General features: G+C 67.8%; 49 protein-coding genes, 2 tRNA genes and 1 pseudogene (1 of these 52 running past the window's edge). 27 read left to right on the top strand and 25 right to left on the bottom strand.

Features of this window, described 5'->3' with window-relative positions; genetic code table 11:
* From FXN61_RS04250 to FXN61_RS04270, 5 genes and pseudogenes are all read left to right on the top strand, one after another.
* Window positions 1–1,908: pseudogene (locus FXN61_RS04250) on the top strand (hypothetical protein); the annotation flags it as partial.
* 369 nt (window positions 1,909–2,277) lie between these two features.
* A complete protein-coding gene (locus FXN61_RS04255; protein WP_167970434.1) occupies window positions 2,278–7,218 on the top strand; it encodes an NAD-glutamate dehydrogenase in 4,941 nt (1,646 codons plus the stop codon).
* A 629-nt stretch (window positions 7,219–7,847) separates the two neighbouring features.
* Entirely contained in the window at window positions 7,848–8,279 is a 432-nt protein-coding gene (locus FXN61_RS04260; protein ID WP_167970436.1) for an acyl-CoA thioesterase, read from the top strand.
* Window positions 8,272–8,898 carry a DUF8010 domain-containing protein gene (locus tag FXN61_RS04265; RefSeq protein WP_167970560.1) on the top strand — a complete coding sequence of 209 codons (627 nt, stop codon included), beginning with the start codon at window positions 8,272–8,274 and terminating at the stop codon, window positions 8,896–8,898. The genes FXN61_RS04260 and FXN61_RS04265 overlap by 8 nt, the downstream gene beginning before the upstream one ends.
* 87 nt (window positions 8,899–8,985) lie before the next feature.
* Window positions 8,986–10,125, top strand: coding sequence for a low temperature requirement protein A (locus tag FXN61_RS04270; protein WP_223165309.1), 1,140 nt, complete (start codon window positions 8,986–8,988; stop codon window positions 10,123–10,125).
* 54 nt (window positions 10,126–10,179) lie between these two features.
* Here FXN61_RS04270 and FXN61_RS04275 read toward each other — a convergent pair whose 3' ends face one another.
* The 4 genes from FXN61_RS04275 to FXN61_RS04290 form a co-directional block, all read right to left on the bottom strand.
* Window positions 10,180–11,772: a glycoside hydrolase family 13 protein gene (locus FXN61_RS04275; RefSeq protein ID WP_167970440.1), complete on the bottom strand. Its 1,593-nt coding sequence runs from the start codon at window positions 11,770–11,772 to the stop codon at window positions 10,180–10,182.
* Between the two features lie 56 nt (window positions 11,773–11,828).
* Window positions 11,829–12,212 carry a globin gene (locus FXN61_RS04280; RefSeq protein WP_167970442.1) on the bottom strand — a complete coding sequence of 128 codons (384 nt, stop codon included), beginning with the start codon at window positions 12,210–12,212 and terminating at the stop codon, window positions 11,829–11,831.
* A gap of 118 nt (window positions 12,213–12,330) precedes the next feature.
* Window positions 12,331–13,158 carry a mechanosensitive ion channel family protein gene (locus tag FXN61_RS04285; protein WP_312877545.1) on the bottom strand — a complete coding sequence of 276 codons (828 nt, stop codon included), beginning with the start codon at window positions 13,156–13,158 and terminating at the stop codon, window positions 12,331–12,333.
* A gap of 95 nt (window positions 13,159–13,253) precedes the next feature.
* Window positions 13,254–15,350, bottom strand: coding sequence for a prolyl oligopeptidase family serine peptidase (locus tag FXN61_RS04290; protein ID WP_167970444.1), 2,097 nt, complete (start codon window positions 15,348–15,350; stop codon window positions 13,254–13,256).
* Between the two features lie 247 nt (window positions 15,351–15,597).
* On the opposite strand from FXN61_RS04290, the gene FXN61_RS04295 reads away from it, so the two are divergent.
* Complete coding sequence (locus tag FXN61_RS04295; RefSeq protein ID WP_112275528.1) at window positions 15,598–16,170, top strand: HNH endonuclease; 573 nt, start codon at window positions 15,598–15,600, stop codon at window positions 16,168–16,170.
* Between the two features lie 23 nt (window positions 16,171–16,193).
* On the opposite strand, the gene FXN61_RS04300 is transcribed toward FXN61_RS04295, so the two are convergent.
* Window positions 16,194–16,748 carry a DUF2345 domain-containing protein gene (locus FXN61_RS04300; RefSeq protein WP_167970446.1) on the bottom strand — a complete coding sequence of 185 codons (555 nt, stop codon included), beginning with the start codon at window positions 16,746–16,748 and terminating at the stop codon, window positions 16,194–16,196.
* 249 nt (window positions 16,749–16,997) lie between these two features.
* Here FXN61_RS04300 and FXN61_RS04305 point away from each other — a divergent pair, with 249 nt between their 5' ends.
* From FXN61_RS04305 to FXN61_RS04315, 3 genes are read left to right on the top strand one after another with little or no spacing between them, the layout of a single operon-like run.
* Window positions 16,998–18,167, top strand: coding sequence for an MFS transporter (locus tag FXN61_RS04305; protein WP_167970448.1), 1,170 nt, complete (start codon window positions 16,998–17,000; stop codon window positions 18,165–18,167).
* Window positions 18,168–18,187: 20 nt separating this feature from the next.
* Window positions 18,188–18,439 carry an aa3-type cytochrome oxidase subunit CtaJ gene (gene ctaJ / locus FXN61_RS04310; protein ID WP_167970450.1) on the top strand — a complete coding sequence of 84 codons (252 nt, stop codon included), beginning with the start codon at window positions 18,188–18,190 and terminating at the stop codon, window positions 18,437–18,439.
* Entirely contained in the window at window positions 18,426–18,905 is a 480-nt protein-coding gene (locus FXN61_RS04315; protein ID WP_167970452.1) for a DUF5130 family protein, read from the top strand. The genes ctaJ and FXN61_RS04315 overlap by 14 nt, the downstream gene beginning before the upstream one ends.
* 43 nt (window positions 18,906–18,948) lie before the next feature.
* Here the strand turns inward: FXN61_RS04315 and FXN61_RS04320 are convergent, their stop codons facing one another.
* The 3 genes from FXN61_RS04320 to pepN form a co-directional block, all read right to left on the bottom strand.
* Window positions 18,949–19,587 (bottom strand): GNAT family N-acetyltransferase, encoded by a 639-nt coding sequence (locus FXN61_RS04320; RefSeq protein ID WP_167970454.1) that lies wholly within the window; start codon window positions 19,585–19,587, stop codon window positions 18,949–18,951.
* Window positions 19,577–21,319 (bottom strand): GNAT family N-acetyltransferase, encoded by a 1,743-nt coding sequence (locus tag FXN61_RS51505; RefSeq protein ID WP_167970456.1) that lies wholly within the window; start codon window positions 21,317–21,319, stop codon window positions 19,577–19,579. The genes FXN61_RS04320 and FXN61_RS51505 overlap by 11 nt, the downstream gene beginning before the upstream one ends.
* Before the next feature lie 72 nt (window positions 21,320–21,391).
* A complete protein-coding gene (gene pepN, locus FXN61_RS04330; protein ID WP_167970458.1) occupies window positions 21,392–23,953 on the bottom strand; it encodes an aminopeptidase N in 2,562 nt (853 codons plus the stop codon).
* A 163-nt stretch (window positions 23,954–24,116) separates the two neighbouring features.
* On the opposite strand from pepN, the gene FXN61_RS04335 reads away from it, so the two are divergent.
* The 5 genes from FXN61_RS04335 (at window position 24,117) to FXN61_RS04355 (ending at window position 29,070) form a co-directional block, all read left to right on the top strand.
* On the top strand, window positions 24,117–24,725 hold the full coding sequence (locus FXN61_RS04335) for a mycothiol-dependent nitroreductase Rv2466c family protein (RefSeq protein ID WP_167970460.1): 609 nt from the start codon (window positions 24,117–24,119) through the stop codon (window positions 24,723–24,725).
* A gap of 36 nt (window positions 24,726–24,761) precedes the next feature.
* Window positions 24,762–25,604: a DNA-3-methyladenine glycosylase family protein gene (locus FXN61_RS04340; RefSeq protein WP_167970462.1), complete on the top strand. Its 843-nt coding sequence runs from the start codon at window positions 24,762–24,764 to the stop codon at window positions 25,602–25,604.
* 71 nt (window positions 25,605–25,675) lie between these two features.
* Entirely contained in the window at window positions 25,676–27,028 is a 1,353-nt protein-coding gene (locus tag FXN61_RS04345; RefSeq protein ID WP_167970464.1) for an aldehyde dehydrogenase family protein, read from the top strand.
* Between the two features lie 41 nt (window positions 27,029–27,069).
* On the top strand, window positions 27,070–28,284 hold the full coding sequence (locus FXN61_RS04350) for a GNAT family N-acetyltransferase (protein ID WP_167970466.1): 1,215 nt from the start codon (window positions 27,070–27,072) through the stop codon (window positions 28,282–28,284).
* Between the two features lie 57 nt (window positions 28,285–28,341).
* Window positions 28,342–29,070: a hypothetical protein gene (locus tag FXN61_RS04355; RefSeq protein WP_167970468.1), complete on the top strand. Its 729-nt coding sequence runs from the start codon at window positions 28,342–28,344 to the stop codon at window positions 29,068–29,070.
* Window positions 29,071–29,133: 63 nt separating this feature from the next.
* Here FXN61_RS04355 and FXN61_RS04360 read toward each other — a convergent pair whose 3' ends face one another.
* Together FXN61_RS04360 and FXN61_RS04365 are read right to left on the bottom strand one after the other, a co-directional pair.
* Complete coding sequence (locus FXN61_RS04360; protein ID WP_167970470.1) at window positions 29,134–29,934, bottom strand: Fpg/Nei family DNA glycosylase; 801 nt, start codon at window positions 29,932–29,934, stop codon at window positions 29,134–29,136.
* Window positions 29,935–29,944: 10 nt separating this feature from the next.
* The gene (locus FXN61_RS04365) at window positions 29,945–30,412 is read right to left on the bottom strand and encodes a ribose-5-phosphate isomerase (protein ID WP_167970472.1); all 468 of its coding nucleotides are present in this window, start codon (window positions 30,410–30,412) and stop codon (window positions 29,945–29,947) included.
* 27 nt (window positions 30,413–30,439) lie between these two features.
* Here FXN61_RS04365 and FXN61_RS04370 point away from each other — a divergent pair, with 27 nt between their 5' ends.
* Window positions 30,440–31,120 (top strand): 2-phosphosulfolactate phosphatase, encoded by a 681-nt coding sequence (locus FXN61_RS04370; protein WP_188134661.1) that lies wholly within the window; start codon window positions 30,440–30,442, stop codon window positions 31,118–31,120.
* Window positions 31,117–31,740 carry an MBL fold metallo-hydrolase gene (locus FXN61_RS04375; protein ID WP_167970476.1) on the top strand — a complete coding sequence of 208 codons (624 nt, stop codon included), beginning with the start codon at window positions 31,117–31,119 and terminating at the stop codon, window positions 31,738–31,740. The genes FXN61_RS04370 and FXN61_RS04375 overlap by 4 nt, the downstream gene beginning before the upstream one ends.
* Here FXN61_RS04375 and FXN61_RS04380 read toward each other — a convergent pair.
* The 3 genes from FXN61_RS04380 to FXN61_RS04390 all read right to left on the bottom strand — a co-directional run bounded on the left by FXN61_RS04380 (window position 31,721) and on the right by FXN61_RS04390 (window position 32,894).
* Complete coding sequence (locus FXN61_RS04380) at window positions 31,721–32,056, bottom strand: histidine triad nucleotide-binding protein (RefSeq protein ID WP_167970478.1); 336 nt, start codon at window positions 32,054–32,056, stop codon at window positions 31,721–31,723. The two genes, FXN61_RS04375 and FXN61_RS04380, sit on opposite strands and share 20 nt — an antisense overlap.
* A 186-nt stretch (window positions 32,057–32,242) precedes the next feature.
* The gene (locus FXN61_RS04385; protein ID WP_167970480.1) at window positions 32,243–32,578 is read right to left on the bottom strand and encodes a VOC family protein; all 336 of its coding nucleotides are present in this window, start codon (window positions 32,576–32,578) and stop codon (window positions 32,243–32,245) included.
* A complete protein-coding gene (locus FXN61_RS04390) occupies window positions 32,568–32,894 on the bottom strand; it encodes a winged helix-turn-helix transcriptional regulator (RefSeq protein ID WP_312877543.1) in 327 nt (108 codons plus the stop codon). The genes FXN61_RS04385 and FXN61_RS04390 overlap by 11 nt, the downstream gene beginning before the upstream one ends.
* Window positions 32,895–32,951: 57 nt before the next feature.
* On the opposite strand from FXN61_RS04390, the gene FXN61_RS04395 reads away from it, so the two are divergent.
* Window positions 32,952–33,506 (top strand): NAD(P)-dependent oxidoreductase, encoded by a 555-nt coding sequence (locus tag FXN61_RS04395; RefSeq protein WP_167970484.1) that lies wholly within the window; start codon window positions 32,952–32,954, stop codon window positions 33,504–33,506.
* A gap of 370 nt (window positions 33,507–33,876) precedes the next feature.
* Here the strand turns inward: FXN61_RS04395 and FXN61_RS04400 are convergent.
* Window positions 33,877–33,947: transfer RNA gene (locus tag FXN61_RS04400), tRNA-Gly, on the bottom strand.
* Between the two features lie 62 nt (window positions 33,948–34,009).
* Between FXN61_RS04400 and FXN61_RS04405 the strand changes: the two genes are divergently transcribed.
* Window positions 34,010–34,083 (top strand) — tRNA-Pro (locus FXN61_RS04405).
* Window positions 34,084–34,133: 50 nt separating this feature from the next.
* Here the strand turns inward: FXN61_RS04405 and FXN61_RS04410 are convergent.
* On the bottom strand, window positions 34,134–34,895 hold the full coding sequence (locus FXN61_RS04410) for an alpha/beta hydrolase family protein (protein WP_167970486.1): 762 nt from the start codon (window positions 34,893–34,895) through the stop codon (window positions 34,134–34,136).
* Between FXN61_RS04410 and FXN61_RS04415 the strand changes: the two genes are divergently transcribed.
* Window positions 34,894–36,669, top strand: a complete 1,776-nt coding sequence (locus FXN61_RS04415; protein WP_167970488.1) for a hypothetical protein — start codon at window positions 34,894–34,896, stop codon at window positions 36,667–36,669. The two genes, FXN61_RS04410 and FXN61_RS04415, sit on opposite strands and share 2 nt — an antisense overlap.
* On the opposite strand, the gene FXN61_RS04420 is transcribed toward FXN61_RS04415, so the two are convergent.
* Window positions 36,666–37,634 carry an ABC transporter substrate-binding protein gene (locus tag FXN61_RS04420; RefSeq protein ID WP_223165310.1) on the bottom strand — a complete coding sequence of 323 codons (969 nt, stop codon included), beginning with the start codon at window positions 37,632–37,634 and terminating at the stop codon, window positions 36,666–36,668. The genes FXN61_RS04415 and FXN61_RS04420 overlap by 4 nt on opposite strands.
* Window positions 37,635–37,853: 219 nt before the next feature.
* Here FXN61_RS04420 and FXN61_RS04425 point away from each other — a divergent pair, with 219 nt between their 5' ends.
* Genes FXN61_RS04425 through FXN61_RS04435 form a run of 3 tightly spaced genes read left to right on the top strand, consistent with a single transcriptional unit; the run spans window position 37,854 to window position 41,781 of the window.
* Complete coding sequence (locus tag FXN61_RS04425) at window positions 37,854–38,867, top strand: quaternary amine ABC transporter ATP-binding protein (RefSeq protein ID WP_223165311.1); 1,014 nt, start codon at window positions 37,854–37,856, stop codon at window positions 38,865–38,867.
* A gap of 59 nt (window positions 38,868–38,926) precedes the next feature.
* On the top strand, window positions 38,927–40,807 hold the full coding sequence (locus FXN61_RS04430) for an ABC transporter permease subunit (protein WP_223165312.1): 1,881 nt from the start codon (window positions 38,927–38,929) through the stop codon (window positions 40,805–40,807).
* A gap of 11 nt (window positions 40,808–40,818) precedes the next feature.
* Window positions 40,819–41,781: an ABC transporter substrate-binding protein gene (locus FXN61_RS04435; protein ID WP_167970494.1), complete on the top strand. Its 963-nt coding sequence runs from the start codon at window positions 40,819–40,821 to the stop codon at window positions 41,779–41,781.
* Here the strand turns inward: FXN61_RS04435 and FXN61_RS04440 are convergent, their stop codons facing one another.
* From FXN61_RS04440 to FXN61_RS04470, 7 genes are all read right to left on the bottom strand, one after another.
* On the bottom strand, window positions 41,782–42,021 hold the full coding sequence (locus tag FXN61_RS04440; protein WP_167970496.1) for a hypothetical protein: 240 nt from the start codon (window positions 42,019–42,021) through the stop codon (window positions 41,782–41,784).
* Between the two features lie 230 nt (window positions 42,022–42,251).
* Entirely contained in the window at window positions 42,252–43,151 is a 900-nt protein-coding gene (locus FXN61_RS04445) for a glycoside hydrolase family 18 protein (RefSeq protein ID WP_167970498.1), read from the bottom strand.
* A gap of 3 nt (window positions 43,152–43,154) precedes the next feature.
* Window positions 43,155–46,064 (bottom strand): alpha-mannosidase, encoded by a 2,910-nt coding sequence (locus tag FXN61_RS04450; RefSeq protein ID WP_167970500.1) that lies wholly within the window; start codon window positions 46,062–46,064, stop codon window positions 43,155–43,157.
* A 4-nt stretch (window positions 46,065–46,068) separates the two neighbouring features.
* On the bottom strand, window positions 46,069–47,199 hold the full coding sequence (locus FXN61_RS04455; RefSeq protein WP_167970502.1) for a glycoside hydrolase 5 family protein: 1,131 nt from the start codon (window positions 47,197–47,199) through the stop codon (window positions 46,069–46,071).
* A 22-nt stretch (window positions 47,200–47,221) separates the two neighbouring features.
* Complete coding sequence (locus FXN61_RS04460) at window positions 47,222–48,028, bottom strand: carbohydrate ABC transporter permease (RefSeq protein WP_167970504.1); 807 nt, start codon at window positions 48,026–48,028, stop codon at window positions 47,222–47,224.
* The gene (locus FXN61_RS04465) at window positions 48,025–48,894 is read right to left on the bottom strand and encodes a carbohydrate ABC transporter permease (RefSeq protein WP_167970506.1); all 870 of its coding nucleotides are present in this window, start codon (window positions 48,892–48,894) and stop codon (window positions 48,025–48,027) included. The genes FXN61_RS04460 and FXN61_RS04465 overlap by 4 nt, the downstream gene beginning before the upstream one ends.
* A 4-nt stretch (window positions 48,895–48,898) precedes the next feature.
* Entirely contained in the window at window positions 48,899–50,152 is a 1,254-nt protein-coding gene (locus FXN61_RS04470) for an ABC transporter substrate-binding protein (RefSeq protein ID WP_188134662.1), read from the bottom strand.
* A 99-nt stretch (window positions 50,153–50,251) separates the two neighbouring features.
* Here FXN61_RS04470 and FXN61_RS04475 point away from each other — a divergent pair, with 99 nt between their 5' ends.
* Window positions 50,252–51,241, top strand: coding sequence for a LacI family DNA-binding transcriptional regulator (locus tag FXN61_RS04475; RefSeq protein ID WP_167970509.1), 990 nt, complete (start codon window positions 50,252–50,254; stop codon window positions 51,239–51,241).
* A 357-nt stretch (window positions 51,242–51,598) separates the two neighbouring features.
* Here FXN61_RS04475 and FXN61_RS04480 read toward each other — a convergent pair whose 3' ends face one another.
* Entirely contained in the window at window positions 51,599–52,498 is a 900-nt protein-coding gene (locus FXN61_RS04480; protein ID WP_167970511.1) for a LysR family transcriptional regulator, read from the bottom strand.
* Between the two features lie 292 nt (window positions 52,499–52,790).
* A complete protein-coding gene (locus FXN61_RS04485) occupies window positions 52,791–53,513 on the bottom strand; it encodes a hypothetical protein (RefSeq protein WP_167970513.1) in 723 nt (240 codons plus the stop codon).
* A 229-nt stretch (window positions 53,514–53,742) separates the two neighbouring features.
* Between FXN61_RS04485 and tig the strand changes: the two genes are divergently transcribed.
* The 4 genes from tig to clpX form a co-directional block, all read left to right on the top strand.
* Entirely contained in the window at window positions 53,743–55,089 is a 1,347-nt protein-coding gene (gene tig, locus FXN61_RS04490; RefSeq protein WP_167970515.1) for a trigger factor, read from the top strand.
* A gap of 145 nt (window positions 55,090–55,234) precedes the next feature.
* Entirely contained in the window at window positions 55,235–55,822 is a 588-nt protein-coding gene (locus FXN61_RS04495) for an ATP-dependent Clp protease proteolytic subunit (RefSeq protein WP_086661640.1), read from the top strand.
* Between the two features lie 35 nt (window positions 55,823–55,857).
* Complete coding sequence (locus FXN61_RS04500) at window positions 55,858–56,472, top strand: ATP-dependent Clp protease proteolytic subunit (protein WP_188134676.1); 615 nt, start codon at window positions 55,858–55,860, stop codon at window positions 56,470–56,472.
* Between the two features lie 242 nt (window positions 56,473–56,714).
* A protein-coding gene (clpX, locus tag FXN61_RS04505) for an ATP-dependent Clp protease ATP-binding subunit ClpX (RefSeq protein ID WP_093605708.1) crosses the window boundary here: on the top strand, window positions 56,715–57,671 show its 5' portion. It continues 324 nt past the right edge of the window; only the first 957 of its 1,281 coding nucleotides appear in the window; it begins with the start codon at window positions 56,715–56,717; the stop codon falls past the right edge of the window.

A 57,671-nucleotide genomic window follows, 5' to 3' on the forward strand; every position in this document is an offset into this window, starting at 1 on the left:
CCCCCGTCCCGCCTGCGCCAGGACGACCCCGGCGCGGAACCGCAGTCGTCGCAGAACTTCTTCGCCGCCCGCACGGCTGCGGACAGCACAGGCGCGGATTCCCAGGCATCGCAAGACTTCTCCGCCGGCGCCCACTCCGACCATCCTGACCGCCTCGCCGACCCCGCGTCCCCGGACATGGCCGACCGCCCGACCCGCACGGGCCTGTCCGCGGCGTTCAACCGCCCACCGGCGGCCCCGGACTTCGGCCCCCACGTGGACGACCCGGCCCCGTCCTACCCGCTCTACACCCCGGCATCGGGCTTCCCTGCCACGCCTGCCGACCCGGACGAGCGCAAGCTCCCCGACCTGGACTTCAGCTCGCTCGACTTCAGCACCCCCAAGTCACAGGAGCAGCCCGCCGCCTCCGTCCCCTCCCCGGAGCCGGCGGAACACCCGGAGACACAACCGGATCCGGACCACAAGCCGCTGCCGCCCATCCCGGACCCGGTCCCGTCGGTGCCGATTCCGGACGAGATCCCGCAGTCCCCGGAACCGGACCTGCTGTCGAGCACCTTCCTGAGCTCCGCGGACGTGGAGGACGACGCCTCGGACGTCCCCACGGTCCCGGTCCGCGTGTCCCGCGCCCCGGACCAGCCGGCCTCCACCGACGTGCCACCGACGCAGGCCGACCACACCGCCCAGCCGACCTTCGGCACCCAGACCAGCTTCGGCACGCAGACCAGCTTCGGTACGCAGCCGAGCTTCGGGACTCAGAGCTTCGGCACGCAGTCCGGGTTCGGGACCCAATCCGGTTTCGGAACCCAGTCAGGCTTCGGCGCCCAACCTGGTTTCGGGGCGCAGCCCGGCTACGGTGCCCAACCCGACCCCGCCACGCCGGCTGAGCCGGATGCCCAGTCCGAGCCGGCCGCGCAGTACGACTTCTTCGCGGCGCAACCCGAGTCTCCGGCCCGACCGGACTCAGCCGAGTCCGCTCGGACCGAACTCGACCACGCCACCGACAGCGAGATGGCGGCGTCAGGTCTCACCACGCCGACCGTCAGCGAACCGGTGGGCGACGCGACCCCCGCCGAGTCCAATGACGAGTCCGGCACGCGAGCAAGCCGTCCGAGCAGCCGCCGCAAGCCGAGCGACCTGAGCCTCGCCGACCTGCTCGCCGAAGCTCTCGTCGCCTACGAGACAGGCCGCCGCTCCGATGAGGAGCAGCTCGACTCCGCGGACATGACCGCCCCGGACTGGTCGGCGGTCGAACCCGGGCCTTCCCCGGAAGCCTCCGTTCCGGAGCCATCCGACGCGGCGGAGCAGTCCTACCTGCCGGAACGATCCGCCGAGGTTGAGCAGCCGTCCAGCGCGGATTCCCTCTTCCGTCCGGGGGAGTCGTTCGGCTCGCATCAGGCCTCAGCGGAGTCGGCCGGCTCGGACTCGGACTTTCGCCCTGGCCAGTCGTTCGGCTCGCCTGAGCTGGGCGCGGACACCACGTCCGGTTCGGACTCCTATTTCGGTTCTGGTCCGTCGTTCGGCGGGCAAGAGGATTCGGCTGCGGAGGCGCGGCCCGGTTCGGACTTCCTCTTCGGCGCTGGTCAGTCCTTCGGTGCACAGCAGGAATCGTCCGCGGAAGCTCGGACCAGTTCGGACCCCGTCTTCAGGCCCGGCGAGCCCTTCAGCTCACCGGAGTCAGGCGAAGCCCGGCCCAGCTCGGAGTCCTACTTCCTCCCCGAGCAGCCCTTCACCCCTCAGTCGTACTCCCCGGACCCGGCTCGACCCACCCAGGAGCCGGCCCAGCCGTCGGAGTCCGAGAAAACCGGCCCGATCGTCCCCGTGGGCGCCGCGCCGGACAGCGAGACCACCGGCCCCATCCGCCCCGTCCCGCCAGCCGGTCCCGCCGGGTGGACGTTGCCGGGGACGTGACAGTGGCCAGCTCCACACTTCGGAGCGCCCGCGAGGAAGAGATCTCCTCAACAGCGAGATGACCACCCGAAGGTGTGCGGTGGGTTATTTACACGGTTCGGCGGTGAGCACGACGCCGCCGGGCCATGATCGTTGTGTGTGCCACGGATCGACCGGATGCCGGGGCCGGCTCGCTCGTCGGAGCCGGCCGGTGTGCTGTCGCGTCCACGATGCGGAATGCGTTGCCGCCACTGATGATGTGACTCGATTCAGCCCTCGATTCAGTGGTCCGTCAGTGCCCCTCCCGTTGCCGGTGACGGCCCACACCCCATCTAGGGTGGGGTCGGACCCGGCACACAGAGGTGCCGGATAGCGTGGAGTCGCCTGAAGATGACCTCGACTGGAGCCCCGACCCGAACCGACGATGCCTCCGCGGTGAGTACCGCGGACGGCGAAAGTCGAACGGCCAGTCCTGAGCAGGTCCGTGACGAGCTGATCGAACGGGCCGCCGCCAATGCCCCCGAACTCGCTGATCTGATCCGCCTTTTCTACCGGCACGTGCCCGCTGAGGAAGTCAACGACGACGACCCGGTGGACCTCGTCGGAGCGGTGCGGTCGAACTACCAGCTCGCTGAGAGCCGCGTCCCCGGACGCGCCGCGGTGCGCATTCTGAACCCGACACGCGCGACCGACGGGTGGCAGTGTCCTGTCACCGTGGTCCAGGTTGTGACGGACGACATGCCGTACCTCGTGGACTCGGTCGCGTCCGAGCTCACGCGCGGCGGTGTGCAGGTGCAGCGCGTTGTGCACCCGATCGTCGTGGTGCGCCGTGATCCGGTCACCGGTGAGCGCATCGAGGTGCTGCCGACCGCGGATCCGGCCGACCCGCCCGCGGACGCGCTGGCCGAGTCGTGGATGAACATCGAGGTCGACCTCATCACCGACGCCGATCGGGCCCGCGAGCTCGAGAACAGGCTGCTGACGGTGCTGACCGACGTCCGCGAGGTCGTCGAGGACACCGACCGCATGGTCACCACGGCGTTGCAGCTGGCCGACGAGCTGGAGAAGGACTCGTCCGAGGACACCACGGACGGCGCGAAGCTGCTCAAGTGGCTTGCGGACGGGCACTTCACGTTCATGGGCTACCGGCAGTACGAGCTGGTACAGGAGGACGGTGAACCCGCGCTGCGGGCCGTGCTCGCGAGTGGTCTCGGCGTGCTGCGGCAGGACAGCCTCGCGGCGCGCAGCCTGACCGCGGGCCCGGACAACGGCGCGCAGGCGCTCAGCCCCGAACTGCTGGTGCTGACCCAGGCGAGTGCGCAGAGCAGTGTGCACCGCAGCGTCTACCCGTACTACGTGGGCGTGAAGACGTTCGACGGCGAGGGCAACGTCTCCGGTGAGCACCGGTTCCTCGGCGTCTTCAGCACCACGGCGCTGCACGAGGACGTGCTCGACATCCCCGTGATCGAGCGCCGGGTGCGCGACGTGATCCACCGCGCCGGCTTCCCGCTGCAGTCGTACTCGGGCCAGCGGATGCTCGAGGTGATCCAGAACTACCCGCGCACCGAGCTGTTCTCGGTCGACGCCGACACGCTCTACCAGACGACGACGGGCGTCATCGCGCTCGCGGAGCGGCGGCGGCTGCGGCTGTTCCTGCGGCGCGACCCGTACGGCCGCTTCTTCTCGTGCCTGGTCTACCTGCCGCGCGACCGCTACACGACGACGAGCCGCCTCGCGATGCAGGAGGTGCTGCTCGCCGAGCTCGGCGGCCTGAACCTCGAGTACAGCGCGCGCATCGGCGAGTCCGCTCTGGCGCGCGTGCACTTCATGGTGCACACGGACCCGGCCCGCACGATCGAGCCGGACACCATGGCGATCCAGCACAAGCTCGCCGAGGCCGTGCGCAGCTGGGACGACCGCATGGTCGAGGCCGTCGTCGGTGACGACGGCGTCGGCGCCGAGTCGGCCACCGAGCAGGGCCAGCGGTTCGCCGCGGTGTTCCCGGAGGCCTACAAGGAGGACTTCCCTGCGAGCACGGGCCTCGAGGACTACCGGCGCATCGAGGCGCTCGCCGAGGGCGACCTCGACATGGTGTTCTACGTGCCGGACGACGCCGAGCCGGGGGAGCGGCGCTTCAAGCTGTTCGTGACCGGTGAAGGCATCACGCTGTCCGACGTGCTGCCGATGCTGCAGCGCATGGGCGTGATCGTCGTCGACGAGCGGCCGTACGAGATCGCTCGTGAAGACGGCGTGCAGTGCTGGATCTACGACTTCGGCCTGCGCATCAACGCCGCGGCGCTCGCTCAGCTGTCCGAGGCTGACCTCGAGAACGTGCGCGTGCGGTTCCAGGACGCGTTCGCCGCGGTCTGGCGCGGTGAGGCCGAGGTCGACAGGTTCAACTCGCTGGTGCTGCAGGCCGGGCTCACCTGGCAGCAGGCCGCGATGCTGCGCGCGTACGCGAAGTACCTGCGCCAGGCGGGCACGCCGTACTCGCAGGACTACATCGAGGACGCCGTGCTCGGCCACACGAGCGTGGCGATCGCGCTGGTCGCGTTGTTCGAGGCCAGATTCGACCCGCGGCTCGACGACGCCACACGCGCGGACCGCACCGAGACGATGGTCGTCGAGACCGGCAAGCTGATCGACGACGTCACGAGCCTGGACGCGGACCGCATCCTGCGCAGCCTCCTCACGCTGATCAACGCCACGCTGCGGACGAACTACTTCTTCCGCGACGCGGAGGGCAACGCCCGCCCGTACCTGTCGGTCAAGCTCGACCCGCAGGCGATCCCGGACCTGCCGGCCCCGCGGCCGAAGTTCGAGATCTTCGTGTACTCGCCGCGGATCGAAGGCGTGCACCTGCGGTTCGGCTCGGTGGCGCGTGGTGGTCTGCGCTGGTCCGACCGCCGCGAGGACTTCCGCACGGAGATCCTCGGCCTGGTGAAGGCGCAGGCGGTGAAGAACGCGGTGATCGTGCCGGTCGGCGCGAAGGGCGGCTTCGTCGTCAAGCGCCCGATCCCGGCGACCGGTGACCCCGGCATCGACCGCGAGAACTTCATGTCCGAGGGCATCGCCTGCTACAAGATGTTCATCTCGGGCCTGCTCGACCTCACCGACAACCTGATCAACAACGAGGTCGTGCCCGCGCCGCAGGTCGTGCGCTACGACGGCGACGACACGTACCTGGTCGTGGCCGCGGACAAGGGCACCGCGACGTTCTCCGACATCGCCAACGGCGTGAGCCAGAGCTACGGCTTCTGGCTGGGCGACGCGTTCGCCTCCGGTGGCTCGATCGGCTACGACCACAAGGCCATGGGCATCACGGCCAAGGGCGCGTGGGAGAGCGTGAAGCGCTCGTTCCGCGAGCTCGGCGTGGACACCCAGAGCGAGGAGTTCACCGTCGTCGGCATCGGCGACATGTCCGGTGACGTGTTCGGCAACGGCATGATGCTGTCCGAGCACATCCGGCTCGTGGCCGCGTTCGACCACCGGCACATCTTCATCGACCCGGACCCGGTCGCGGACACGTCGTACGCCGAGCGTGTGCGGCTGTTCACCGTGCCGCGCTCGTCGTGGGACGACTACGACCGCTCGCTGATCAGCGAGGGCGGCGGCATCTTCCCGCTGACGGCGAAGTCGATCCCGGTCTCCGAGCAGGCCCGCGTTGCGCTGGGACTGCCGGAGGGCGTGGTGAAGCTGTCGCCGCCGGAGCTGAAGAAGGCGATCCTGCTCGCGCCGGTCGACCTGCTCTGGAACGGCGGCATCGGCACGTACGTGAAGGCGTCGACCGAGTCGCACGCCGACGTCGGCGACAAGGCCAACGACGCGATCCGCGTCAACGGCGCCGACCTGCGCGTCAAGGTCGTCGGCGAGGGCGGCAACCTGGGCCTGACCCAGCGCGGCCGCATCGAGTTCGCGCGCATCGGTGGCAAGGTCAACACCGACGCGCTCGACAACTCCGCGGGCGTCGACTGCTCCGACCACGAGGTCAACATCAAGATCCTGCTGGACCAGCTGGTCCGGGAGGGATCGCTCGAGCAGCAGCAGCGCAATGACGTCCTCGGCGAGATGACCGACGAGGTCGGCGAGCTCGTGCTGGCGGACAACTACTCGCAGAACAACGTCCTCGGCGTCAGCCGGGCGCACGCGGGCCCGATGCTGTCGGTGCACGCGCGCCTCACGGCCGACCTCGAGCAGCGCGGCGCGCTCAACCGCAAGCTGGAGGCGCTGCCGAGCGTGGCGGAGTTCAAGGCGCTGGAGAAGAACGGCGAAGGCCTCACGTCGCCGGAGCTCTCCACGCTGCTCGCGTTCACCAAGCTCACGCTGAAGGAAGAGCTGCTCGCGAGCGACATCCCGACGATCGACACGTTCAAGAACAAGCTGCCGGACTACTTCCCGAGCCTGCTGCGCGAGCGTTTCGGCGCGGCCATCCCGAACCACCCGCTGGCCAAGCAGATCATCACCACGGTGGTCGTCAACGAGGTGGTCGACGGCGGTGGCGTGTCCTACGCCTTCCGCCTGGCAGAGGAGATGAGCGCGCCGGCGACCGACGCGGTCCGCTCCTACGCCGTGGTCACGGAGGTCTTCGACCTGCCGTCGATCTGGCGCGAGATCCAGGCGCTGGACAACGTGGTGCCGACGGACGTCCAGGACAACATGGTTCTGGAGACCCGCCGTCTCCTGGACCGCGCGTCCCGCTGGCTGCTCTCCAACCGCCCTCAGCCGCTGCCGGTGGGCTCGACGATCAACCGCTTCCGCGGCGTGGTCTCCGAGCTCAGCCCCTTCGCCCTGGACCTGTTGCAGGGCAAGGAGTACAGCGTGGTCGCCGACAAGGCGGACAGGTTCGTCGAACAGGGCGTCCCCGCCGAGCTCGCCCGCAAGGTCGCGGCCCTGCTCTACATGTACGGCCTGCTCGACGTCACCGAGATCGCCGAGCTCGCCGAACGCGAGATCGGCCCGGCCGGTGGAATGGGCCCCGAGCGTTCGCACCGGGAGACGGCCGAGCTGTACTTCGCGCTCTCCGACCACCTCGACATCGACCACATGCTGGACTCGGTGACGAACCTGGAGCGCGGCAACCGCTGGCACGCCCTGGCCCGCCTGGCTCTCCGCGACGACTTCTACTCCTCGCTGCGGGCCATCACCCTCGACGTGCTGAGGGCGAGCGACCTGGGCGACACGGCGAGCGAGAAGATCGCCAAGTGGGAGCAGGCCAACGCTTCCCGCCTTTCTCGCTCGCGCGGTGCGCTGGACGAGATCAACCGGGTCCACCAGCTGGACCTGGCCACCCTGTCCGTCGCCGCACGGCAGGTGCGGAGCATGGTCCGGTAAAGCTCAGCAGTTCGTCGCCGGGGCGCTGTGGACGACTCTCCACCGCGCCCCGGCGCTGTTCCGGGCTGTTTTCGCAGCTCAAGATGGTGTCGCCCGAGTTATCCACAGGTTTTCGGAGGCACAGGGAACCGAAATTGTCTCTCACTCGTTGCGCCAGGAGGAAGCGCGCGGGGGAGCACGTGCGTCGTGTCGGATACAGCGGCGAGCGACCAGGATCGTCGTGTCGAATGCGGTGGTCGTCAGCTGACTCGTCGTCCCTGTACCCGCCAGCACAGCGCGTAGGCCGGGCCCGAGTTGAGTCGGGCAGGTCAGCATGGGGCACCCCCGAGGTACTGTGCCGCACCAGGCCAGCACGGGGCATCTGAGGCACTGTGCCGCACCAGGCCAGGTTGCCAGTCGCCAGGTTGCCAGTCGGATCCCAGAGACAGATCGTCAGGCCGAGCGGGTTCAGGTGAGACGTCGAGACGCTCCCGCCGTCGGCCGGCCACACAACAGGCCACGTGGCTGTGCGGCATCGGCCATGGCGGCGATCAGACCAACAAGACGATCAGACCAACAAGATGATCAGGCCAAACAAGAGGGTTCGGGGTGGGGATGGCTCTACCGCTACGGGTGGGTAGGGTCCCTGTATGGGTGTCTTCGTCACTGGTGTGCGACCGCGGTGGTCGGACATGGATGCGTTCGGCCACGTCAACCACGCGAACACCGTGACGTTGCTGGAAGAGGCCCGGATCGAGCTGCTGTTCACCGAGGCGGCGCGCCACGGGGTCAAAGAGATGGCCGAGGGCATGGTCGTGGCGCGGCTGGTGGTCGACTACGTCGCGCCGATCGTGTTCACCGGCGAGGCCATCGTGGTCGAGATGTCGGTGCGGGAGTTGAAGTCCGCGTCGTTCACGCTCGACTACGTGGTGCGCGGCAGCCGCGAGCTGGACAGCCCTGTGGTCACCAGGGCGGAGACGCTCATGGCGCCCTACAACGTGACGACCGCACGGCCGCGGCGGCTGACCGAGGCCGAGCGTGATTTTCTCGCCGGGTGGCGGGCAGGGGGTAATGGTGCCTGAGCTGGTGTTGGCCGACGCGGCCGAGAGAGACGACCTCGGGGCGTTCGCGGCGCGGGCGGTGCGGCTGGACGGGCAGACCGTGGTGCGGCTGCGCAACCGCAACGAGGAGCTGCTCGACGCGTGGGTCGCCACGCCGTTCGACACGCTCGCCACGCGAACCGTTGCGGGACAGGCGAATCCGGCTGACGTGACGGTGTCCGGTTCCGAGCTGCTGACGGGACTCGCGGTCATGCGCGACGAACGCATCGATCCGGGGCCCGCCAAGGACCTGATGTGGCGCTCGGCCCTGCCGCCCGCTGAGGGCTGGCTCATGGTCGACCGGTTGCCCGTCGAGGTCATTGCGAAGCTCGCGGACGAGGGCGTCGAGGTGGCGCGGGAGAACACCGGGCCGCAAGGGACGCCGCCGGCCTCGTTGCTGGATCAGACGGTACTGACGGTCAGCGGGTCCGGCTTGGACGTGAAGATCCCGCTGCGGTGCCTGTTCGCGTTGTCGGGCATGGGTTTTCTCGGCGACAACGGCGAGGTCCGGGTCACCGCGACCGACTCGTGGCTGCGGATCGACGCCAAGTTCGGCGCCGTGGTCCGCCGGCGGCACTCGATGCTGCCGCTGCTCGTCTGACATCGGCGCTGACCTGGAGTTAGCTTCAGGTTCGCCGTGGGAGAATTCGGGGCGCCGCAAGCGGATGCGCGTGGCACGATGTCGCGCGTGTCCGCCGAAACGCACGAAACGAACGAAGGCCACGAAGCGCACGAGGAGACCGAGTACCGCGTCTCGACGCTGGAGCTCTTCTTCGACCTGGTCTTCGTCTTCACGATCACGCAGCTGACGAGCACGCTGGCCGACGACACGTCACCGCTCGGGTTCGCGCGGGTCGTGATCATGCTGTTCGTGATCCTCTGGATGTACTTCGGGTACGTCTGGCTCACCAACTCCGTCCCGCCGAACACCACTGTGCGGCGGTTGCTGCTCATGGGCGGCATGGGCGGGTTCCTGGTCATCGCGCTGGCGATTCCGAACGCCTTCGGCGCAGCCGGTGCCGCGTTCGGCGTCGGCTACCTGATCGTGAACCTGGTGCACTCCGGCCTGTTCATCTCGGCAGGCGGCCCCGGATCGGCGGCGGCCATGGCACGGCTCGCGCCGTTCAACCTCGGGTCTGCCGGACTGGTGATGGCCGGTGGGTTCCTGCCACCCGCGGCGAGGGCGGCGGCGTGGACCGCCGCGGTGGTGCTCATGATCGTGTCGCCGTACGTGAACCGGCGGCACGGGGAGTTCCGCATCAGGTCGGCGCACTTCGTGGAGCGGCACGGCCTGGTGGTCATCGTCGCGCTCGGAGAGTCGATCATCGCGATCGGCATCGGGGCGGCGGGTCTGCCGCTCAACCTGGAGCTCGTGGTGGCGGCGTTGCTCGGTCTCGCGCTCGTCTACCAGCTCTGGTGGTGCTACTTCGGCCGCGAGCAGGACACGCGCGCCGAGCACAGCCTCGCGAGCATGACGCCATCCGACCGGGCACGGGCGGCGCTGTCGGCGTTCGGGTGGGCGCACGCGCCGATCCTGCTCGGCATCGTCGTCGTGGCGGTCGGAGTGAAGAAGACGATCGGCCACGCCACCGAGCACCTCTACCTCAGCGGCGCGCTGGCACTGGGTGGCGGGGCGGCGATCTTCCTCGTCGGCGAGATCTACTTCCGGTGGCGGCTCAGGATCGGCGCCAACAAGTGGCGGATCATCGCCGCCATCGCCGCTCTCGCGACTGTGCCGATCGGGTTGTGGCTGGCCATCGCCCAGGTCGCGGCACTGGTGCTCGTGTTCGGCGCACTGCTCGCGGTGGAGCAGAAGACGCAGGCGTGACTCTTTCAGAGGCCGCGGGCTTTTCACCCGCGGTCCCCTGTCGAGAACTGTCGGTCAGACGAGCCAGACCGCGGTGTCCGGAGGCAGCTGATCGCCGTCCATCGGGCCGGACGACAGCAGCACCTGGCCGGGAGGCAGCGGCACGGACGCACCGGACGTGTTGAGCGCGCAGATCAGGCCGCCACCCTTGCGGCGGAACGCGAAGCAGCCCGCCGGGGCGCCGTACCACTCCAGCTCCTCGCCGGCGAACCCCGCGTTGGACTTCCTGTGCTCCAGCGCCTCCCGGTACAGGGACAGCATGGAACCGGGGTCCTCCAGCTGGGCTTCCGCCGTGAGGTGGTCCCACTCGTTCGGCTGCGGCAGCCACGTGTTCACCGCGGTGGAGAACCCGAACGGCGGGGTGGTGCCCTCCCACGGGATCGGCACGCGGCAGCCGTCACGGCCGCGCTCGGTGTGGCCGGAGCGCTCCCACGTGGGGTCCTGCAGCGCCCAGTCGGGCAGCTCCACGTTCGGCAGGCCGAGCTCTTCGCCGTTGTAGAGGTAGATCACGCCCGGCAGGGCCAGTTCGACCAACGTCATCGCGCGGGCCCGCTGCTCGCCGAGCGCGCCACCGCCGTAGCGGGTCACGTGGCGCACCACGTCGTGGTTCGAGAGCGTCCACGTCGCCGAGGTCCCGGAGAGCGCGACGGCGCCCAGCGAGTGCTCGATGGCCGTACGCACGGCGTCGGCGTCGAAGCCGGCCTCGACCAGCCGGAAGTTGAAGCCCAGGTGCAGCTCGTCGGGGCGGACGTAGGCGGCGAAGCGCTCGTCGTCCTTCACCCAGATCTCGCCGACGGCCATGGTGCCGGGGTAGCCGTCCATGACCTTGCGGATCATGCGGTGGATCTCGTGCACGCCTTCGTTGTCGAAGCGCGGGTCGTGGGCGTCGTCGGACAGCACGCCGGGAACCTGCGCCCGGATCTCCATGTCCGGCAGGCCCTCCGGCTTGGCCATGCCGTGCGCCACGTCGATGCGGAAGCCGTCGACGCCGCGGTCCAGCCAGAAGCGCAGCGTGTGCTCCAGGTCGGCGCGGACCTCCGGGTGGTCCCAGTTGAGGTCGGGCTGCTCGGGCGCGAACAGGTGCAGGTACCACTGGCCGTCGGGCACGCGGGTCCAGGCGGGTCCGCCGAAGACGGACACCCAGTTGTTCGGCGGCTGCGAGCCGTCGAAGCCGCGGCCCTCGCGGAAGATGTAGCGAGACCGCTCCATGCTGCCGGGCCCGGCCTGCAGCGCCTCCTGGAACCACTCGTGGAGGTCGCTGGTGTGGTTCGGGACCAGGTCGACGGTCACCCGGATGTTGTGCTCGTGCGCGTCCGCCACCAGCCGGTCGAACGCGGCCAGGTCACCGAAGAGCGGGTCCACGTCGCGCGGGTCGGCCACGTCGTAGCCGTGGTCGGCCATCGGCGAGCGGTAGAACGGGGTGAGCCACAGGGCGTCGACACCGAGCAGTTCCAGGTAACCGAGGCGGGACCGGATGCCGTCGAGGTCGCCGACGCCGTCGCCGTTGGAATCGGCGAAGGAGCGCACGTAGACCTGGTAGAAGACGGCGTCACGCCACCAGACGGACTCTTCGGCGATCTCGGTGGTGAGGTCGGAGGATCGTCGCACGGGGGGTCATCCTGCCATTCGTCTCGCTGCGAAAGGACCCGATCGGTGATGGGCGATCAAGACCAGCTGTTCATCAGGCTGTTCGCGGCCATCTCGAGGTAGTCCCAGAGCTGCTTGCGGTGGGCCTCGTCCAGGCCTGCCTCGTCGACGGCGATCCGCATGCAGCGCAGCCACGCGTCCCGTTCGATCGGTCCGATCTTGAACGGTACGTGACGCATCCGCAGCCTCGGGTGGCCGCGGTTGTCCGAGTACGTGTGCGGGCCGCCCCAGTACTGCATGAGGAACAGCCGCAGCCGCTCCTCCGCAGGTCCGAGGTCCTCGTCCGGGTACAGGGGGAGGAGGACCTCGTCAGCCTTCACCTCTTTGTAGAAGCGCGCGACGATGCGGTGAAACGTCTCCTCGCCACCGACCTGTTCGAAGAAGCTCACGGGGTTGCCCACACAACCATCCTGACTCACGCGAGCCGCGGCGCGCAGGCCGCCCCGGCTATTGGCTCCGCCACAGGGGCGTGAACTGGCAGGACGCCGGTTGATCGCCGTCTCGAATGGGTGTTCTAACTCACTTGGCCGTGAAGCCCGCTTCTTCGAGCGCCGGCATCAGCTGCGCGCGCAGGTTGCGCTGGACCGCCCACTGGCGTCCTGGACGCGTCTTCACGGTGACACGCAGGGTGATGTTCTCCGGCGTGAACTTCTCCACGCCGAGCACCTCGGGCTTGGCCGTGATGTCCGTCTTCAACGGCTCGGTGTCGGCCACTTCGGCGACTCGGCGCTCCAGCACCTTGGTGGCCTCGGCGAGGTTCGCGCCGTAGCTCAGCGGCAGGTCGACGACGGCGACCGCGAAGCCCTGCGACGAGTTGCCGACGCGCAGGATCTCGCCGTTGCGGACGTACCAGACCGTGCCGCCGGTGTCACGGATCGTGGTGGTGCGCAACGCCACCGCCTCGACGGTGCCGGTCGCCGGGCCGAGGTCCACGACGTCGCCGACGCCGTACTGGTCCTCGAGCAGCATGAACATGCCGGCCAGGAAGTCCTTCACCAGGTTCTGGGCGCCGAAACCGATCGCGACGCCCAGGATGCCGGCCGAGGTCAGGATCGGCGTGATGTTGATGTTCACCACGAGCAGGATCTCCAGGAACGCGATTCCGAAGATCAGGATCGTGACGATGGACTTCAGCACCGAGCCGATGGTCTTCGCCCGCTGCTCGCGGCGTTCGGAGATCAGGTTCCCGAGCGCCTGCGGAGCGCGTTCTCTCAACGGCTTGAGCAGACCCGGCTTCTTGCCCTCCTTGCCGGGCGTCGTGATCCGGTCGATGACCTTGCGCAGCATGGCCCTGATCACGAAGGCGGCGATCAGGATCAGGACGATCTTGATCGCGCCCGCGAGGATCGTGGGACCGTACTTCTCGAAGAACTCGACCGCCTGCGCGGTCTTGTTCGCGGCGTCATCCACTGGACTCGTCGCCAACACGTGTTCGTGCCCTCCTACAACTCCATGCCGGTGGCATTGGCCAGGAACGTCAGTTGGTCCACGGCGAGAGCGACCGTCCGGCTGACCGACCTGCCTGCGTGACCGACCTCGGTCTCGCGGCGGATCAGCACCGGGTGCTTGGCCGGATCACTTGTCGAAGCGTGCTGCAAGGCCGCGCACATCTTCCTGGCGTGGTTGGGGTCCACACGAGAATCCGACTCGAACACCGTGAACAGGACCGAAGGGTACTCAACATCGGCTTCGACGCGGTGGTACGGAGAGTAGGACAACAGCCAATCCAACTCCTCGGGAACCGAAGCGCTGCCGTATTCGTCGGCCCACAACCGTCCGAGCAGGAACTTCTCGTAGCGCACCATGTCGAGCAGTGGCGCTGAGCACACCACGGCCGCGTAGAGCTCGGGACGCTGGGTGAGAGCGGCGCCGACGAGCAGGCCGCCGTTGGAGCCGCCCATGATCGAGAGCTGCTGCGGCGTGGTCCACCCGTCGCGCACCAGGCGTTCCGCGGCGGAGTGGAAGTCGTCGAACACGTTCTGCTTGTTGGCGCGCATGCCGGCGACGTGCCAGTCCTCGCCTTCCTCATCGCCACCGCGCAACGACACGTGCACCCACACGCCGCCCGCTTCCACCCACGCCAGGGTGGTCGCGCTGTAGCCGGGGCCGCGGCCGATCGCGAAGCCGCCGTAGCCGGTGAGCAGCGTGGGACGGGGCAGGTCGGGCTTCTGCTCGCCGCTCACCACGAACATCCGCACGGTCGTGCCGTCCTTGGACGTGTACGCGATCTGCTGCGTCGTCACGGTCGGCAGCGCGACGCGACCGGGCGCCGCCTCGTGCAGCACGGTCTCGCCGGTGGAGGTCGAGAAGCGGAACACCGACTGCGGCGTCACGAAGTCCGTCCATCCGAACCACAACGTGTCCTGGTCGTGGTCGGTGTGAGCGTCCACGACGGACATGCCGTGCAGCGAACCGGTGCCGGGCAGCGGGATCTCCTGCTTGTACGCGCCGGTGGCGGCGTCGTGCAGGTGCAGTTCGGACACCGCGTGCCGGGTGCGCAGCACGACGAGATCGCCGTTGAGCCACCGCACGCCGTCGAGCACCGAGTCCGGTTCCTCGCTGATGAGCTCGGTCCACTCGGCGGGGTTCGCGGGATCGGCGACGCAGAGGCGCTGCCGGGGCGCGTCCAGCGTGGTGTGCAGGTAGAGCCTGCCGTCACGCGCGACGAACGCCGAGCACTGCACGCCGGCCTCGGACAGGATCACGGGCTTGAGCGCCCCGTTGCCGTGCAGGTCCGCGATCCACACGGAGTCGTGCTTCATCGTGCTGGGCGCACCGCTCACGATCAGCCAGCGACCGTCGTGCGAGAGGTTGAGCGAGTAGTAGAAGGTGTGCTCCAGGCCGTCGCCGTGCACGTTGACGTCCGTGTCCGGGTCGGTGCCGACGCGGTGACGCCACACGCGGCGGTGGAACAGCTTCTCGTCCTCGGGCAGCAGCGCCGGGTCGAGCTGGCGCACGTAGAAGAACTCCTCGCCTCCGGCCAGCCAGCCGATGGCGGAGTAGCGGCACCTGTCGATCGGGCCCTCGATGAGCTCGCCCGACTCGACGTCGATGACGTGCAGCAGTGAGTGCTCGTTGCCGCCGACGGACACCTGGTACGCCAGGCGCGTGCCTTCGAGGCTGGGGGACCAGCCGTCCAGAGTGGTCCGGCCGGACGGGTCGAGCACGCTGACGTCGAGCAGCACACGTTCGGTGCCGTCGAGCTCGCGCACCATGACGACGGGGTGGTCCTGCTCGGGACCGCGGCGGGTGAAGAACGCCCTGCCCGCGCGCCAGGTCGGCGTGGACACCGAACCCGTGCGCATCAGCTCCTTCAGCCGCTCGCCCAGGCGTGCGCGGCCCGGCATCGCGTCCAACCAGGAACGTGCGAGCACGTCCTGGGCCTGCGACCACTCCTCGGTGCGAGGGTCCGCCGTGTCCTCGAGCCAGCGGTACGGATCGGCGACGTCACGGCCGTGAATCCGCTCGGCGAGGTTTAGCCGCTCAGCGATCGGGTAAGAGATCGTCGCTGGCAGTGGTGTGGAAGGAGCCTGAGTCACCTTGTCAAGCGTAGCGGGCGATGAAAACCATCTCCGATAGGGAGCTGGTTAACCCCGGGTTCGATCACACATCCATGACGCGTCACTTATCACACGTGATTTTTTGCTGGTATGTGTGGTCTCCTATGGCTGAACCGGTGGAGGTGGTCGCGTGCCAGACCGACAACCGACCCCTATCGGCGCCTCGCCACCAGGCGAGACGACGCCGACGGTCCCCCCATGCCGAAAACAGGCCGAGTTGCGGGCAGTGCCCGATGGGGATCGAGATGGGGGAGGTTCCGGTCCGACGCCGGCGGTTTTCCCCTGGGGAAGACGCAAGGTCCTGCTGCTGAACGCCACGTTCGAGCCGCTCACGGCGTTGTCACTGCGCCGGGCGGTTGTCCTGGTGGTGTGCGGGAAAGCCGAAGTCGTGCACGGAGACGCTTCGGGGCTTGTTCTGCACTCGTCGAAGTCCGAGGTGCTCGTGCCGTCCGTGATCCGGCTGAGCACCTACGTTCGCGTGCCTTATCGAGGTCGTGTGCCGATGACCCGTGCCGGGCTCATGCACCGCGACCGTTATCGCTGCGCCTACTGCGGCGGGCGGGCCGAGACGATCGACCACGTCGTGCCGCGCTCGCGTGGCGGACCTCACACCTGGACCAACTGCGTCGCCTGCTGCGCGAAGTGCAACCACCGCAAGGCGGACAAACTGCTGTCCGAACTGGGCTGGCGGCTGCGCGTCGTTCCCGCGGCGCCACGTGGCCCTCACTGGCGGCTGCTCGCCGGGGTGGCCGAGGCTGATCCGCAGTGGTTGCCGTACCTGGGTGAACCCGCGGCCTGATCGGCCGGCGTCGAGCTGGTGGGTCAGGCCGCGAGGCTGAAGTCGTCCTGGCGGGCCGTGATGCGCACGGAGTCGTCGTGCGCGGTGATCCGGACCGAGTCGTCCATCGTGATGCGCACGGAGTCTTCACGCGCGGTGATGTGGACGCTGTCCTGCTGAGCCGTGATGCGCACCGAGTCGTCGAGCGCGGTGATGCGCACCGAGTCGTCCATGGTGATCCGGACAGAGTCGTCGTGCGCCGTGATGCGCACGGAGTCGTCCATCGTGATCCGGACGGAGTCCTCACGCGCCGTGATCCTCACCGAATCCTGCTGAGCGGTGATCCGGACCGAGTCGTCGAGCGCGGTGATGCGGACCGAGTCGGAGGCCGTGATCCTGACCGAATCGCTCGCAGTGATGCGCACGGAGTCCGTCATCGTGATGCGCACCGAGTCAGCGGCCGTGATGCGCACCGAATCGGCCGCCGTGATCCGAACGGAGTCGCTCGCCGTGATCCGGACGGAGTCACTTGCCGTAATACGCACTGAATCGTCCTTGTAGCTCGGAAGAGTGAAGGTCACGGCCTGGGGGCGGGTCATCGTGAACATTTTGTGTCCTCCAGGACTCTCGGGGCGGGTGCGCAAGACCCGTATAGGTGAAAAGCTAAGAGGTGGGTGTTCCGGGAACAAGACCCCAAACCGGCACCCGTTCGCATCCGACCGGGTGAGGCCTGACCGGGTGTAACCGCTGCGCCGCACGAGAGCACTCATTGCCTCTACTGGCCGGTATGGACACGCTCTGTAGCGTTCAAACTGATGGAACGTGACGTGCGTCATACCCCTCAAGGCGTGCGCGGACGTGGTTTCCGAGCGCTCACCGCCGCCTGGGCGGTGTCGCTCGTCGGGGACGGCGTACGCATTGTCGCGCTGCCCTTGTTCACCGCCGCGAGCACCCGTAGTCCGCTCGCCGTTTCCGCGGTGGCAGTCGCTGTCACTCTGCCCTGGTTGCTCGTCGCGCTGCCCGCGGGTGCGCTCGTGGACCGCTGGCGGCCAAGAACCGTTGTCGTGGTGGCACATTGGCTGCGCGCGGGGGTGACCGGACTGCTCGCGCTGGCAGTCCACACCGGACACGCGACGGTCGTCGTTTTGTGTGCCACAGCTTTCGTGCTGACCTCCGCGGAGACGTTCGCGGACTCGTCGTCGCAGGTGTTGCTGGTCGAGCTGGCGGGCGTGGCCGAGCTGGAGGCGGCGAACAGCAGGTTCGTCACGGTCGAGACGGTCGGCATGGACCTGGCCGGTCCCCTGGCCGCCGCGGTGCTGTTCTGGTGGGAGCCGGCCGCCTGTTTCGCGCTCGACGCGGTCTCGTTCGTCGTCGCCGCGCTGCTCGTGTCACGCGTGCCGGATGTCGCGCCCGAGCGCGGGCGTGGTGATCTTCGCTGGCAGCTCGTGGAGGGCGCGCGGTACCTCGTGCGGACCCCTGGCCTGCGGTCACTGGTAGTTGTCGTTGCAATCACAGCCGTCTGTGCGGCCGCGATCAACGCCATGCTGGCGCTCTACTCCATCCAGGTGCTCGGCCTCGCCGAACCGGTGGTTCCCGGCCTTGTCATGTGCATGGCGGCCGGTGCTCTGCTAGGTGCCTGGCTGTCCCCTCGGCTCGCGTCCCGGTGGGGCGCCGGCCGGGCCATGGTCGGGTTCCTGGCGTTGCTCGGCGCGGCGTTCGCGTTGTTCGGTCTCGCGCCCTGGCTGGTGGTGGCGGTGTTCGCGTGCCTGCTGTTCGGCGTGGCGTCCGCGGGCTGGAACGTGTTGTCCGCGACCCGCCGCCAACGGCTCACACCCGGACCGATGATGGGCCGCGTGACGAGCGCTTATCGGGTTCTCGCATGGGGCCTCTCGCCGCTGGGCGCCGGCCTCGCGGGACCGCTCGCCTCGGTGACGTCACTGGGGACGGTCTACGTCGTGGCGGGCTCGATCGTGGGATTGACCTCGATCTTGCTGGCCCGGCCGCTCGTGCGCGGCTGAGTTCGGCTACCGTACCCGCCGTGACCATCGTGGAGACCGTTCTCGTCTTCGCGCTGATCCCGCTGGCGATCTACGGCGTGATCACGCTGCTGACGGTGAGGCCAAAGGCCACCCGGATTCCCCGGTACAGGCCCGGCCAGGAGTGGGGCTACGCCCCGGTGTGGTGGAGCGCGAACCCTGCCGGGTTGAGCGCGCACCACCACGGCGCCGCCGAGCCCGCTGCCCAGGACTCGGGCTCGACCGCCAAGGGAGGTGCCCGTGGCAACTGGTAAGGCGATCGAGGCCGTCGACCCGTCGACGCTGCCGGTCGGCGCTGTCGTGACGAACAGCGGCCGCGTGTCCGCCGCGAAGATGTACGAGCCGCACGCGCCGGAACTGCCGTTCACGCCCGCCCAGCTCGCGCAGCTGGACGAGGCGCTGACGCTGTCCAGCCGCACCACCGGCCTCGACTTCAGCGTGTACCTGGGAGAGCTCGGCTCGTCCCCGCGTGAGCGCGCGGAGGAGCTGCACGGCTCCACCGAGCGCCCGTCGCACCACGTCCTGGTGGCCGTGTCGCCGGGCGAGCGCGTCGTCGAGATCGTGACGGGCGAGGAGTCCCACCGCCGTCTCGCCGACCGCGGCGCCAAGCTCGCGGTGATGAGCATGGTGGCGTCCTTCAAGGAGGGCGACCTCGCGGGCGGCCTGCTGTCGGGCCTGCGGATGCTGACCGACCAGGCTGGCGACGCACCGCGTTCCTGATTTCGCTCTGTGAACGCCCCCGGTGTCGTGCCGGGGGCGTTTTCTACGCGCTGACGTCGTTGCGCGCCACCACGAGGTCGGAGATCTTCTCCCACCCCAGCCTGCGGTAGAGGTGCAGGCCTTCGGTCGAGGAGAACAGCAACCCGGTCAACGCCGCGTCCTTCACCGCTTCCCGTGCCAGCGTGCCCATCACGACGCTGCCGAGCCCACGGCGCCGATGTGCGTCCGAGGTCTCGATGCGGTGCGCGACAGCGTCTTCGCCGACGACAGCCATCAGCCCGCTCGCCGCCTGTTCGCCGTCCGGCGTCAGCACCCGCACCTGGATGACCGGACTCCTGGTCACCTCGACCGCATAACCCGCGGGTGAATCGAACAGCGGGTGGTCGGCGAGCGAGCGCCGCATGAAGGTCTCGTCCGGACGGGCCACGATCATCCCGGCCGCTTCGATCTCCGCGAACACCTTCTGCGGCGCGTCCGTCGCCACGCTGAGCCAGTTCGGTTCCGCGGTGGTGGCGACGAGCTTGGCGACCTCGGTGACGTCGTCTTCGTCGGTGATGATCCACTCGTACTGTCGGCGGGAGCGGTTCACGTGGACGACCAGGTGTCCGTCGCGCCGCTCGGAGGTGAGTCCGTCGGCCGCGATCCAGCCGCGGTGCCAGCGCTCCACCAGATCACTGATCATGATTCCCCTCGGTGTTGGACGCGATCACGACGTCGGAAACCGTTTCCCAGCCGAGTTTCCGGTACAGGGGCAGGCCGTCCTCGGTCGCGAACAGCAGCCCCGTGGTGGCACCGGCGGCGATCGCCTCGCGGACCAACGCGCCCATCACCACACTGCCGAGGCCGCGCCGCCTGTGTTCCGGCGTGGTCTTGATGCGGTGCGGCGCAGCGTCTTCATCGACCACCGCGATCAGGCCGCTCGCCACCGCCGAGCCGTTCCACGTGACCTCGACCGAGATCACGTCTCCGCGCTTCACCGTCACCTCGTAGCCGTCGGGTGCGGGCGGCGCCGGATGGCCGGCGAGGTCGCGGCGCAGGAACGTCTCGGGCGGCCGGATCCACAGCCCCTCGTGCATGATCGCTCGCGTTACCGCTTCCGGGGAGTTGGTCGGCGTGGTCAACCATTCCGGGTCCGGCGACAGGGCCATCTCCGCGGCCGCCCAACGGACCTCGGCCGAGGTGTCGGTCACGATCCGTTCGTAGCGCCATCCTGGCCGGTTCACGTCCACGATCCAGGTGTGCCGTTCCCTGGCCTCGTGCACGGTGAGGCCGGCGGCCTTGGCCCAGGTCCTGCACCATCGCTCGGTCAGCTTTCTGAGCGCGGCGAGGCCGTCCGCAGCCACCAAACCGTCCAAAGTGGAGTCGAGCTCGACGGTCGCACCGAAGGCGCGCAACTTTTCCAGCACACGGGTGAAGTAGTCGCGATCAGCGTCATGGGCGACGTGCGCGTCGTGCCACACAAGCGTGAATTCGGTGAAGTCCAGACAGTCGGCGATCTCATCGATGTTCCGCCCGAAGTACCCGCCAGGACCGGCCATCGCCTCACCGAGCGCGAGGTGCAGACCCTCGCGGTCGGTCGCGAACCTGCCGTCGAGGTGGTGGACACCGGTCTGGTCCGCGGCGGGCCGCTGGTTGCCGTGGGTGAGGTCGAGCCAGGCGCGGCGCCCGGCGGAGTCGAACGGCGCCCACAGGTTCTTCTTCTCCGGGACGCCGTCGCGCCAGAGCTCCCACACCGGGCGGCTCGCCGGCCCAGGCCGTTCCCTGTAGTAGCCCGGCGACCACGTCACGGACGACTGGTCGAGCACGACGTCGAGCAGATCGTTGCCGAGCACCGAAGGCCGGATGTCCGTGACCACGAACTTGATCATCGCGAACGACATCGGTCTGCCGTCGTGGTCGAGCGCGCGGATGCCGCCCCAGTCGTTGACGGCCACCAGGTCGCGGATGCGGTCCGGCCGGTCGCAGCCGATCAGCGTGACGGCGGGCCATCGGTAGCGGGGCTCGTCCTCCGGCAGGCCGTCCACCGTCCGGCACGTGCCGGCGAAACGTTCGCCCTCGAAGAGCCGGTACTGCGCGGGTCGCGCCTTCTTCCGCGGCCTTGCCGGACGATCGTCGCGCAGACACACCGCCGCGCTGAGCACCACATCACCGTCAGGCAGTGTGGCGTGCACGACCGGGTCGACCAGATCCCACCAGTCCATCGAGTCGTCGTGGTAGCGCAACGCCACCGCCAGGTCTCCCACCGGCGCCTCGAGCGGGGAGCCGCGCAGCACCAGCGTGCGCCGTTCGGGCAGCAGCACGTCGGCGCACCAGCCGTCGACGTCGACCGCCCTCGCCAGCACCTCGCCCGCCACGGTGTTGACGAACTCGTCCTCGACCGCCTCGACGAGCTCGTAGCGGAACGGAAAGTTCACTGCACCCCCATGAGACGGGAAGGCCCCGTGCCGCCATCAAAGCGTCACGGGGCCTTCACCGCACAGCGATTTTCAGGAGCGGTCGAACTCCTGCGCGGCCAGTGCACGCACGATGCCGGCGCGGCCCTCGGACACCAGGCGGCGCAGGGCCGGCGGGTGGTCCCCCGCGAGCCACGCGTCAGCTGCCTCCACAGTGGACCGAGCGATCGACCACGCAGGGAACATGCCGACCACCATGGACTGTGCGCGCTCGGAGGTGCGGCGGTCCCACACGCCCTTCACGTCGGCGAAGTAGCGCTCGACGTACGGCGCGAGCAGCTCCTTCTGGCCGGGGTGCGAGATGCCCGCGATGATCGCCTCGCTGACCGCGTTCGGCAGGTCGTCGTCGTTCACCGCGCGGTCCCATGCCTCGTCCTTGGCCGCGATGGTCGGGCGCAGGGCACGGGTCTGCTGGGCGCGGCGATGGCCGGTGGAGGTCGGGTCGCGCTCCTCCTCGGCGTTGATCTCCGGCAGGTCCGCCTTGCCGTGCGCGACAAGGGCTTGCAGCAGACGCCAGCGCAGGTCGGTGTCCACGTCCAGGCCGGGAAGGACGGCGGAACCGTCGTACCAGCCGCGCAGAACGTCCAAAGTGGACTCGTCGAGCACCGACGAGGACAGCGCGTTCACGAACGCCAGCTGGTGATCCGATCCCGGCTCGGCGGCCTGAGCCAGTTCCAGGGTCGTGGCCACGAAACGCCGCCATCCCTCGCCACGCCACGAGTCGTCCGCGTAGGACGACAGCGAGGTCTGGGCCTGCAGCAGAAGCCGTTGCACGACACCGACCTCGGACTCGGCGTGCAGACCGCCGAGCACCAGGTTCACGAAGTCGCGGGCCTTCAGCTCGGCCTCGCGGGTCATCTCCCACGCGGCCGACCAGCACAGCGTGCGCGGCAGCGGCTCCGCGATGTCGGAGATGTGGTCGATCAGCCCGGCCAGCGAGTCCGGGTCGAGGCGCATCGTGCAGTACGTGAGGTCGTCGTCGTTGACCAGCACGATCTTGCCGCGGTGCACGCCGACCAGTTCGGGGACCTCGGTGCGGTCGCCCGTCACGTCGAGCTCGTGGCGGTGCGTGCGAACCAGCTTGCCGTTCTCGTCCGCGTCGTACACGCCGATCGCGATGCGGTGCGTGCGCAGTTCGCCTGCACCGGGACGCGCGCCGCCCTGCAGCACCGCGAACTCGGTGAAGCGGCCCTGCGCGTCAACGGTGAACTTGGGGCGCAACAGGTTCAGGCCGGTCGTCTCCAGCCACTGCGCGCTCCACCACGACAGGTCGCGTCCGGAAGCCTCCTCCAGCGCGCCCAGCAGGTCGGCCAGCGTCGCGTTGCCCCAGGCGTGCTTGCCGAAGTAGACCCGCAGGCCCGCAAGGAAGTTCTCCAGCCCGACGTACGCGACGAGCTGCTTGAGCACCGAAGCGCCCTTGGCGTAGGTGATGCCGTCGAAGTTGACCTCGACCGCCTGCACGTCGGAGATGTCCGCGGCGACCGGGTGCGTCGAGGGCAGCTGGTCTTGCCGGTACGCCCACGACTTCTCGATCTTCGCGAACGTCGTCCACGCCTGGCGGTACTCGGTGGCCTCGGCCTGCGCCAGCACGGAAGCCCACGTGGCGAACGACTCGTTCAGCCACAGGTCGTCCCACCAGCGCATGGTCACGAGGTCGCCGAACCACATGTGCGCCATCTCGTGCAGCACGGTCTCCGCGCGCCGCTCGTAGAGGTAGCGGGTGACCCGGCTGCGGAAGACGTAGTCCTCCAGGAACGTGACGCAGCCCGCGTTCTCCATCGCGCCCGCGTTGAACTCCGGCACGAAGCACTGGTCGTACTTGCCGAACGGGTACTGCACCCCGAACGCCTTGTGGAAGAACCCGAAGCCCTGCTTGGTCTCGGTGAACAGCCGCTCGTGGTCCATGTGAGGAGCGAGCGAGGCACGGCAGTAGATGCCGAGCGGGATGCGGAAGTCGCCGTCCACGAACTCGTCACGCCATTCCGCGTACGGCCCGGCGACCAGCGCCACGATGTAGGTCGACATCGGCTTGGTGGTGGCGAACGTGTGCACGTCCGAACCGCCCTCGCCGTCCTCGGTGGCGATGATCTCGCCGTTCGAGATGACCTTCCAGTCGTGCGGTGCCGTCACCTTCATCGAGTAGACCGACTTGAGGTCGGGCTGGTCGAAGCACGCGAACATGCGCTTGGCGTCCGCGGTTTCGAACTGCGAGTACAGGTACACACCGCCGTCGACCGGGTCGACGAACCTGTGCAGGCCCTCACCGGTGTTCATGTACCGGCAGTCGGCCTCGATGGTGAGCTCGTTGGTATCCGCGAGGTCCGGCAGCTTGACGCCGTCCTCCTCGCGGTACTCGGAGACGTCGAGCTCGCTGCCGTTCAGCACAGCGCGGTGCACGGTCGCCGCCACGATGTCGATCCACGAGGAAGCACCCGGAGTCCGGCTGCGGAACACCACGGTGGTGGTGGAGCGGAACGTGTCCGAACCCGGCTTTCCGCCGCCGTCGGTCAGATCCAGCTCGATCCGGTAGGACTCCACTTCCAGCAGCTCAGCACGTTCCTGAGCCTGGTCGCGGGTGAGGTTGGGCGCGGCCACTGTTCACCTCGTCTGCCGCGCGTGTGGTTACGCGCTGACGTCGTCGGGAATGGTTATGACTCCCGCATCCAATCACGGAACCGGCGTACGGGAAGAGATGACAGGGTGATCTCGTTGGGCTGATGGGGCGATAACGCCACCTACCGTCACTAAAGGGGCACGCATGGCCGACAAGGCGAAGGTCGACTTCTACTTCGACCCTCTTTGTCCGTTCGCCTGGATCACCTCCCGGTGGATCCTCGAAGTGGAGAAGGTCCGCGACATCGACCTCAGCTTCCACGTGATGAGTCTCTCCGTGCTCAACGAAGGACGCGATCTGCCCGAGCAGTACAAGGAGCTCATGACCAAGGGCTGGGGTCCGGTTCGCGTCGCCATCGCCGCCGAGCAGAAGTTCGGCAACGAGGTGCTGCCGCGGCTGTACGCCGCGATGGGCACGCGCATCCACAACGAGGGCAACCAGGACTTCGACGAGATCATCAAGCTGGCTCTCGCGGACGCGGAACTGCCGGCGGAACTCGCTGAGGCCGCCACCTCGACCGAGTTCGACGAAGAGCTGAGGGCCAGCCACCACCGCGGCATGGACCCTGTCGGCATGGACGTCGGCACGCCGACGATCCACATCGACGGTGTCGCGTTCTTCGGCCCGGTGCTCACGAAGATCCCGCGGGGCGAGGAGGCGGGCCAGATCTTCGACGGTGCCCGGCTGCTCGCCGGCTACCCGCACTTCTTCGAGCTCAAGCGCACGAGGTCGGGCGAGCTGGACTTCAGCTGAGTTTTTTGTCGGTGGTGCTCGCTAACGTGCTTTGACATGGCACACCACCGCGTCGAAGTCGCAGTTCAGGGGCCCTGGTCGCTCGCGACCAGCCGCGCCTTCTGGGAGGGCTTCACGCCGTCCGCGTTGCCTCAGCGCGAGGGCGAGGCGCTGCGGTCGACGTTCCTGGTCGAGAGTGAGTGGCGCCGTGCTTCGGTCTCCGTGACCCAGCGCGGCGCCACAGCTGTGCTGGAGCTCGCGGGCGACGGTGACCTCGACCTGGCGGCGGCCCAGGTGTGCAGGTTCCTGTCGCTGGACGTCGACGGGCGCGCGTGGCCCGAGGTCGGCTCGCGGGATCCGGTGATCGCTGCGGCCCAGTCGGAACTACCCGGTTTGCGGCCGTGCGGGTTCTACTCGCCGTACGAGGCGGCGGCGTGGTCGGTGCTGTCGCAGCGGGTTCGCGTGTCGCAGGCGGCCAAGCTGAAGGCCAGGCTCGCCGTTGACGGCGTGTTCCCGGCGCCTGCCGTCTTGCGGTCGCTGGACCTGGATCTGCCCGGTCGCAAGGCCGAGTACTTGCGCGCAGTGGCTGAGGCGGCGTTGGACGGGCTGCTGGACGCGGTCACGTTGCGTTCGATGAAACCTGCTGCAGCTGTGCTCGCCGTGCAGCGGGTGAAGGGTCTGGGTCCGTTCGCGGCCGAGCTGGTCGTCTTGCGCGGAGCGAACGCGCCGGACGCCGTGCCGCACAACGAGTCCCGGCTCACCGACGAGGTGAGCGAGCGGTACGGCAGGCCGTTGGCCGAGGTGTCCGAGGCGTGGCGGCCGTATCGGACGTGGGCGTCGGTGCACCTGCGAGTGCTGCGTGAGCGGCGGCTGGGAGGTGCGATGGCAGCTTCGGGGTGACCACCGCGAGGCGATGTGACAGGCTGGACCGTTGTCAGCGCATTGGTGTCACATCCGTCTGGAGGGCTCTCGTGATCGAGGTCGTCAACCCCGCCACCGAGGAAGTCATCGGCACGCTCGCCGAAGGCACACCGGCCGACGTCGACACGGCCGTGGCCGCCGCGGTGGCCGCGTTCCCGGCGTGGTCGCAGACCTCGGTGGAGGAGCGGGCGAAAGCCGTTCGGGCGATCATCGACGGACTCAAGGAACGTGGCGGCGAGCTCGCGGCGACCATGACCCGTGAGATGGGCACGCCCCTCACGTTCAGCCAGAAGGTGCAGGTAGCGAACCCGATCGCCATCGCGGAGGGTGTCGCGGACGTGCTGGAGCGCGGCTACTTCGAGCCCGAGGAGATCGGCAACTCGCTGATCTTCCGCGAGCCGATCGGGGTCGTCGCCGCCATCACGCCGTGGAACTTCCCGCTGCAGCAGATGGTCGCGAAGGTCGTGCCGGCGCTCGCCGCGGGCAACACCGTTGTCCTCAAGCCGAGCGAGCTCGCGCCGGGTACCGCCGGCCTGCTCGCCGAGATCATCACGGCCGCCGTGCCGGAGGGTGTCTTCCGGCTGGTGCACGGCACCGGGCCGGTCGTCGGCGAGGCGCTGGCCGCGCATCCGGACGTGGACATGGTGTCGTTCACCGGTTCCACGAAGGCCGGGCGCCGGGTGTCTGCGGTGGCGTCCGAGACGGTCAAGCGGGTCGCGCTGGAGCTGGGCGGCAAGTCGGCGTGCATCGTGCTCGACGATGCCGACTTCGGCCGGGCGGTGAAGATCGCGGTCGCCAACTCGTTCATGAACAACGGCCAGGCGTGCAGCGCGTGGACGCGTCTGCTGGTGCCCGCCGACCGTCACGACGAGGCCGTCGAACTGGCGGCTGCCGCTGCCCGGAAGTACACCTCGGCCGACCCGAGCGACCCGTCCACGCGCATCGGCCCTGCCGTGTCCAAGGCGCAACGCGACCGCGTGGTCGGCTACATCCGCAAGGGTGTCGAGGAGGGCGCTCAGCTGGCCGCCGGTGGGCCGGACGCGCCGTTGCCGCAGGGCTTCTACGTCACGCCGACGGTGTTCGGCGGGGTGACGCCGGAGATGACGATCGCGCAGGAGGAGATCTTCGGGCCGGTCCTGTCGGTCATGCCGTACGCGGACGAGGACGACGCGGTGCGGATCGCGAACTCCACCATCTACGGCCTGGCGGGCGGTGTGTTCTCCGCCGACACCGACAGGGCGATGCGGGTGGCCAAGCGCCTGCGCACCGGTCAGGTCGACATCAACGGCGCCGCGTTCAACACGAGCGCGCCTTTCGGTGGCTACCGCCAGTCGGGCAACGGTCGTGAGTTCGGCAGGTTCGGCCTGGACGAGTTCTGCGAGATCAAGTCGGTCCAGCGGTAATTGAGCTGCGGGAGTGGCCATGGCGGCGTATCACTGCCGCTATGGCTGACTCGACGCTGAGCATCAGGACCATCGACGAATCCGACATCCCCGAGTTCCAGCGGGTGATGGCGTGGGCGTTCCTCAACGACCCCCGAGGCGTGGACAGCAAGTGGCTCAAGGTCCTCGAGCACGACCGGGCGCACGCGGTTCTCGACGGCGACGAGATCATCGGTACCGCCGGGATCCTCAGCCGCGAGATCACCGTTCCTGGTGGCCTGCAGGCGCCGGCCGGCGCGGTGACGGTCGTGACGGTCAAGCCGGGCCATCGGCGGCGGGGTGTCGCGTCGTTGCTCATGAGGACGCAGCTGCACGGCATGCACGAGTCGGGTGAGCCGATCGCGATCCTCTGGGCGTCGGAGGGCTCGATCTACCGCCGGTTCGGTTACGGCGAGCTGGCCACCAGCATCAACCGGATGACGATGCCGACGCGGATGCCGTTCCACGCCGGCGTCTCGGTGAGCGACACCCGGATCCGGCAGGTGACTCGCGAAGAAGCGATGCCGTTCATGCGAGAGGTGCACGACAGGGTGCGCCGCACGCGGGTCGGCTGGCTGAGCAGGGTCGATGCGACGTGGGACGTGCAGCTCGCCGACCGCGAGGTCGATCGCGACGGCCTGACCTCCTACCGCTACTGCCTGCACCCCGAGGGGTACGTGGTGTTCCGGGTCAAGGGCGGGCACGGCCCGCGCGGGCCGCAGGACGAGCTGCACGTGCGGGAGCTGGTGTGCGAGACCGAGCAGGCGTACGTGGACCTGTACCGGTTCCTGCTGGACATCGACCTGGCGACGGAGATCTCCTTCTACACCGCCGCCGACGACCCGATCGTGCACCTGGTCGACAACCCGCGGAAGGTGGGGCGCGACCTCGGCGACGCGCTCTGGCTGCGGCTCGTCGACGTCGACCGGGCTTTGCCGCTGCGCCACTATTCGTCCGATGTGGACAGTGTGTTCGACGTCGAGGACTCCTTCTGCCCGTGGAACTCCGGCCGCTGGCGCTTCACCGTGAAGGGCGGCGAGGCGGTCGTGGCGCGCACCGAGGACCCCGCGGACGTGTCGCTCGACGTCGCCGCGCTCGGCAGTGCATTCCTCGGTGGTGTACGGCTTTCCGTGCTCAAGCGGGCACACCGTGTGGTCGAGCACACGCCGGGTCACGTGGACGCGCTGACGATGGCGTTCCTCGGCACGCAGGAGCCGCACTGCCCCGAGGTGTTCTGACGGAACTCAGGGCGGATGTTGCTCGTTGACGGTTTACCTGGTGTGGGAGGTAAAGCCGTGGGCACCATCGTGTGGGTGGTCGTACTGGTACTGGTGATCGCAGGGGTGTTCTACCTGGTCAACCAGAGCAACGCGCGCAAGGCACGTGAGCTCGACGACGCCAAGGCGGAGGCCCGCCGCTGGGTCGAGCGGCTCGGCGGGCAGGTGATGAGCCTCACCGGCAGCAACACCGCGTCCACTCAAGCGATGGCGGACGCGTCCGAGCGCTTCACCGCAGCCGGTTCGCAGATGGAGCAGGCCCGCACGATCCCGCAGGCGCGGCTGGTCACCCAGACCGCGATGGAAGGGCTGCACTACGTGCGCGCGGCGCGTGAGGCGATGGGCATGGACCCCGGACCCGCGCTGCCCGAGATCGCCGGGCAGAAGCAGGCGGGTGCCGTCAGTGAGGACCGTCAGGTCAGCGTCGAGGGCCACCAGTACGCCGCGTCGCCGCACTCCGGTTCCGGCACGCCTTACTACTACCCCGGTGGCATGGTGGCCGGACGTCCGGTGCCGCGTGGCTGGTACTCCGAGCCGTGGTGGAAGCCCGCGCTCGTGGCCGGTGCGTGGGGCGTCGGCACGTTCCTGCTGATGGATGCCATGTTCTCCGGCATGCACGGCGTCGGCGACTACGGCATGGGCGCCGGTGATGCCGGCGGCGACATGGGCGGTGCTTCGGACGTCGCCGACACGGGTGACGCCGGTGGCTTCGACTTCGGCGACATGGGCGGCGGGTTCGACTTCTAGCCGAAAGTGCTCATCAACTGAGCACTTTCTGGCCGGACCCAAAAAGCCACCCCCGGCAAAAATTCAGGGCTGGCAAGCAGGGCACCAGAACAGGTTGCGCGCCGCCAGTTCCGTGGTCATGACCTCGGTGCCGCAGATCAGGCACGGCTCGCCGGCACGGCGGTAGACGTACACCTCACCGCCGTGCCGATCCACGCGTGGAGCCCGGCCCATGGCACGCGGCATGTGCTCCCGGCGGACGGTGTTGATCTGGCCGACCTTCACGCCGTCCTTCATCAGCACGACCAGGTCGTCCCACACCGCGTCCCACAGCTCGCGGCTGACCTTGTTGCCGACCAGCAACGGGTTGACGTTGTGCCGGAACAGCACCTCGGCCCGGTAGACGTTGCCGACGCCCGCGAGGATCTTCTGGTCCATCAGCAGCACGGCGAGCGGCTGCTTCGAACGGATGATCCGCTCGTAGGCACGGTCGGGGTCGGCGTCGCGGCGCAACGGGTCGGGTCCGAGCCGTTCCCGGATCGCCTTGACCTCGTCGGTGTTGAGCACCTCGCACGCCGTGGGGCCGCGCAGGTCCGTCCAGTGCGTCTCTCCGACCATTCGCATCCGGACCTGGCCCACAGGCAGCAGCGCCGGCAGCGGCGACTCGGTGAACGTCCCGTACAGCCCGAGGTGGACGTGCACGACCGCGTCCGGGCCGTAGACGTGGAAGAGGTGCTTTCCGTGCGCCTCGGCGCGGACGAGCTTGCGTCCGTCCACAAGGGACGCCGCGAAGCGTCCCTGCGGACTGGTGACGGACACGGGCTTGCCCGCGTACCTGCGCTGGTGCAGCCGCGCGAGGCGGTGCAGGGTGTGGCCCTCGGGCATCAGCGTGAGCTCAGCCGGCGTGCGCGTCTTCGTAGGCGCTGACCTGGTCGATGCGCCGCTGGTGCCGGGCCTCGCCGGAGAACGGCGTCTCGAGGAACGCCGAGACGATCGCGGTCGCTTCCTCCGCGGTGTGCTGGCGAGCGCCGATGCCGACCAGCAGAGCGTCGTTGTGCTGGCGGGCCAGCTGCGCGGTGTCGACGTTCCACGCCAGTGCGGCGCGTGCACCCTTCACCTTGTTCGCGGCGATCTGCTCGCCGTTGCCGGAGCCGCCGATCACGACGCCGAGGCTGTCCTGGCCGTTGGCACGGTCGTTCACGACTCGCTCAGCGGCGTCGGTGCAGAACGACACGTAGTCGTCCTGAGCGTCGTAGGTGTGGGCACCGACGTCGACGACCTCGTAACCCTGCTCGTCGAGAGCCTTGGACAGGTGGGACTTCAGCTCGAAGCCCGCGTGGTCTGCTGCCAGATAAACGCGCACGTCACGGAGTCTGACACGCTGGTGAGCATGTTTGCTCAGGAGGGGTACCGGCTCCGGCTGGAGTGGGGGCCTGAGGGCGTTGAGGCGCTGCGGGGCTGTGACGTGCTGGTTGTCGTCGACGTGCTGTCGTTCACGACGTCCGTCGACCTGGTGGTCGGCAACGGCGGACAGGTTCGGCCGTCGCGGTGGCAGCCCTCGTCGGGCAAGACGCTGCGACCAGCATCACTCGTCGGGGCGGCCGGGTTGGTCGAGCTGCCGTCGCCGAACGGGTCGAACCTCTGCTCACTGGCGGCGAAGACCGGTGCTCACGTGCTGGCGGCCTGCCTGCGCAACGCCTCGGCGGTGGCCGAGCGGGCGCAGGAGCTGGGGAAGACCATCGGGGTCGTGCCCGGCGGCGAACGGTGGGGGCTCGACATCCTCAAGAGCGGGCCGCGTGAGTTCGGGCCGCTGCGGCCGTGCGTCGAGGACTTCCTCGGCGCGGGGGCGGTGCTCGCGGCGCTGGACGGGGAGGCTTCGCCGGAGGCGCGGCTCGCGGCCACGGCGTTCCTGAACACCGACGTCGCGACCGCGGTTTCGGAGTGCGGGTCGGGCAGGGAACTGATCGAGAACGGGCACGCGGCCGATGTGGCGCTGGCGGTCGAGATCGGCGTGAGCAGGGCGGTGCCGGTTCTGGTCGACGGGGTTCTGATCAACGGGGTTCTGCGGTGATCGAGATCGCTTCAGGGGTGTTCATCCGGCGGCACACCGAACTGGACCTGACCCTCGGTCTCATCACCGGATCAGGTGATTCGCTGCTCGTGGACTCCGGGATGGACCCGGCGCTCGCGCGCGAAGTCCATCCGTCGCGAATCGTGTTGACGCACAACCACTTCGACCACGTGCTCGCGACGGAGGCGTTCCTGCCGTGCGAGGTGTGGGCGCACGAAGACTGCGTCGTGGACGAGAGCCTGCTCGAAAGCCGCGCCAGGTACTACGCAGAGCCCTTCGAGGGCAGGCTCATCGCGCCCACCCACACGTTCCGCGACACCGTCACGCTGGACGTCGGCGGCCGCAGGGTCGATCTGTACCACTTCGGCCCAGCGCACTCCTCGCACGACGTGATCGTGCACGTGCCGGACGTTGATGTGGTGTTCGCGGGCGACCTCGTGGAGGAGGGTGCTCCCGCTCAGGCCGGATCGGATGCCACGCCGTCGAACTGGCGCAACGTTCTCGACCGGATGCTGGAGCTGAACCCGCGGATCGTGGTGCCGGGCCACGGGAACCCGGTCGACGCGCGGTTCGTGCGGGAGATGGCGATTCCGGGGGAGATCAACCCGGAGGCCACGTGAGACCGCGTCCACCCAGGACGTGGCAGTGCACGTGGAAGACGGTCTGGCCGCCGTCCTTGCCGGTGTTGAACACGAGCCGGTAGCCGGACTCGTCGACGCTTTCGGACTTCGCGACCTGGTGCGCGGTCGCGAGGATCTGCCCCGCGAGCACGGGGTCGACGTCCCCGATCGCCTGGTGGTGTTCCTTGGGGATCACCAGGACGTGCGTGGGGGCCTTGGGGTCGATGTCGCGGAACGCGAGCGTGGTGTCGGTCTCCGTCACCACGGTCGCCGGGATCTCGCCCGCGACGATGCGGCAGAACAGGCAGTCAGTCACACCGAGATGGTATTGGTCCCGATGGGTGCTGTTGTTCTCGCTGTTCACCGTTGAATCATGGCGGGGTGAAGGGCGCCAAGCTGCTGATCATCGTTCGGTGCCTCATCAGTTTCGCGATCGGCGTGCTGCTCGTGATCGTCGCGATCCGCTTCGGTGAGGCGCTCTGGCGCGCGGTTCAGTAGTTCCTCAGTGGACGAAGCAGAACTCGTTGCCCTCCGGGTCGCGCATGACCTGGAAGCTGCCCTGTTCGTCCGTGACGATCAGGCCCTCGCGCGATGCCCCGAGGTTGACCGCCTTCACGACAGCGGCCTCGATGTCGTCGACCTCGAAGTCGAGGTGCAGCCGGTTCTTCACGTCCTTGCGCTCGGGCACCGGCTGGAACGACATCCGCACGCCACCGGCCGGCGCGACGTGCGCCCACCCGTGCTCGCGGTTCACCGGCTCGGCGCCGAGCATCTCGGCCCAGAACCGGACCAGCCGGCTCGGGTCGTTGCTGTCGATGACGATCTGCTCAAGACGCATCGGTCTCCACCAGGTTCTCCCGGACCCAGTTCTCCCTGGCCCAGTCACAGCACAGGTCGAGCAGTCCGAGCATCTTGCGGCCCTGTCCGGTCAGCTCGTACTCGACCCGCGGCGGGTTCTCGTCGAACGCCTCGCGTGTCACCGTGCCGTCGCGCTGCATGGCTCGCAACGTCTCGGTGAGCACTTTGGGCGTCACGGACGGCATTCCAGCCCGCAGCTCGGAGAACCTCTGGCGCCCGTGCTGCAGCCCTCGCAACACGTGCGCGGTCCACTTGTCACCTATGCGGTAAGGCAGGTCACCGTGCTGGCATTCCACCTGGTCACCCCCGATATCGTTGCGGAAACCGGACACCCGCACCCTACCTTCGCGCTCATGGCGAAGATCGTTGTTTTCGGAGCGTCCGGCAAGGCAGGACGCCAGATCGCGGCCGTCGCGGAATCCCGCGGCCACGAGGTGACCAAGATCGGGCGAGACCCAGGCGTGCAAGCCGCGGCACAAGTGGCCGCGGGCCACGACGTCGCTGTGAGCGCGGTGGCGGACCTCTCCCGCGACCCTGCAGAGTTCTACACAGAGGCGGCCCGCGCCCTAGTGGCGTCCGGGGCCGGGCGGATCATCGTGGTCGGCATCTACACGCTGATGGAGACCTCACCGGGCGTGCGAGTGATCGACAGCCCAGACTTCCCAGACGAGCACAAGCCGTTCTGCCTGGGCCACGCAGCGGGCATAGAGGTGCTGGCACGGTCCAACGCGGACTGGCTGGTGATGAGCCCCGCCGGAAACTTCGGCGGCAAGCCCACAGGAACGTACCTGCTGGGCCAGGTAGACCCAACAAACGAGCTGACCTACGAGGACTTCGCCCAAGCAGTAGCAGACGAAATCGACCGCCCCACCCACCACCACACTCAAATAGGAGTGGCCTCAACCTGACCCACGAGTGACCAGCCCATCCGGCACAGCCTCAGTACCAGCCACACGCACCGGCGCACACAGCGGACATGCCCCCGATGTGAGCCACGTCATACGGGGCTCGCTCCAACATCGGATCGGGTAACTCGGCCCCCGGGACAAATGCAAGGGCCAACCCGACCCTGCGTCCCACCCGCACATAACCACGGCGCCCACCACCGCACTCCGCCCCCACCACCACACTCTGCCCCGACAACGTCACTCCGACAACGTCATATGGGGGTCCGGGGGCTCGCCCCCGGCTGGGGGTCTGGGGGCTCGGCCCCCAGAAAAAACCCGAGAGACCGACCCGGTCTGCGCATTCCGCAGACATGGGTCGGCCTCGGTCGCGAGCGGGCGACGGGAATCGAACCCGCGTAGCTAGTTTGGAAGACTAGGGCTCTACCATTGAGCTACGCCCGCGTGGCCCCTCGAAGAGGGGCTGCGGTTATGAGCTTAACGTAGGGCGGTAAGCTGGTTGCAACCGGGGCGTGGCGCAGTTTGGTAGCGCACCCGCTTTGGGAGCGGGGGGTCGCAGGTTCAAATCCTGTCGCCCCGACTGGTTGACGTTGGCCCCTGGCGAAGGAACCTCGCCGGGGGCTTTCGTCGTCATTCCACCAGGTAGCGGCTGGCCCACGCGGCGAGCACTTCTGCCACGTAAGTGGCGTCCGCGCGGTCGGTCAGCAGGTGATCGGCGCCGTCCAGTGAGACGAACGACTTGGGGTGGCGGGCCGAGTCGAAGATCAGTCTGGCGTTCTCCACTCCCACCAGGTCGTCCTGCGGCGAGTGCATGACCAGCAGTGCGCGGTTCAGCCCTGCGATGCACGCCGTCTGGTTCTGCTGGTTGATGTCGACCAGGAAGTCGTTGCTGATCCGGAACGGCCGCCCGGCCAGCAGCACCTCGGCGACGCCGAGCGCCTCGATCTCGTCTTTGGACGGTCCGAGCAGGTGCTCCACGTGGGTGGTGTTGGCGGGAGCGCCGATCGTGACGACGGCACGGACCTCCGCGACGCGGTGGGCGGCGGCCAGCACCGCCGCGCCGCCCAGTGAGTGTCCGATGAGGACGCTCGGGGCGCCGATGGTGTCGCGCAGGTGGTTGGCGGCGCACACCAGGTCGTCGACGTTGGACGTGAACGTGGTGTTCGCGAAGTCGCCGTCGGACTGGCCGAGGCCGGTGAAGTCGAAGCGCAGCACCGCCACGCCGCGTGCGGCGAGCTCGCGGGAGATCCGTGTGGCGGCCACCGAGTCCTTGCCGCAGGTGAAGCAGTGCGCGAACACGGCGGTCGCCACGACCTCTCCGGCAGGCAGTTCGAGCCGGCCGGCCAGCGACTGCCCGTCGGTGCCCGCGAAGACCGCTTTCCTGTTGTCCATGAAGTCTATGGTGCGTCACGTGCGCTACCAGTACCTCGACGCCCGGCTGCGGCACGCGTTCGACGAGGCCGGGCTCGATCGCGGGCAACGGGCGTTGCTGCAGGGCGTGCTGCGCGCTCTCGACCCCGACGCGCACCTCGGCGAACACGTGGCGGGCCTCAACAGTGCGTTCCTCGCCGTCACCCGCGCGCAGGCCGCGCTCGAGAGTCACGCCACCGAGGACCAGCCGCGGTGGAACCTGTTGCGGCGCATCATCGCCACGTCGCTCGCGTGCATGGACGCCGCCAGGCCCGCGTACGCCCGCGGTGGGGCCAAGGAGCTCGCCGCGGCGCGCAAGGTTCTCCTCGACGTCGACGCGGCCGTCGCGGCGGACGGCCAGAAGCTCGATCCGCAGGTCACGGCGGCGGCTGCCGCGAAGCTCGACCCGGCAGCGCTCAAGGCAGCGGTGCAGGGGTGGATCACTCCACTGTGGAACGGTGTCGAACTTCCCTTGCGCGCCAGGATGATCGCCGAAGTCGCGGTCGTCGTGGCGGTGCACGGCCGCGACGGCAGGCAGCTTCGCGCGGACCTGCTGAGGTGGCTCAAGAAGCCGGGAGGCCTCAAAGAGGTGCTCTGGCCGGACGAGCGCAAGCACGTCGTGGCGCTCGTGGTGAGAGGCGCGCGGGTCCTGCGACACCTGGACGAGCTGCTGCCGCAGGCGAGGCAGGAGCCGTTGCACCGCAACCGGTTGCCGAAAGACGACTTCCTGAAGGAGGCCGTGAACGGCTCGTCGGTGCTGGTGCGGCTGCCGGTCGACGCGGCCGACACGCACACGGCGGCGCTGCGGGGCCGGCGGATCCTCAACGAGGTGCTCGACCAGTACGCGGCGGGGGAGCGGCTCACCGAGCTGAACATCGCGCCGGTCTGGCAGGTCAGTGGCCCTGGCGGACGGGTCACGCGCGGCACAGAGCACCAGCGCACGGTCGGCAACGCCTACCCGCTCACCGCGTACTGGGCCGCCGAGCTGCGGAGTGCGATGCGGGTGGCGAACCTGGCCCGCCAGGTCGACGCGCCGATGGCCAGCGCAGGGCTCGCGTGGAGCGCGCTGGAGGCGACGGGGCTCGACCCGAGCAAGATCGCGTGGCTGGCCAAGGCGTGCGCGCTGCAGATGTTGCGGCAGCACCTGATCAGCCTGCACGTGGTGGTCACCAACCACGACGACCAGCTGCGGCTCCCGCTCGCCGCGCAGGTGCCGACAATCGGAGTGAAGCACCACCTGAGGTCGGTTGACGCCTGGCTGGAGGTGCTGATCAGGCACAATCGCCCGAACGAGCAGCTCACAGCCGCCCAGGAAGCCGTCACGGCGCTGGCCGAGAACGAGGGTGGCCTGGTGCAGGACCTGGTGGAGCTCTGGCGGAGCAGGCTCGCGGACTCGAAGGACCTCGCCGGCTGGCTGCGCGAACAGGAGAACACCGCCGCCGCGGTGCTGGAATGGCTCTACGTCACCAGGAATCTGGCGTTTCACGCGGGACGGTTCGCGTCACCCGCCGACACTCTCACGGCACATGCGGGGCAGGCCGTCGCCGATCTGACGCTGGAGTTCCTCGGAAACTGGCGGACCGTCGAAAGACAGCGGAGCCGGCAGGAGACCTCCACGGTGGAGATCTACCGCCGGCTCGCGCAACGACAAGACCAGCTGGTGGCCCGGCTCAAGCGAGCGGGGTCCGTTCGCAGGCTCAGCGTCGAGGACATCTCCGGCCCCGACGAGAAGTGGTGGTCCAGGGGCAACAGCTAGGGCTTGGCCTTCGTGAGCCAGTCGTCGACCCGGTCGGGGTTCGCCTCGATCCACCGCCGCGCCGCCTCGTCCGGCGACATCTTGTACTTGGCGATGAACGACGCGACCGCGTCCTGCTCGTCGTTGCTCCACTGGAAGTTCTGGATCAGCCGGGCGGCGGGACCGCCCTTGTCCATGAACTTCTTGGAAGCGATCTTGTCGAGCTCGTAACGCGGGTAGTCGCAGGCGACCTTGGCCGCGTCCGCGTCACAGCCGGCCTTGTACTCGGGCAGGTCGATCTTGACCAGCTCGATGTCGAGGTGCAGCCACTGCGGCTCGAAGAAGTAGCCGATCAGCGGCGTCTTCTTCTCCTCGGCCTGGCGGAACGCCTTGATCGACGCCAGCTCGCTGCCCGCGTAGACGACCTTGTAGTTGAGACCCAGGTTCTTCACCAGCGCCTCGTCGTTGGTCACGTACGAGGGGTCGCCGTCGAGCACCTGGCCCTTGCCCTCGGACTGCGGGGTGACGAACAGGTTCGCGTACTTGTTGAGGTTCTGCCAGTTCGTGATGTCCGGGTAGGTCTTCTTCATCCACGGCGGCACGTACCAGCCGATCACGCCCTTGTTGCCGGACGGGCCGACCCGTACGGCGGTGCGCCTCTCGTCGATGTACTTCTGCTTCAGGTCCTCGTGACCCCAGTTCTCCAGGATCACGTCGATCTCGCCGGAGTCGAGTCCCTGCCAGGCGGTCTGCTCGTCGACTTCCTTCTTGGTCACCTTGCAGCCGAGCCGCTTCTCGGCGAGGTACGCGATCACGGCCGCGTTCGCCTCGTAGCCGACCCACGGGTTGACCGCGATGGTGATGGAGTCGCAGGGCTCTGTCGGTGCTGCCGAACTGGAGCGCGGTGAAGACGACGTCGATCCACCGCCACATCCGGCAATTGTCAACACGAGCGTGATTGCCAGAGCGATTCTGGGGGCTTGCACGAACAGCTCCTCGTCGAGGGGAACAGCGGTACAGGAGACCGCTCAGTTCAGCTTTTCCCGATCGATCACACTGCGTCAAGTCATGGGATGATTGGTTGTCCACAAAGGACGGAATTTGTAGCAGCCCTTGACCGCATCCGTGCGAAGGTTAATGCTGGCGCGCATCGAGGAACGGTGTGCGTAGTCCGCAACAGGTCGGAGTGGTTTGGCGTGGATCCCGTGATTTCGGTCAGGGACCTGTGGAAGGTGTTCGGCCCGAACGCGTCTCAAGTGGTGGCATCGGACGAGCTGAAATCGTTGTCACGGCAGGAGCTGATGGACCGCACAGGTGCCGTCGCCGCCGTGCGCGGAGTGGACTTCGACGTCGCTCCTGGTGAGATGTTCGTGGTCATGGGCCTGTCCGGGTCTGGAAAGTCCACACTGGTCCGTTGCCTCACGCGGCTGGTGGAGCCGACCGCGGGCACGATCATGTTCGAAGGCGAGAACATTCTCGAGGCGGACGCCAAACGTCTGCGTGACCTGCGCAGAAACAAGTTCTCCATGGTGTTCCAGCACTTCGGTCTGCTCCCGCACCGGACCGTGGCCGACAACGTCGGTTACGGGCTGGAAATCCGCGGGGTACCGCGGGCGAAACGTGGAGAGCGGTCACAGGAAGTGATCGACCTCGTGGGTCTCACCGGTAATGAGAAGTCCTATCCGGACCAACTCTCCGGCGGTATGCAGCAGCGCGTCGGTCTCGCGCGCGCCCTCGCCGGTGATCCAGATGTATTGTTTTTCGATGAACCTTTCTCCGCGTTGGACCCGTTGATCCGGCGCGACATGCAGTCAGAGGTCATCAGGCTGCACCGCGAGGTCGGCAAGACGATGGTCTTCATCACCCACGACCTGAGCGAGGCGCTCAAGCTGGGCGACCGCATCCTGATCATGCGTGACGGCCAGGTCGTGCAGGTCGGCACCGGCGACGAGCTGGTCGGCGCGCCCGCGGACGACTACGTGCGCGACTTCGTGAAGGACGTGCCGCGCTCCAACGTGCTGACGCTCAAGTGGATCATGCGCCCGCCGCGTCCCGACGACGAGCTGGACGGACCCGAGCTCGGGCCGGAAACCGTTGTGCGTGAAGCCGTGCGCAGCGTGCTCAGCGCTGACAAGCCGGTGAAGGTCGTGCAGGACGGCGAACTGCTCGGCGTGGTGGCGGACGAGGAGATCCTCGGGGTCGTCGCCGGGGAGGCGTGATGGTCGCCGTTCCCGCGCCGCGGCAGGTCCCACTGTTTTTCGATCGATACAAGCGGCTTGTGATCGTCGGCGGGATCGTGCTCGCGTGGCTGGTGCTGTGGCTGGTGTTCCGCAACTTCGGGACGCTGCCGCTGGACGCCTCCGAGCTGACCCCGCTGCACCGGTGGGTCAACAGCGTCAACGACGCGATCGGCGCGTCCAGGAACTCCAACCCGGTGTTCCTGTACTTCTTCAACGAGATCCGGCTCGTCATCGACGAGTTCGTGACCTTCATCCAGGCGTTGATCGCGCAGCCGTCGTTCGGCAGGCCGGTGCCGATGATCGGCTGGCTCGGCGTGGTCGGGATCGCGGGCTTCGTCAGCCTCGCGGTCGCCGGCTGGCGGGTCGCGCTGCTCGCCATCGCGGGCTTCGTGTTCCTCGGACTGCAGGGCCTGTGGCAGGAGAGCATGGACACGCTCTCGCTGACGCTCGCCGCGGTCGTCATCTCGTTGCTCATCGGCATTCCGCTGGGAATCTGGGCCGGCCTGTCCGATCGGGCCAACCGGGTACTGACGCCGGTGCTCGACTTCATGCAGACCATGCCGACGTTCGTCTACCTGGCACCGTTGACGTTGTTCTTCCTGATCGGCCCTGCCTCGGCGACGATCGCCACGCTGATCTACGCCGCGCCGCCGGCGATCCGCATCACCGCGCACGCCATCCGCTCAGTGCCGCGCACCACGGTCGAAGCGAGCGAATCTCTTGGCGCGACCCGGCAACAGACGCTCGTGAAGGTGCTGCTGCCGTCGTCGCGCAAGACCATCGTGCTCGGCATCAACCAGACGATCATGGCCGCGCTGTCCATGGTCACGATCGCCGCGCTGATCGACGCGCCGGGTCTCGGCAAGACCGTGGTGAAGGCGTTGCAGACGCTCGACGTCGGCACGGCGTTCAACGCGGGCCTGGCGATCGTGGTGCTGGCGATCGTGCTGGACCGCGTGACGACCGCCGCGACCGAACGCCGCTCGCTCCCGCGCTGGGCGCTGTTCAGCGGCCTCGGCGTCACGGGCGTCTCCGTGTACTTCTCGTACACCTACCTGTGGGCGGCGGAGTTCCCGACGGACGTGGAGATCGGCAGCTCCATCCGGCAGGGCGCGACGGCCGTGACGGAGTGGGTGCAGGACTCGCTGCCGGTGATCACGGGCGGCTTCAAGGACTTCGTCACGTTCGCGCTGATCAACCCGTTGCAGGCGCTGCTGGCGGAGTCGCCGTGGTTCCTGGTGGCCCTGGTGATCGTGGCGCTGTCGTTCATGATCGGTGGCCTGAAGTCCGCTGTGGTCTCCGCGGTGTGCCTCGGTCTGTTGGTCGCGACCGGCCTGTGGCAGGACTCGATGATCACGCTGGCGTCCACTCTGGTCGCCACGATCATGGTGATGGTCCTCGGCGTCGTGGTCGGCGTGTGGATGGGCCGCAGCAGGCGCGCGGACCGGGCCATCCGGCCGATTCTCGACGCCGCACAGGTGATGCCCGCGTTCGTGTACTTGGTGCCGTTCCTCGCTTTGTTCGCCGCGTCCCGCTTCACCGCGATCATCGCGGCCGTGGTGTTCGCAGCCCCGGTCGCCATCAAGATCATCGCGGACGGTGTGCGCGCGGTGTCGCCCGCGACCGTCGAAGCTTCCACGGCACTCGGTTCCAGCTCGTGGCAGACGATCGTGAAGGTGCAGCTGCCGATGGCGCGCGGGGCGTTGACCCTCGCCGCCAACCAGGGGCTGATCTACGTGCTCTCGATGGTCGTCGTCGGCGGTCTCGTCGGCGCCGGCGCGCTCGGCTACGACGTCGTCGCCGGATTCTCGCAAGGCCAGTTGTACGGCAAGGGGCTCGCGGCCGGTGTCGCGATCGTCGTGCTGGGCGTGATGCTCGACCGCCTCACCCAGGCGGCCGCCAAGCGGTGGACCAACTAGGAGGTTCGGAAGTGGCTAGGCACAACGTGCTGGGAACTGTGAGCGCAGGGCTCGTGGCGCTCGTGGTACTGGCCGGTTGCGGTGGCGCCAAGGTCGGTGACACCTCGTCGGGTGCGGCCGGTGACTGCGGCACGTTCAACCTCGCGATCAACCCGTGGGTCGGTTACGAGGCAAACGCGGCAGTGCTCGCGTACGTGGCCGAGAAGGAGCTCAAGTGCAAGGTGACCAAGAAGGAGCTCAAGGAAGAGGTCGCCTGGCAGGGCTTCGGCACCGGTGAGGTCGACGCCGTCGTCGAGAACTGGGGCCATGACGACCTGCGCAAGAAGTACATCGACGAGCAGAAGACCGCCGTCAGCGCGGGCTCGACGGGTGTGAAGGGCCAGATCGGCTGGTACGTGCCGCCGTGGCTCGCCAAGGAGCACCCCGACATCCTCGACTGGAACAACCTCAACAAGTACGCCGACCAGTTCAAGACGTCCGAGTCCGGCGACAAGGGCCAGCTGCTCGACGGCGACCCGTCGTTCGTGACCAACGACGAGGCTCTGGTGAAGAACCTGAACCTCAACTACAAGGTCGTCTACGGCGGCAGCGAGACCGCTCTGATCCAGGCGTTCCGCCAGGCGGAGAAGGACAAGAAGTGGGTCATCGGCTACTTCTACTCGCCGCAGTGGCTGCTCAACGAGATCAAGCTCGCGAAGGTGAAGCTGCCCGAGTACAAGGCGGGCTGTGACGCCGACGCCGAGAAGGTCGCCTGCGACTACCCGGACTACGACCTCGACAAGATCGTGTCCAAGAAGTTCGCCGACGCCAACGGCCCGGCGTTCCAGTTGGTCAAGAACTTCAAGTGGACCAACGAGGACCAGAACACGGTCGCGAAGTACATCGCCGAGGACAAGATGAAGCCGGAGGACGCCGCCAAGAAGTGGGCGGAGGCCAACGCCGACAAGGTGAAGGCCTGGCTGGCCAAGGCGTAGTCAGCGCAAGGTCGTGGGGTGGTTCCCGGACGAGAGGAACCACCCCACGACCACCCCCGGCATCCAGGCAGCCTGTTGTCCGTTGGGGACCTCAGGCTCGTGCCGGTGTGTCATCCGGTGCCACCACGAGCGGGGCTTCCCGCCGTTGCGGTAGTACTCCTGGACGCGGCGGGCGTCCTCCCACAGGGCGGCCTGCCGGTAGTCCATCTCCGCCTTGATCGCCTCGGGCGTCCACTCCATCTGACTCACTCCTCAGTTCGTCTTGCTGATGAGGATGAGAGTGCTGCTGAGGGGTGGGCCCTTACATCAGACGATCACGTAAGGCTGCGCCGTGAGACCCCTTACTCCGGTGCTGAGGCGCAGGTCCTAGAGGCTCCCGCGGCCGCGTAAGGGGCCTGCGCCGAACGTCGCACCGCAGGTTCGCTCGTGAACGGGCGGGGTGCCGGGCACCCCGCCCGTTCACGGTGGAACTAGCGCTGCATCGCCGTCACGTCCGCGCTCCACCGCCACGGCGCCGCGGTGCCGCCGGGCAGCGAGTTGAAGTACTCCCACCCCGCCACGCCACCGAAGTTGGCGTACTTGGTCTTCAACGACCGCACGGTGTTGCCCAGCGTCGTCATGTTCACGTAGCCCGACCCGCCGTTGGCCGGGTTGGTGAGCGTGCCGAGCACGACCTTGTTCGCCGGGATCACCCGCCGGTTGATGATCTGGTCGTAGTTGGTGGTGCTGCCGGCGTTGCCCCAGCCGTTGTAGAACTGGCCGTTGAACCACGCGATCTTCGAACCGTGGCTGCGGTACAGGTCCTCGTAGTTGAAGCCGGACAGGTTGCCGCCGCCCTGCAAGGCGCTGGCGACCGGCGAGAGCGTGACGATGAAGCCCGCGCCGAAGTCCGCCTTCAGCTGGTCGATCACCCGCCGGATGCCCGCGATCGACATGCGCTCCTCGACGTCGAGATCCACGCCGTTGAGCTTGTACGTGCGGATCACGTCTCGCAGCAACGGGTAGTACTCCGTGAACCTGGTGTCGAGCCGCTGGAACGAGCCCGGCGCCGCGCCGCCCACCATGCCGATCACGTTGACGCCGCGTGCCTGCATCGCGGCGAGGTCCTTCCACATCTGCGTGTACCGCGAGTGCGACGGCGGGTGGTCGTTGAGGTGGACGATCTTGTTGTCGTTGAGGTGGATCGCGGCGACGAGGACGTCCGTCACGCCGGTGTTGCGGTCGATCAGAGGCTTCGGCGAGACGTACGTTCCGGTCGCACCGTTGCTGTACTGGGTTTGGTAGTAGACGACGGTCCGCTTCTGGGTTGCGGCCTGCGCCGGTGGTGCGGCGAGCACCACCAGCAGCAAGGCCAGGAACAGCTTCTTCATGCGCTACCTCGTAATCCGCAGGGTGATCACTTGGAAGGGGCGCAGCACCACCTCTGCCGAGGCGTCACCGAGAGGCCGTTCGAGCAGGTCGGTCTCCTGGATTCCCTTGTACGCGAAGGAGGTGCTGATCGAGGCGCGTGCACGACCGCCGTGCGCCTCGTAAAGCCGGACGACGACGTCGCCCGACCGGTCGTCGGCCAGCTTCACGGCCTCGACCCTGACCGCGGGGTTGTCGGTCCGCACCAACGGTTCTGGTGCGGCTGAGCCGCGGACGGCCTGCGGCGGCAGGTTGATGCGGTACCCGGCGTCGATCGCTTCCTGCACTCCCGCTCCGACCACGAGGGCGTAGCGGAAGCGGTGCTCGCCCTGGTCGGTCTCCGGGTCGGGGAACCGCGGTGCGCGCAGCAGGGACAGGCGCACGGTCGTGGTGGTTCCGCCGTCCTCACGGGTGGTGCGGGTGACCTCGTGGCCGTAGGTCGAGTCGTTGACCACCGCGACGCCGTAGCCGGGCTCGCCGACGTGCAGGAAGCGGTGGGCGCAGATCTCGAACTTCGCGGCCTCCCACGAGGTGTTGGTGTGCACCGGGCGGTGCAGGTGCCCGAACTGGGTCTCCGCGGTCGAGACCTCGGCGCGCAGGTCGAGCGGGAACGCGATCTTGAGCAGCTTCTCCCGTTCCTGCCAGTCGACCTCGGTGTCGAAGTCGACCTGCTTGGCGCCTTCCCGCAGCCGGATGGTCTGGGTGAGCACCGAGTTGCCGAACTTCGCCCGCACGACCACGCCGTCGGAGGAGTCGACCCGTTCGGACGGGACCAGGTCGGCCTTCCAGTTGCGGTAGAACGGGTCGATGTCCCAGGCGTCCCACTGGTTCGGGTTGTCGCGGTGCAGCTGGGGCATGCCTGCGAACCCGTGCGGCGGCAGGACCTCGCGGTTCTCCTCCAGGTCCAGGATGGACAGCACGATGCCGTCGGCGTCGATCGTGACGCGAAGCCTGCCGTTGTCCAGAACGCCGTCGACGGGCGCGACGAACGGCTTTGGTGCGCAGCCTCCGAGCACGTCGAACGTCAGCTCCTCGTCGCCGTCGCCCTTGATCGCGTCGATGGCCTTGGAGGTCAGCGCCTTCAGCTCGGACGCCACACGAGCGTAGGTGGCCTCGGCCTCGCGGTGCACCCAGGCGATCGAGCTGCCCGGCAGGATGTCGTGGAATTGGTGCAGCAGCACGGTCTTCCACAGCCTGTCGAGGTCGTCGTACGGGTACTCGTGGCCCTCCAGCGCGGCCGCGGTCGCCCAGTGCTCCGCCTCGCGCAGCAGGTGTTCGCTGCGCCGGTTGCCCTGCTTGGTCTTGGCCTGCGTGGTGTAGGTGGCGCGGTGCTTCTCCAGGTACAGCTCGCCCGCCCACACCGGTGCGTCCGGGTACTCGTCCTGCGCGGCCTGGAAGAAGTCGCGCGGAGGTTCCACCCGAACCGTCGGTGAGCCTTCGAGGTTCGCGACCCGGTGCGCGGTCTCCATCATCTCGCGGGTGGGGCCGCCACCGCCGTCGCCGTACCCGAACGGCACCAGCGACCGCGAAGCCTTGGCGTGCTCGGCGAACTGGCGCGACGCGCGGGCCAGCTCCTCACCTGAAAGAGAGGAGTTGTAGGTGTCGACCGGCGGGAAGTGCGTGAAGATCCGGGTGCCGTCGATGCCCTCCCACCAGAACGTGTGGTGCGGGAACTTGTTGATCTGGTTCCACGACAGCTTCTGCGTCAGGAACCAGCGCGAGCCCGAGAGCTTGATCAGCTGGGGGAGCGCGGCGCTGTAGCCGAACGAGTCCGGCAGCCAGACCTCTTCCGTCTCCACCCCGAAGTTGTCCAGGAAGAAGCGCTTGCCGTGCACGAGCTGGCGTGTCATCGCCTCGCCGCCGGGCATGTTCGTGTCCGACTCGACCCACATGCCGCCGACCGGCACGAACTGTCCACTCCGGACCTTCTCGCGGACCCGGTCCCACACGTGCGGGTGGTGGTCCTTCATCCAGGCGTACTGCTGCGCCTGGGAGCACGCGAAGTAGAAGTCCGGATACTCGTCCATCAGCTTGGTGACGTTCGAGAACGTCCTGGCGCACTTGCGGACGGTTTCCCTCAGCGGCCACAACCAGGCGCTGTCGATGTGCGCGTGGCCGATCGCGGAGACCTTGTGCGCGGAGGCGTTCGCGGGCAACGCCAGCACACCGGAAAGCTCTTGTCGTGCCAGGTCGGCGGTGGCGGCGACCTCGTTGAGGTCCAGCGCGTCCATCGCCCGGTCCAGCGCGTGCAGGATCTTGTGCCGGCGCGGGTCGTGCTCCTGCAGTTCCTTCATCAGGCTCTGCAGCACCTCGATGTCGAGCATCAGGTGCCACACCTGCGGCTGGAACACCGCGAGCTCAGCCTTGAGGATCTTGTACAACGGCTCGGACCCCGCAGTTTCCTTGTCTCCCAGCGGGGTCGGCAGGAACGGGTGGAAGTCCAGGATCGTCGGGTTGCCCGCGGCCTCCAGGTAGAACAGGACTTCCGAGCCGTCCACTGGCAGGTACGTGTTGCGCGGTTCGATGCCCTTGATCGGTTCGCCGGCCGCGTTGTACGCGAGGCCTTCCGACTGGAAGCCGGGGCCGGGGTGGGTGAAGCCGAGGTCCAGCACGACCTCGACCTGCTTGCCCTGCCACGCCTGCGGAACCTGCCCGGTCAGCCTGAACCAGCTCGTGCTCCACGGTGCGCCCCAGGCGTCGCCGACGCTCGCCGGTTCGTAGGTGGCTCGAAGGGCTTCCCCGACAGGGACGGGCTCGTCCGGCACGGTCCACACGGCCAGGTCGAGCGGTGCGGTCTCGCCGTAGATCGCCGGGCGGATGCGTTCCTTCAGCGTGCGGTTGAGTCGTTCTTCCAGCAGCGCGCGTTCGTCGTGCATGTGTTCACCCCAGCTCGATCGAGGCCCGCACGCCGTTGCGCGCGAGATTCATCCACTCTTCGAAGAAAGCGCCACCCGGTCCCCACGAGGGCCGGTTGCCGTGCAGCTTGATCGGCGTGCGCTCGACCGGTGCCGGCGTCGCCTCTCGCCCTGCGTCGCGGACGATCCGGGCGATCGCTTCTCCGAGCGGCTTGACCTTGCGTTCCGTCGTCAACAGCCCCAACTCGTACTCGCGATCGGGGAAGTCCACCAGCGCACGGTCGACGTCGTGCGAGCACCACCACGTGATGCCCCACAGGTTCGCGCAGGTCAGCACGTTCGCAAGCGTTTGCTCCGCGAACTCGGGCGCCTGCTCGGCACTGATCTCGGGCTGGGCGGCGCCGACCTCCTGCAGCCACACGGGCCGCTGCGGGTCCTTCGCGTGCGCCTTCGCCAGTTCGACGAGGTATTCGGCGTGATGGACGCTCTCGGCGGAGAGAGACCCGTAACGCTGTGCCGTGCCGTTGAAGACCCACGAGTGCACTGTCGTCATCGCGCCCTTGTTGGCGGCGTGCTCGGGCAGGAACGAGTGTTCGCTCTCGTACCAGACGGCGTCGTACTCGGAGTGGACGTGCGGCCGGCCCGGTGCGGCCTTGTCGCACTCGGCGAGCAGCGTGTCGATCCACTCGCCGGCCTGTTCCGGCGTGCAGGGGTTCGATTCGGTGAGCAGGTTGACCTCGTTGCCCAGGGTGAAGCCGAGGAAGCTGGGCTTGTCTTTCAGCGCCTCGGCGAGCGTGCGGATGTAGAACCTCTGCCCGCTGATCACCTCGGCGTCGGTGAAGATGTTGCGGCGGTGCCAGGTCTGCACCCACGACGGGTAGAAGTCGAAGCTCGACAGGTGGCCCTGCAGCACGTCGACCTGCACGTCCAGACCGGTCTCGTGGGCGGCGTCGAGCATTTGCGCGAGCTGCTCGACGGCCTTGGGGCGGACCAGTCCGCGGTTGGGCTGGAACACCGGCCACAGCGGGAACACCCGCACGTGGTCGAGGCCGAGGCCGGCGATGGACTCGAAGTCGGCTTTGACGTCGTCGATGGAGAAGTCGAGCCAGTGGTGGAACCAGCCGGTCGACGGGGTGTAGTTCACGCCGAAACGCAAGGCCGAATCTCCTTCTGGGGTTTCATCCCTTGATCGCGCCTTCTCCGACACCGCGGAAGAAGTGCTTTTGCAGCAACAGGAACAGCAGGATCAGCGGGAGAACGGCGATGATCGTGCCCGCCGCCACCAGCCGCTGGTTCTGCACGAACGTGCCCTGGAGGTACGCCAGGCCGATGGTGAGCGTGTACTTCTCCTGGTCGCTCAGCACCACGAGCGGCCAGAGGAAGTCGTCCCAGCTGAACATGAACGAGAACAGCGCCACCACGACCAGCGTGCCCTTCACCGACGGCAGCGCGAGGCGGGTGAACCGCTGCCACGCGTTGGCGCCGTCGATGACCGCGGCTTCCTCGACTTCGGCGGGGAGTGCGAGGAAGGCGTTGCGCAGCAACAGGACGTTGAGCGCGGCGATCGAGCCGGGCAGCACGACGCCGGTGAGCGTGTTGGTGAGCCCGAGCCCGCGCATCACCAGGAACAGCGAGATCAGAATCGCCTCGAACGGCACCAGGATGCTGCTGGCGAAGATCACACCGGCGAGCTTGCGGCCTCGGAACTTCAGCCGTGCCAAGGCGTATCCGGCCATGGCCGCGCCGAGGCAGTTCGTGATGACGTTGACGCTCGCCACTCCCAGCGAGTTGAGCGCGAACGTCCAGACCGGCACGACGTCGGCGACCGCGGCGTAGTTCCCGAACGTCGGGTCGTCCGGGATGAAGTCGGGGACGAAGACGTCCTCGTTCGGTCCCTTGATGCTGGTCGCGAACTGCCACAGGAACGGCCCGATGCTGATCGCGAGGATGGCCAGCAGCGCGCTGTAGCGGAGCACGAGCTTCACAGCTGGTCCTCCCTGCGGTTGAGCTTGAGGGTGATCAGCAGGAGCCCCAGCAGGATCACGAAGAGCACGAAGCTCAGCGCCGAGGCGTACCCGACCTCACCGGTGAGGCCGCGGCCGGTCAGCTGGATGAGCATCACCATCGTGGTGCTCGCCCCGCCAGGACCGCCGGACCCGCCGGAGAGCAGGTAGATCTCGGAGAACACGCGGAACCCGTTGACCGCGCTCAGCGCCGCGACGAGCACCATCGTGGGACGCAGTGAGGGCACGGTGACCGACCAGAACCTCCTGACCGGTCCCGCGCCGTCGACCATCGCGGCCTCGTGCAGGTCCTTCGGCACGTTCGCGAGCGCGGCCAGGTAGATCACCATGTAGTAGCCAAGGCCGCGCCAGACCGTCACCACCATCGAGCTGACCAGCAGCAGTGTCGAGTCGGTGAGGAACCCGATTCTGGTGCCGCCCAACGCTTCGACGACGTTGTTCACCAGGCCGCGGCTGTCCAGCAGCCACGTCCAGATGAGCCCGACCACGACCGCGGACGCGATCACCGGCGTGAAGAACGCCGTGCGGAAGATCCCGATGCCCGGCACGATCTTCTGTGCGAGCATCGCGATCAGCAGCGGCAACAGCACCAACGGCGGCACGACGCACACCATGTAGAGCAGGCTGTTGCGCGCGGCCAGCCAGAACTTCGGGTCCTGCGCCATCCGCACGAAGTTGTCCACACCGGTGAACTGGCCGCTGCCCAGCGCGCTCGCGTCGGTGAACGCGAGCACGATCATGTTCAGGAACGGGAAGATCGTGAACATGATGCAGACGGCCAGTCCTGGCAACAGGAACAGCCACGGCGTGTAGGGCCTGTGGGTCATTGGTTCACTTCAGCAGTCGGTTGCACTCGTTGACGGCGTCGTCCAACGCCTGCTTCGGTGACTTCTTGCCGAGCATGGCGTCGGCCAGTTGCTGCAGGAGCGCTTCGCGCATCTGGTCGCTGAACTGCACCGGCGTGTAGTTCACCGCGGTCTTGAGCTGCTTGGCCGCGGCGACGCGCACGCGTGCCTCGTCGCTGCCGTCCTCCGTGGTGAAGTACGGGTCGTCCCCGCCCTTCGACGTGGAGGGGAAGATCGACGCGAGCTTCGCGAACTTCACCTGGTTCTCGGCGTTGGTGACGAACCGGCCGAACGCGAGCGCGGTCGCCTGGTTCTTGCTGCTCTTCGGCACGCTCACGCCGTGCAGGAACATGTTGGCGCTGCCCGTGTTCGTGATGGGCTTGGTGATGCCGATGTTCGCGTAGAGGCTGGGCGCGTCTGTCTTGAACTTGCCGAGGTCGTACGCGCTGCCGGGGTTGAGCGCGGTCTGCTGGGCCATGAACTTCGCGCCGGCGCCGGTGTAGTTCTGCGTGAGCGCCTCGGGGATCAGCGCGCCCGCGTCGTACATCCGCTTGTAGCTTTCGACGAACTCGACGCCCTTGGGCTCGTTGAAGGTGAACTTGTCGTTCTCGAACACCTTCACGCCGTACAGCCCGAAATCCGCGATCGACGGCGTCTGGCCGAGCATCGCGATCTTCTTCTCGGCGAGCTTGAGGGCCTGTTCCTCGAGCTCCTTGAAGTTCGCCGGTGGCTTGTTCGGGTCGAGGCCGGCCTGCTGGAACAACGCCTTGTTGTAGAAGATCGGGCCGGTGTTGAGGTACCACGGAAAGCCGTAGCAGCCACCCTTGCCGGGGATCTCGAACGCCTGCCAGGCGTTCTCGAGGTACTCCGGTTTGGCGTCTTTCAGGGACTCGTCGAGGTTGACGAGCTGCCCGGCCTTGGCGAGCGGGAAGCTGAGGTCCGGCGGGACGTTGATGACGTCGGGCAGGCTGCCCGCGCTCGCGTCGGCCATGACCTTGGCCAGGTACCCGTCGGCCGGCTGGTCCACCCACTTCACGGTGGTGCCCTGGTGCTGCTTCTGGAACGCGTCGACGACACCGTTGACGTAGTCGGTGTACTTCGGCTTGAGAGACCAGGTCTGGAACGTGATCTCGCCGGTGACCTGACCGTTCGCCGCCGAGTTGCTCGCTGTGTTGCCGGACAGTCCGCATCCCGCGACGGGCACCGCCGCCAGGCCCGCGAGGAACGTGCGCCTCTTCATTGACACCCACCTCCTTGGTCGCGGACCCTAGCTAAACCGGTTTATCTCCGGCTAGCCTCCGACCGTCTTGTTGTCTCGTTCCGGACAGGGTGCGTTGCGGTGAAGAGGCCGACCATCAAGGACATCGCGGCCGCGGCCGGGGTGTCGAAGGGTGCTGTGTCGCTCGCGTTGAACGGCCGGTCCGGGGTGTCCGAGTCGACGCGTGCCCGTGTGCTGGAGGTGGCTTCGTCTCTCGGGTACCGGCCGTCGGTCACCGCTCGGGCGTTGTCGTCTGCTTCAGCCGACGCGGTGGGGCTGGTGCTGGTGCGGCCGCCTCGGGCTTTGGGGGACGAGGCGTTCTTCTTCCAGCTGATCGCCGGGATGCAGTCCGAGATGTCTTCCGCGCTGTTGTTGCAGGTGGTGGCTTCTCGGTCGGATGAGATCGCCCTGTACCAGCGGTGGTGGGCTGAGCATCGGGTTGACGGCGTGTTCCTCGTGGATCTGCTGGTGTCGGATCCTCGGGTGGAGTTGATGACTTCGCTGGGGTTGCCGGCCGTCGTGGTGGGTGGGGCTGGCCACCACGGGGAGTTGGCCTCTGTTTGGGCCGACGACTATGCGGCCATGACCTCGGTGGTCGAGTACTTGAAGTCGTTGGGGCATCGGCGGATCGCCCGGGTCGCCGGGTTGCCGTCCCTGCTGCACACCGTGCGGCGAGACGCCGCCTTTGTCGAGTCCGTTGTGGATGGTGTGATCGTTCCTGGGGACTACACGGCTGAGTCCGGGGCTGTGGCCACGCGGGCTCTGTTGTCGTCTTCTTCTCCGCCTACGGCGATCGTGTACGACAACGACGTGATGGCGGTGGCTGGGGCTGAGGTGGCTTCCTCGTTGGGGGTTGCGGTGCCTTCGGAGTTGTCACTTGTGGCTTGGGACGACTCGGTTTTGTGTCAGCATGGGCGGTTGACTGCGTTGTCTCGGGACACGTTCGCGTTCGGGGCTCGGGCTGCTCGGGCTTTGGGGGCTGTGATCGAGGGGGCCTTGCCTACCGATGTTGAGGATGTGTTGCCTGAGTTGGTTGTTCGGGGGTCTTCTGGGGTTGCGCCGGTTTCGTAGGTTGTCTCCCTGTTGCGTTGGCGGGTGCCGGTTTGTTGTCCGTAGGTGGGTTGGGTTGCGTGCTTGTGTTCCTGCTGCTTTCTGGGGCTCCGCCCCAGACCCCGCCAATCTGATCAAAGACCAGTCCAGCGCCGCGCGCGGGTTGATGGCACGCCTGTTGCTTTTGGCGGCTTGCGGCTGCGTAGGTGGTGCTGTTGGTGTGGGGTGGTCCCGTCACGAGTCGCACGGAGGCGGCAGGACGCGTCGGTACGACTCGTGACGGGACCACCCCACCCGCTGGCTGTGTGAAGGGCGCGCTCGGCTCCGCCTTCGCGTTCGGCTCGGGCCTTCGGTCCTCGTCCTGCTGTCTGGTGGCTACTAGGTCAGGGACGCGACCTGGTCGCTGACCACTTGTGCCGCTGCCGAGACCAGGGCTGTTACCGCCGGGTTCGTCGAGTTGTCCTGGCGCCAGCCGAACTGCGTGTAGACGCGGAAAGTCGGGGACCAGGGCAAGCGGACCAACCTGCCGTCGGTGAGCTCTGCGGACACGGTGACCTCTGGCATCAGGGCGATGCCCAGGCCGGAGGCTACGGCGCGTTTGGCGGCGTCCACCGAGTCGAGTTCCAGGACGGGGGCGCGGGTGTCGTCGTAGCCGAGCGACTGTTCGAAGAGTTCGTGGTAGGACGCGCCGTTTTCTGCGCGGATCACGGTGCTGCTGGTTATGTCGTCCTCGGTCAGGGACTGGCGTTGGGCGAGCATGTGGTTCGGGCCCGCGACCATGACCAGAGGCTCGGGGCAGAGGACTGTTGTTTCCAGGCCTTCGCGCGGTTCGATCGCGCCGATGAAGAAGGCGCAGTCGAGTTGGCCGTCGCGTACTGAGTTCAGGTTGTTGATGGCGTTGCGCGAGTGCAGTGAGAGTTGGACCGAGGGGTAGCGCCAGCACATGTATTCGATGAGCGGTAGCAGACGGTAGTCGGTCAAACTCTGTGCGGAACCGATGACGAGTTTGCCGTGGGGCTCGCCGTTCATCGTGATGGCTTTTCGGGCCTTTTCGGTGAGGTTGATGATGTTTCGCGCGAACGGAAGCAGTTCTACGCCCGCGGACGTCATCTGGATACCTCGGGGGAGGCGTCGGAAAAGGACGACCCCGAGGGCCTCCTCCAGCGCCTTGATGCGCGTGGTGATGGTCGGCTGCGAGCAGTTGAGCGTGGCAGCGGCCTTGGTGAAGCTCCCTGTCTGTACCACGGTTGTGAACGCGAGAAGCTGGCGTGTCTCCATCAGGCGGATCCTCGGGGTAAAACAGTGCGACGACTTTTTCTCGTTCGTTCCCGTGGTCCTGTTACGGATGGTTCGGGCGTCGCAACGCTACCGGTCCGCTGCGCGGGGATCATTGGTGCTTATGGAGTCATCTTGATCGGTCGCGAAAGGCGGTTGCGGCCGAAAGAGTGAAATTGAGACGGAGCCTTTGACGGGCCGTAGTTGGGTGACTCTTTTCTGTTAAGTGGTTTGCGAGGCGAACAAAAGGCGCCGTAGCCCTGGGGTGGGCGGCGGCGCCGAGAGGGTGTTCTGGTTAGCAGGACGCGGCGGCTGCGGCCACGAGGATGCGGTAGGTCGTGTCCTGCTGGGTGATCTGCAGTTCGTAGGCTCCCGCACCGGTATTGGTGCGGCCGTCGTACTTGGCGAACTCGGGGTACGCGGCGAGCTCGGCGGGGGTGGTGAAGCGGTTGACCTTCACGGTGGTGGGGATTCGGGGGCTGTTGTAGAAGCGCGGGGGCACGGTGCTCGTCCAGCTGGAGAGTTCGCCCCTGATCTCGTACAGCTCGCCGTCGGCCTGGCGCAGCCACAGACGCGGGCTGCTCTTGTCGCTGGTGTAGTAGGGGCCGTCGACTGTGCAGTAGTAGCTGCGGTAGCCGAGCTTCACCACCGCGAACGGGACGCCGCGAGGGTCGCGGTCGACCAGTGAGACGAAGCCGCCGCTGTCCGCGCTGGCCCTCGTGTCGGTGTGGGAGGCGTTGGCGCGCAGCTCCTGCGTTGGCAGGCCTGCGCCGTAGGTCTCGTCGGACAGGCGGATGTCCCAGCCGGGGTGGGACTCGGTGTAGCCGGAGGCCAGGTGCGGTGCGGAGAGGTTGGCGTTCTCTGCGGTCAGCGCCTCTGAGGTGGTGCCGTCGGTGTAGATGTACGCGGCGACCGTGGCCTCTGGCGGCGTGGCCGCGTTGGCCGTGGGGACGGTGGTGCTCAGCAGCGCGGCGGCCGCCGCGCCGGCCGCGAGGAGTCTGGTGCCCTTGCGCGTCATCGTGATTCCCCCAAGTTGAGCTCGAAGCCCGGATCGCGGTCGGCTCGACCGCCGGCACACAGCCAATTGGGTGCGGCTCACAGTCCGGTCACGGTGCGGAACGGGAGCCGCGGTGCAGGGGTGGCGGCGGTCACAGCGCGGGTCTCGCCTAGACTCGCTGGGAATCCGGGCGCCAAGTGTGGCAGTACCGGCTGTCTTGCACGTTCTTGTTCGTATCGAGGAGTCCACGTTGAAGAGCACCGTCGAGCACCTGAGCCCGACGAGGGTCCGGATCAACGTCGAGGTGCCGTTCGACGAGCTCAAGTCGAACTTCGACCAGGCGTACCGGAAGCTCGCGAAGCAGGTCCGCATCCCCGGCTTCCGTCCGGGAAAGGCCCCCGCCAAGGTGCTGGAGAGCCGCATCGGCCGCGCTCCGGTGCTGGACGAGGTCATCCAGGAGGCCATCCCGGCCAAGTACCTGGAAGCGGTCTCCGCGGGTGAGGTGCGCACGCTCGGTCGTCCCGACTTCGAGGTCACCAAGATCGAGGACGGCGAGACGCTCGAGTTCACCGCCGAGGTCGACGTTCGTCCCGACATCACCGTGCCCGCGTTCGGCGAGCTGGCCGTGACCGTCGACGAGCAGGAGGTCACCGAGGAGGACGTGACCACCCAGCTCGACGAGCTCCGCGCCCGCTTCGGCACGCTCGCCGGCGTGACCCGTCCGGCCGAGACCGGCGACTTCGTCAGCGTCGACCTGTCCGCCACGGTCGACGGCGAAGAGGTCGAAGAGGCGCGCACCAGCGGCCTGTCCTACGAGATCGGCTCCGGCCAGCTCGTCGAGGGCATCGACGACGCGCTCGTCGGCGCGTCCGAGGGTGAGACCAAGACCTTCACCACCACGCTCGTCGCGGGCGAGCACACCGGCCGTGACGCCGAGGTGTCCGTGGTGCTGAACTCCGTCAAGGAGCGTCAGCTCCCCGAGCTGGACGACGAGTTCGCGCAGCTCGCCAGCGAGTTCGACACGCTCGACGAGCTCAAGGACGACCTGAAGACCCGCCTGGGCCGCGTCAAGAAGATGCAGCAGGGCGTCCAGGCGCGCGACAAGGTCCTCGAGGTGCTGCTGGAGACCACCGAGGTCCCGCTGCCGGAGGGCATCGTCCAGGGCGAGATCGACGCCCGCAAGCACGACGCCGTGCACGCCTTCGACCACGACGACGCGAAGTTCGCGGCGTGGCTGGAGGAGCAGGGCCAGTCGGAGGAGGAGTTCGACGCCGAGCTGCGCAAGGCCGCCGAGCAGGCCGTCAAGACGCAGCTGGTGCTCGACTCGATCGCCGACGCCGAGCAGGTCACCGTGTCCGACGGCGAGCTGACCGAGCGGATCATCTACCAGGCCCAGCGCTTCGGCATCTCGCCGGACGAGTACGTCAAGCGCGCCCAGCAGTCCGGCCAGCTCGGCGCGATCTTCGCCGACGTCCGCAGGGGCAAGGCGCTCGCGAGCGTTGTGCGCCAGGCCACGGTGAGCGACTCGGCCGGCCAGAAGCTGGACCTCGACGAGCTCTTCGGCGAGACCAAGTCCGATGAGGACGGCGAGAAGTAACGCCTAGAGCGAACGCGGGCGGTGTCGGGCATCTGACGCCGCCCGCCTTCGTTAAGGTCGATCGCAGAGAGTTTTCGCATCCAGATTCGTTCCACCTGGAGTTAGGCAGGCAGACGTGACGCAGCACTCCTTCCCGACCCCCGAGATGCGGTCGGCCACCGCCGGGATGAACCTCAACGACTCGGTGTACGAGCGGCTGCTCCGCGAGCGGATCATCGTCCTGGGATCACAGGTCGAAGAGGGCATCGCCAACCAGATCACCGCTCAGCTGCTGCTGCTGGCCGCTGAGGACCCCGAGAAGGACATCACCCTCTACATCAACTCGCCGGGCGGTTCCGTCACCGCGGGCATGGCCATCTTCGACACGATGCAGCTCATCGAGCCGGACGTGGCCACGTACGCGATGGGTCTCGCGGCCTCGATGGGCCAGTTCCTGCTCTCCGCGGGTACCCCCGGCAAGCGCCACGCGCTTCCGCACGCCCGGATCCTGATGCACCAGCCGTCGGCGGGTGTCGGCGGCACGGCAGCGGACATCGCGATCCAGGCGGACATGCTGACGCGCACCAAGCGCGAGATGGCCGAGCTGATCGCCGAGCACACCGGCCAGACGCTCGAGACCATCACCCGCGACTCGGACCGCGACCGCTGGTTCACGGCGCAGGAAGCGCTGGAGTACGGCTTCGTCGACAAGGTCGTCACCAGGGCCCAGCCCGTCGGCGACTCGAACAACTGACGTCAGCTAGGAGACCTCAAGTGAGCCAGTTCCACATGCCTCAGTCGCGGTACGTGCTGCCGTCGTTCGTCGAGCGCACCAGCTATGGCATGAAGGAGTCGAACCCGTACAACAAGCTGTTCGAGGAGCGCATCATCTTCCTCGGCGTGCAGGTTGACGACGCCTCGGCCAACGACGTCATGGCGCAGCTGCTGGTGCTCGAGTCCGAGGACCCGGACCGCGACATCCTGATGTACATCAACTCGCCGGGTGGTTCGTTCACCTCGCTGATGGCCATCTACGACACCATGCAGTTCGTCCGCCCGGACATCCAGACGTACTGCCTCGGCCAGGCCGCATCGGCCGCCGCGGTGCTGCTGGCCGCCGGCACGCCCGGTAAGCGCCACGCGCTGCCGAACGCGCGAATCCTGATCCACCAGCCTTCGATGGAGGGCGCGTACGGTCAGGTGTCCGACCTGGAGATCCAGTCGAACGAGATCCAGCGCGTGCGCCGCCTGATGGAGTCCACCCTCGCGCGGCACACCAACCGGACGGCAGAGGAGGTTCGCGAGAGCATCGAGCGCGACCGGATCCTGACGGCCGAGGAGGCCAAGGAATACGGCATCGTCGACACGGTGCTGCCCTACCGCAAGCTTTCCGCCAAGTCCTGAAGGTCGTCCTGAGGGCTGGGAAACCCCAGCCCCCAGGCACTGTCCGCCCACCCGACACGCCGATGAGATCGGTTAACTGGCCTGATCGGCGGGTCAGGGGGACGCTGGTCCTCCCCTGAAACGGGGTGGGCCAGGTACCGTCAGGAGAACGGGCTCAGCACCCACAGCCAGTGGGACTGCCACAGCAAGTCAGCAGGCGCACTACAGCAGGTGTGCGCCGGAGGGGACATAGGTCAGCGGTCATGGCGCGTATCGGTGACGGCGGCGACTTGCTGAAGTGCTCTTTCTGCGGAAAGAGTCAAAAGCAGGTGAAGAAACTCATCGCCGGCCCCGGCGTCTACATCTGCGATGAGTGCATCGATCTCTGCAACGAGATCATCGAGGAGGAGCTGGCAGAAGCCGGTGACGTGAAGCTCGACGAGCTTCCGAAGCCCGCCGAGATCCACGAGTTCCTCGACCAGTACGTCATCGGCCAGTCCGACGCCAAACGGACCCTCTCGGTCGCCGTCTACAACCACTACAAGCGCATCCAGGCGGGCGACCGCGGGCGCGAGGGTCGTGACGACGGCGTGGAGCTCGCGAAGTCGAACATCCTGATGCTCGGCCCGACGGGGTGCGGCAAGACCTACCTCGCGCAGACGCTCGCGAAGATGCTGAACGTGCCGTTCGCCATCGCCGACGCGACCGCGCTGACGGAGGCCGGGTACGTCGGTGAGGACGTCGAGAACATCCTCCTGAAGCTCATCCAGGCCGCCGACTACGACGTGAAGCGCGCCGAGACCGGCATCATCTACATCGACGAGGTCGACAAGATCGCTCGAAAGAGTGAAAACCCGTCGATCACGCGCGACGTGTCCGGTGAGGGCGTTCAGCAGGCATTGCTCAAGATCCTGGAGGGCACGACGGCGTCGGTGCCTCCGCAGGGCGGCCGCAAGCACCCGCACCAGGAGTTCATCCAGATCGACACGACGAACGTGCTGTTCATCGTGGCCGGTGCCTTCGCGGGCCTGGAGAAGATCATTCAGGACCGCGTCGGCAAGCGCGGCCTGGGCTTCGGTGCCGAGGTCCGTTCCAAGGCCGAGGTGGAGGCGTCGGACTTCTTCGCCGACTCCATGCCGGAGGACCTGATCAAGTTCGGTCTGATCCCCGAGTTCATCGGGCGTCTGCCGATGGTCGCCTCGGTCACGAACCTCGACAAG

Source organism: Lentzea indica, assembly GCF_012184385.1.
In the GTDB taxonomy this organism is placed as follows: Bacteria; Actinomycetota; Actinomycetes; order Mycobacteriales; family Pseudonocardiaceae; genus Lentzea; species Lentzea indica.

Excerpts from the sequence above, each read along its gene's own strand:
- FXN61_RS04410 (WP_167970486.1), bottom strand. The coding sequence starts at position 34,895 with ATGGACAACAGGAAAGCGGTCTTCGCGGGCACCGACGGGCAGTCGCTG.
- FXN61_RS04335 (WP_167970460.1), top strand. The coding sequence starts at position 24,117 with ATGGCCGACAAGGCGAAGGTCGACTTCTACTTCGACCCTCTTTGTCCG.
- FXN61_RS04370 (WP_188134661.1), top strand. The coding sequence starts at position 30,440 with ATGTTTGCTCAGGAGGGGTACCGGCTCCGGCTGGAGTGGGGGCCTGAG.
- FXN61_RS04470 (WP_188134662.1), bottom strand. The coding sequence starts at position 50,152 with ATGAAGAGGCGCACGTTCCTCGCGGGCCTGGCGGCGGTGCCCGTCGCG.
- FXN61_RS04340 (WP_167970462.1), top strand. The coding sequence starts at position 24,762 with ATGGCACACCACCGCGTCGAAGTCGCAGTTCAGGGGCCCTGGTCGCTC.
- FXN61_RS04255 (WP_167970434.1), top strand. The coding sequence starts at position 2,278 with ATGACCTCGACTGGAGCCCCGACCCGAACCGACGATGCCTCCGCGGTG.
- FXN61_RS04360 (WP_167970470.1), bottom strand. The coding sequence starts at position 29,934 with ATGCCCGAGGGCCACACCCTGCACCGCCTCGCGCGGCTGCACCAGCGC.
- FXN61_RS04260 (WP_167970436.1), top strand. The coding sequence starts at position 7,848 with ATGGGTGTCTTCGTCACTGGTGTGCGACCGCGGTGGTCGGACATGGAT.
- FXN61_RS04500 (WP_188134676.1), top strand. The coding sequence starts at position 55,858 with ATGCCTCAGTCGCGGTACGTGCTGCCGTCGTTCGTCGAGCGCACCAGC.
- FXN61_RS04480 (WP_167970511.1), bottom strand. The coding sequence starts at position 52,498 with ATGGAGACACGCCAGCTTCTCGCGTTCACAACCGTGGTACAGACAGGG.
- FXN61_RS04300 (WP_167970446.1), bottom strand. The coding sequence starts at position 16,748 with ATGACCCGCCCCCAGGCCGTGACCTTCACTCTTCCGAGCTACAAGGAC.
- FXN61_RS04465 (WP_167970506.1), bottom strand. The coding sequence starts at position 48,894 with ATGACCCACAGGCCCTACACGCCGTGGCTGTTCCTGTTGCCAGGACTG.
- FXN61_RS04450 (WP_167970500.1), bottom strand. The coding sequence starts at position 46,064 with ATGCACGACGAACGCGCGCTGCTGGAAGAACGACTCAACCGCACGCTG.
- FXN61_RS04385 (WP_167970480.1), bottom strand. The coding sequence starts at position 32,578 with ATGCGTCTTGAGCAGATCGTCATCGACAGCAACGACCCGAGCCGGCTG.
- FXN61_RS04350 (WP_167970466.1), top strand. The coding sequence starts at position 27,070 with ATGGCTGACTCGACGCTGAGCATCAGGACCATCGACGAATCCGACATC.
- FXN61_RS04440 (WP_167970496.1), bottom strand. The coding sequence starts at position 42,021 with ATGGAGTGGACGCCCGAGGCGATCAAGGCGGAGATGGACTACCGGCAG.
- FXN61_RS04320 (WP_167970454.1), bottom strand. The coding sequence starts at position 19,587 with ATGATCAGTGATCTGGTGGAGCGCTGGCACCGCGGCTGGATCGCGGCC.
- FXN61_RS04415 (WP_167970488.1), top strand. The coding sequence starts at position 34,894 with ATGAAGTCTATGGTGCGTCACGTGCGCTACCAGTACCTCGACGCCCGG.
- FXN61_RS04445 (WP_167970498.1), bottom strand. The coding sequence starts at position 43,151 with ATGAAGAAGCTGTTCCTGGCCTTGCTGCTGGTGGTGCTCGCCGCACCA.
- FXN61_RS04495 (WP_086661640.1), top strand. The coding sequence starts at position 55,235 with ATGCGGTCGGCCACCGCCGGGATGAACCTCAACGACTCGGTGTACGAG.
- FXN61_RS04485 (WP_167970513.1), bottom strand. The coding sequence starts at position 53,513 with ATGACGCGCAAGGGCACCAGACTCCTCGCGGCCGGCGCGGCGGCCGCC.
- FXN61_RS04395 (WP_167970484.1), top strand. The coding sequence starts at position 32,952 with ATGGCGAAGATCGTTGTTTTCGGAGCGTCCGGCAAGGCAGGACGCCAG.